Below are 56069 nucleotides of genomic sequence, written 5' to 3'. Positions count from 1 at the left end.
GACCCCGCGTGCGTCCCGGCGGGCCGCACGCCGGCCTCCCCGCGCGGAGCCGGGCCGGGGCGCCGGGCGCCCCAGCCCGGGCGCCACGCGGTACGCCCGTGTCAGCGGTCGACGGTGCGGTCCACCGTCGTCGTGGTGTGCCGCAGGTGCGCCACCAGCTCCTCGCCCACCTTGGGCTCCGGCGCGTCCTCCGGCACGAAGAGGATCGACACCTGCATGTGGGGCGGCTCCGCGAACCAGCGCTGCCGATCCCCCCAGACGAACGGCGACAGGTTCCGGTTCACCGTCGCCAGCCCGGCCCGCGCGACGCCCTTCGCCCGCGAGGTCATGCCGTGCAGCGCCTTCGGCGCCTCCAGACCCACCCCGTGCGAGGTCCCGCCGGCGACCACCGCCAGCCAGCCGTCGCCCGGCGACCGGGACTGCCGGTAGCCGAACCGCTCGCCCTTGGCGATCCGCGTCACGTCCAGCACCGCCCCGCGGTACTCGGTCGCGCCCGGGTCACCGAGCCACAGCCGGGTCCCGATCCGCGCCCGGAACCGTGTCTGCGGGAACTGCTGCTGGAGCCGCGTGAACTCGTCCGGCTTCAGATGGCTCACGAACATCGTGTGCAGCGGGAGCCGCGCGGCCCGCAGCCGGTCCATCCAGCCGATGACCTCCTCCACCGCGTCCGACCCGTCGGCGCGGTCCAGCGGCAGATGGATCGCGAAGCCCTCCAGCCGCACCTCGTCGATCGCGGTGTGCAGCCGGCTCAGGTCCTCCTCGGCGACCCCGTGCCGCTTCATGCTGCTCATCACCTCGATGACGACCCGGGCCCCGCGCATCAGGCCCACGCCCTCCACCGAGGAGACCGTCCGGACCACCCGGTCCGGCAGCGGCACCGGCTCCTCGTCCCGCCGGTACGGCGTCAGCACCAGCAGGTCGCCCCCGAACCAGTCCTTGGTACGGGCGGCCTCGTAGGTGGTGCCGACCGCCAGCATGTCGGAGCCGGAACGGGTGACCTCCTCGGCCAGGCGTTCGTGGCCGAATCCGTAGCCGTTGCCCTTGCAGACCGGGACGATGCCGGGGAACTGCTGGAGCACCGACTGCTGGTGCGCCCGCCAGCGATCGGTGTCGACGTAGAGGGTGAGCGCCATGGCCGGTCCGGAACCTTTCTGGGTGAGGGTGGTCGGTGAAGCGGGACGAGCGCGCCGGCCGGGGCCGCCGGACGGGCCGCCCCGCCCGGTGCCGCCGGGTCAGCGCCGCGACATGTAGATGTCCAGGGCCTTGTGCAGCAGCTTGTTCAGCGGGAAGTCCCACTCGCCGAGATACTCCGCAGCCTGCCCGCCGGTTCCCACCTTGAACTGGATCAGCCCGAAGAGGTGATCCGACTCGTCCAGCGAGTCGCTGATGCCGCGCAGGTCGTAGACGCTCGCGCCGAGGGCGTACGCGTCCTGGAGTATCCGCCACTGCATCGCGTTCGACGGCCGCACCTCACGCTTGTGGTTGGCCGAGGCGCCGTACGAGTACCAGACGTGCCCGCCGACGATCAGCATCGTCGCGGCCGCGACCGCCTCGCCCTCGTGCGTCGCGAAGTACAGCCGCATGCGGTTCGGGTCCTCGCCGTTCAGCGCCTTCCACATGCGCTGGAAGTAGCCCAGCGGCCGCGGCCGGAAGTGGTCCCGCTCCGCGGTGATCTCGTACAGCCGCTGCCACTCGGGCAGATCGTCGTAGCCGCCCTGCACGACCTCGACGCCCGCCTTCTCGGCCTTCTTGATGTTGCGCCGCCAGAGCTGGTTGAAGCCCTTGTGGACCTCCTCCAGCGTCCGCCCCTCCAGCGGCACCTGGAAGACGTACCGCGGCTGCACGTCGCCGAAGCCGGCACCGCCGTCCTCCCCCTGCTGCCAGCCCATCCGCCGCAGCCGGTCCGCCACCTCGAAGGCACGGGGCTCGATGTGGGTGGCCTCCACGTCCCGCAGCCGCTTCACGTCCGGGTTCTGGATGCCCTTCTTGATGGCGGGCGCGTCCCAGCGCCGGATCACCACCGGCGGGCCCATCTTCACCGAGAAGGCGCCCTGCTGCTTCAGGTGCGCCAGCATCGGCCGGAGCCACTCCTCCAGATTCGGGGCGTACCAGTTGATCACCGGGCCCTCCGGCAGGTACGCCAGGTACCGCTTCACCTTGGGGAGCTGCCGGTAGAGCACCAGCCCCGCGCCCACCAGCCTGCCGTCCCGGTCGAACCAGCCCAGGTTCTCCGGCCGCCACTCGCCCTTCACGTCCGCCCACGCCGGCACCTGGCAGTGGCTCGCGGACGGCAGGCTCTGGATGTACGCCAGATGCTGCTCGCGGCTGATGGTCCTCAGGGTCAGACTCATGCGGGACGCTCCTCCGGCGCGGTTCACGGGGGCACCCCCGGACCCGGTCCGGGGAGAGGCTCGCCCGGAAGCCTACTGCGCTGCGGAGCGCCCCGTTCGTCCCCGGGGAGCGGTGGTGCGCGCCGCGGCCCCGGGGCCCGGCGGGGCCGCGCCGCGCCCGGCGGTCAGCCCAGCAGGCCGCCGAACAACCCGCCGTTCGCCATGCCCAGGAACAGCCCGAAGGCCGCCGCGCCCATGCCGACGATCACCACGAAGCGCTCGCCGGTGGTCGCCGAGATGTACTGCCCCCAGCCCCCGGCCAGCACCCCGGCCAGCCCCGCCCAGGAGGCGAGCAGATGCAGCTCGGCGGTGCCCGCCTGAGTGAGCAGCGCGGCCACGAACGCCACCACGCCGAGCAGCGCGGTGACCCCGGCGAAGCCGTTCTCGACCGGGTGCGCCCGGCCGTCGGAGTTGAGCAGTCCGCGCAGTCCGCGCCGACCCTGCCTGGGCTGTGCCGCCTGTGCCATGAAGCACCTCCGTGCGCCGGACGGGTCCCGGGCCGGGCCGGATTCCCCGCCCGGGAGGGAAGCGGGCGCCGGGACGGCACGCGCCCCTGCGCGCTGTGACGTCCCTCACACCCGCCGTCCCCAGCTTGCGGCCGGAGAGGACCGGATTTCAACCGGAAGCACCGGTGCGGGTACTCTGTACGGTCTGCACCCGGTGCCCCGGCGACCCGGACCGCGCCCGGTGCGGATCACGCATCACGACCCTCCTGCCACGGAACGCCCGTGGCCGCCGAGTCCAGAGGAGGTGGGTTCCCGCATGCGTCACTACGAGGTGATGGTCATCCTCGACCCCGATCTCGAGGAGCGTGCCGTCTCCCCCCTGATCGAGAACTTCCTGTCCGTCGTCCGCGAGGGCAAGGGGAAGGTCGAGAAGGTCGACACCTGGGGCCGTCGTCGTCTCTCCTACGAGATCAAGAAGAAGCCCGAGGGCATCTACTCGGTCATCGACCTGCAGGCCGAGCCCGCGGTCGTCAAGGAGCTCGACCGCCAGATGAACCTGAACGAGTCGGTCCTCCGGACCAAGGTCCTCCGCCCCGAGACGCACTGAGCCCGCGGGTTCAGCAGCGCTCGGGATCCGAGTAGCAACAAGCAGCCAGCACGCCGAGAGGTTCACCCATGGCAGGCGAGACCGTCATCACGGTCGTCGGCAATCTCGTCGACGACCCCGAGCTGCGCTTCACCCCCTCCGGTGCGGCGGTCGCGAAGTTCCGCGTCGCGTCCACCCCGCGCATCTTCGACCGGCAGACCAACGAGTGGAAGGACGGCGAGAGCCTCTTCCTGACCTGCTCGGTCTGGCGGCAGGCGGCGGAGAACGTCGCCGAGTCCCTGACCAAGGGCACGCGCGTCGTCGTGCAGGGCCGTCTCAAGCAGCGGTCGTACGAGGACCGTGAGGGGATCAAGCGCACGGTCTACGAGCTGGACGTCGACGAGGTCGGCGCCAGCCTGCGCAACGCGACCGCCAAGATCACCAAGACCACCGGCCGCGGCGGTCAGGGTGGCGGCGGCTGGGGTGCCGGCCCCGGCGGCCCGGGCGGCCCCGGCGGTCCCGGCGGCCAGCAGGGCGGCGCCCCCGCGGGCGACCCCTGGGCGACCGGCGCTCCGGCCGGCGGCGGTCAGGGTGGCGGCGGCTGGGGCGGAGGCTCCGGCGGTGGCGGCGGCTACTCGGACGAGCCGCCCTTCTGAGCGGGCCGCGAGGCACCGTCCGGGAGGGCGCGGCTCGGCCGCACACTTCTTGAGAGCACAGGAGAGAGACGATGGCGAAGCCGCCTGCGCGCAAGCCCAAGAAGAAGGTTTGCGTCTTCTGCAAGGAAAAGATCAACTACGTCGACTACAAGGACACGAACCTGCTGCGGAAGTTCATTTCCGACCGCGGCAAGATCCGTGCCCGCCGGGTCACCGGCAACTGCACCCAGCACCAGCGCGACGTCGCCACGGCCGTGAAGAACAGCCGTGAGATGGCGCTGCTGCCCTACACCTCGACGGCGCGCTAAGGAAGGGTGACCCGAGCATGAAGATCATCCTTACCAACGAGGTCTCCGGCCTCGGCAACGCCGGCGACGTCGTCGAGGTCCGCGACGGCTACGCCCGCAACTACCTGGTCCCGCGCGGTCTCGCGATCCGCTGGACCAAGGGCGGCGAGAAGGACGTCGAGCAGATCCGCCGCGCCCGGAAGATCCGCGAGATCGCCACCATCGAGCAGGCCAACGAGATCAAGGGCCGGCTCGAGGGCCTCCGGGTGGGCCTCAAGGTCCGCGCCGGCGGCGGCGGCCGCCTCTTCGGTTCCGTCACCCCGGCCGACATCGCCACGGCGGTCAAGGACGCGGGCGGCCCGGAGATCGACAAGCGCCGCGTGGAGCTGGGCGCCCCGATCAAGACCCTGGGCTCCCACCAGGTCTCGGTGCGCCTGCACCCCGAGGTCGTCGCCGGCTTCGAGGTGGAGGTCGGGGCGGCCTGACCGCAGCGCCCGGACCACGCACCGGCGAGGGCCGCACCCCCACGGGGGTGCGGCCCTCGCCCGTGCCCGGGGCCCGCAGGGCCGCCGGTGCCCGGCGGCGCCCGTACGGCGTACGGCGCCCGGGCGTGCGGTGTCCCCACGGCCTGTCGGGATACCGCCGTGCGGCCCGTACCGCGGACGTCAGGCCCGTACGGCGCCCGGCACCGCCCAGCGCCCCGAGCGGGCGCGAGCCGCCAGCGTCACCATCCGCAGGGACATCATCAGCCCCGCGATCGTCCACCACAGCGCCGTCAGCCCGCCGCCGAGCACCGGCACCAGCAGCGCCACCGGCGCGAACACCGCCAGCGTGACCAGCATCGCGCCCGCCAGATACGGCCCGTCCCCGGCGCCCATCAGCACGCCGTCCAGGACGAACACCACCCCGGCCACCGGCTGCGTCACGGCGACCACCAGCAGCACCGTCGCCAGCCGGTCGTGCACCGCCGGGTCGGAGGTGAACAGCGGCATGAACCACGGACGCGCCAGCACCACCAGGGCCCCCAGCACCAGCCCCGTGCCGATGCCCCACTGCACCATCCGCCGGCACGCCGCCCGTGCACCCGGCTCGTCCCCCGCGCCCAGACAGCGGCCGATGATCGCCTGCCCGGCGATCGCGATGGCGTCCAGCGCGAAGGCCAGCAGCGACCAGAGGGTCAGCGTGATCTGGTGGGCGGCCACCTCCGCGTTGCCGAGCCGGGCGGCCACCGCGGTGGCGATCAGCAGGATGGCGCGCAGCGAGAGGGTGCGGATCAGCAGCGGCGCGCCGGCCTGCGCACAGGCCCGGATGCCCGCGGCGTCCGGGCGCAGCGAGGCGCCGTGCGTCCGCGCGCCGCGCACCACGACCAGCAGGTAGACGGCCGCCATGCCGGCCTGCGCCAGCACCGTGCCCCAGGCGGAGCCGGCGATGCCGAGTCCGAGGCCGTACACCAGCGCCACGTTGAGCACGACGTTCGCGGAGAAGCCGGCGAGCGCGACGTAGAGCGGGGTGCGGGTGTTCTGCAGGCCGCGCAGCACGCCGGTCGCGGCGAGCACGACCAGCATGGCGGGAATGCCGAGCGCGCTGATGCGCAGGTAGGTGACGGCGTGCGGCGCCGCGGTGGCGGAGGCGCCGAAGAGGTCGACCAGCCAGGGGGCCGCCGGGAGCACGGCCGCCACCACCGCCGCCCCGAGCAGCAGCGCCAGCCAGATGCCGTCCATGCCCTGCCGGAGCGCGGCCGGCAGTTCCCCGGCGCCGACCCGGCGGGCGACGGCGGCGGTGGTGGCGTAGGCGAGGAACACGAAGACGTTGACGCCGGTCTGCAGCAGGGCGGCGGCGACGCCGAGCCCGGCGAGCTGCGGGGTGCCGAGATGGCCGACGATGGCACTGTCGGCCATGAGGAAGAGGGGCTCCGCGACGAGTGCGCCGAAGGCGGGGAGGGCGAGGGCCAGGATCTCGCGGTCGTGGCGGCGCATGCTCGGGGCGGTGGTGGGCATGGGTTCGATTCAAACATCCACAGGTAATGGCCGCAAGTGGCTAGCAGTCATTACCTCCGGTTGCCCTGGGTGAGCCTCTGCGTGCCGTTTGTCGCAATCGGGCGACGGGTCACCGACTTTCTTGCGCACACAGGGGGTGGATGTCGTTGCCGCAGGTCAGATGGGATGCCCGGCCGCCTCCCCCAAGTACTCCACAGGCGTGTCCACTGGGTCGTACACAGGAACCACCGAGTTCTCCACAGGAAGGCGCGTGCTACCCACAGCCCCTGTGGATAACTCGATTGGCTGCTTGCGTCCAGCACGCCTAACGTAGTCCGGCGCCTGCCCCGTGTTCCCCTCTTCTTCACCCCGGTGTCCGCTGCCGACGGGTCGTCCGTCGGCGCTCGGCCGTGGCCGGCCGTGGGTGGGATGCGGCGGACCGGGGCGCGCCGAGTGTCAGCGTCGTGGCGTAGGAAGGAAGAGCCGCGGCGGCGAGTGCGGCCGGGCTACGGCCACCGGACGGGGAGGAGGTGGCAGGGTGACCCAGCAGCCCGAGCACGTCGAGGAGCACTGGGCCGCGGCCGTCCCCGGCGAGCGCGCCTCCCTCGCCCACCAGCGCCGGGGTCGCGGCGGCGGCGAGCAGCACGAGCGGGGTGACGATTCCGGGCCCTGGTCGGCGGCGGTGGCCGCGCCCTTCGAGCGGGTGCCGCCGCAGGACCTGGAGGCGGAGCAGTCCGTGCTCGGCGGCATGCTGCTCTCCAAGGACGCGATCGCGGACGTCGTGGAGGTCCTCAAGGGCCACGACTTCTACCGCCCGGCGCACGAGACCGTCTACCAGGCGATCCTCGACCTCTACGCCAAGGGCGAGCCGGCCGACCCCATCACCGTCGCCGCCGAGCTGACCCGGCGCGGCGAGATCGGCCGCGTCGGCGGCCCCGGCTATCTGCACTCCCTGGTGCAGTCGGTGCCCACCGCGGCGAACGCCGAGTACTACGCCGAGATCGTCCACGAGCGGGCCGTGCTGCGCCGCCTGGTCGAGGCGGGCACCCGCATCACCCAGATGGGGTATGCGGCGGACGGCGACGTGGACGAGATCGTGAACTCCGCCCAGGCGGAGATCTACGCCGTCACGGAGGCCCGCACCAGCGAGGACTACCTCCCGCTCTCCGACATCATGGAGGGCGCGCTCGACGAGATCGAGGCCATCGGCTCCCGCAGCGGCCAGATGACGGGCGTCCCCACCGGCTTCACCGACCTCGACTCCCTGACGAACGGGCTGCACCCGGGCCAGATGATCGTCATCGCGGCCCGCCCGGCCATGGGCAAGTCCACCCTCGCTCTGGACTTCGCCCGCGCCTGCTCCATCAAGCACCAGATGCCGAGCGTCATCTTCTCCCTGGAGATGGGACGCAACGAGATCGCCATGCGTCTGCTCTCCGCGGAGGCCCGGGTGGCGCTGCACCACATGCGCTCCGGCTCCATGACGGACGAGGACTGGACCCGGCTGGCCCGGCAGATGCCCGCGGTCACGGACGCCCCGCTCTACATCGACGACTCCCCGAACCTGTCGATGATGGAGATCCGCGCCAAGTGCCGCCGGCTGAAGCAGCGCAACGACCTCCAGCTCATCGTGATCGACTACCTCCAGCTCATGCAGACGGGCGGCTCGCGCCGCCCGGAGAGCCGCCAGCAGGAAGTCTCGGAGATGTCCCGGAACCTCAAGCTGCTGGCCAAGGAGCTGGAGGTTCCGGTCATCGCGCTCTCCCAGCTCAACCGCGGCCCGGAGCAGCGCACGGACAAGAAGCCGATGGTCTCCGACCTGCGCGAGTCCGGGTCCATCGAGCAGGACGCCGACATGGTGATCCTGCTGCACCGGGAGGACGCCTACGAGAAGGAGTCGCCGCGCGCGGGCGAGGCGGACCTGATCGTCGCCAAGCACCGCAACGGCCCCACGGCCACCATCACGGTGGCCTTCCAGGGCCACTACTCCCGCTTCGTGGACATGGCCGGCGGCATGTGAGCCGGTTGCCGGGTCTCAGAGGAAGCTGCTCATCGCCTCGTCTCGTACCTGCTCAGGACCACGCCGCCGGGAAACGTCCGCGTCTCCACCCGGTTCAGGTTGACCCAGCCGTCCAGCGCGGTGAAGAACGGCGTGCCGCCGCCCACCAGGACCGGATGGGTGGCGATCACGTACTCGTCGATCAGCCCGGCGCGCATGGCCGCCCCGGCGAGCGTCGCGCCGCCGATGTCCATCGGGCCGCCGTCCTCGGCCTTGAGCCGGGTGATCTCGGCGATCGCGTCGCCGGTGACCAGGCGGGTGTTCCAGTCGACCTTGTCGATCGTCGAGGAGAACACCACCTTCGGCGTGTCCCGCCAGTTCCGCGCGAACTCGATCTCCGCCGGGGTGGCGCCCGGCTGCTGGTCGCCGGTCGGCCAGTAGGAGCTCATCGTCTCCCAGAGCTTCCGCCCGTACAGCGACAGGCCGCTCGCCCGCTCGTGGTCGAGCCACCACTGGAACAGCTCGTCGCTCGGCGGACCGCTCCAGCCGATGTCGTCACCGGCTGCGGCGATGTAGCCGTCCAGGGTCAGGTTCATGCCGTAGATCAGTTTCCGCATGGCCCAGCCTTCCCTCCGTGGGTGTCCGGACGTATAGACCAGCGCGGCGCGGGAAACTCATCGGTGCGCGCCCCGGGCCCGCCGGCGGTCCTCGTGCTCGGGGCTCAGCGTGGTCTGCTCCGCCCGGCACCGGCGATCCGCCATCCACCGCCCTCGACCGGCGCGAAGGTCGCCGCGAAGACTCCGTAACCGGTCCGGCTTCAAGCCTTCCAGGGGGCCTAGGGGCGCTGCTTCAAGCGGTCGACGATCGCCCAGTCCGCCACGTGCGACAGCTGGATGTATGTCTTCCCGGAGCGTGAGGTCCGCTCGGCGCGGAAGCCCAGGAATGCATACGACTCCGGGTCGAAGATGAGGTACTTGCCCTTCTGGAACGCGTGCTCAGGGTAGGAGATCCCCACCCCCGTGCGGCCGGCGGAGTCCTTCATCCCAGGGGTCGCCTTGACCCCGGGCACCAGGGCCAGCGCCTCGTACGCGGCGGGGCGCAGACCCTCGGGCAGCACCGGCCACTTCAGGAGCTCGCCGAGCATGAAGTAGGCGTCGTACCAGTCCCACGCGGTGAAGTCGTCGATCGACTTGTCGGACGTGCCGACGCCGATGACGCCCGTGATGAGCTTCTCCGGGTCGGTAGGCAGCCTCTCCAGCTTGCTCCACTCCCGGGGCGGCCACACGCCCTCGTTCTTCCCCATGGGCTCCTCCCAGATCACCCGGCCGAGCTCCATGGTCAAAGATCGCCGGGAGCCGTCCACCGAGTCCCAGTTCACGTCCACATAGGTCCTGACCGCGCCGGTCTTCCGCTCTGTCTCCTGGATGATCCGCTTCGAGTAGATGAACTGGTCGTCGCGCGGCGCCACGGGCTTCTCGTGCTTACTCGCCCGCGCTGCCGCTCTGTTCAGCACCGTCACGGCCGCGGCGTTGCGCATCTGCGGAGCGTTCGTGCCCGCGCGGTCGGTGCGGCCGCCCTCGTCGGCGCCGTCCTCGCTGACCAGTACCGCCGTGCCCATAACCGCCAGGGTGACCACCGCGGCTGTCCCGAGGCGCAGCGCGGAGCGGCGGCTGGGTGCAGCTTCGGGGTGCCGCTCCGTGCGCGACATCGTGTTGAGCAGTCGGTGGCGGGCCTGCGCTCGGGCCGGTTCGGTGAGCGGGGACGCGTCCGCCTCCCAGTCCCGCAGGAGTTCGAGTTCGTCAGTCATGGCCGGATTCCTCTCGCAGTGTCGTCGGATCGGATCCGCCCAACGCTTCGCGTAGCTTGTTGCGAGCCCGGTGCAGCCGTGATCTGACCGTGCCGATGGGGACACCGAGGGCCCGTGCCACCTCCTCGTAGCCGAGTCCGCCCCAGGCCACCAGCAGCAGCACGTCTCGGTGCCGCGCGGGCAGTGCGGCCAGTGCCGCCGCCAGCTCGCGGCGTACGGCCTGTGCCCCTGCCCGGGCCGCAGCCCGGTCGGCCAGCGGCTCCTCGTGGTCGGCGGGAGCCGGGATGCGGGCCAGGGCCTTGAACCGGCGGGCCTCGGACCGCCGGTGCCGGCCGACCAGGTTGGTCGCTATGCCGAGCAGCCAGGGCCGGGCGTCGTCGCCCGTGGCCCGCGCGGGGTCGTACCGGTGCCGCTGCTGGAAAGCCGTGGTGAAGGTCTCCGCCATGAGGTCGTCGGCCGGCTCGCCACCGAGCCTACGGGCCAGATATCGATGCACCGCATCCGCGTGCCGGTCGAAGAGCACGGCGAATGCCTCGGGCTCGTCCCGGGACCGTGCGATCACCGAGGCATCTCTCTCCGCCCCCGTGCGGACGCCTGGCTCCACGGTCATCGGGGCTCCTCTCATCCTGGGGGATGCTTCGAAGGCTTGGGCTTTCCTCTGTCTTTCGCCCGTCGCCTCCGGCGAGTTCCCTCGGGCCCTGACCGCTGGTCCCTGGTGGCTGCGTCGCGGAAGGACACGGACGAGGCCGGGGCCGCCATCGGGTATCTGCTCCGCCGCATCTGCACGTCCGCAGGCTCGTCGTACGGCGGTGCCGACCGGGGATCCGTGAGGCGGGGCCCGTGGAGTGGCGGGGTCACGTGCCAGGCGCGTCTTCCTGCCGTCGCCGCCATCGCCACAGCGCGTGGGCCCGGTGGTCGTCGTCGAAGCCGGGCGGCAGCGGCCCGACGCGTGCGATCGCCTCGGCGGTGCGGGGATCGTCGCGCAGGGCGAGGCCGTGGGCGGCCTCCAGGCGCACCAGCCGGTTCTCCTCGTCCAGCAGGGAAACCAGGGTGTCGGCGACGCGGGGCGTACGGTCCGGCGAGGCGGCCAGCGCTGCCGCGGCCGCACCCCGCACGCCGGCGTCCCGGTCCCCGGCCAGCACGAGCAGGGCCCGGGTGATCGCCGGGAGGAGGCCGTCGTCCCGCATGCCCACCGAGCAGGCGCTGATCCGCACCCGGGCGTCCGGGTCACCGAGGAGGGTGTGCAGCGCGTCCCTGGCCGCGGGGGACCGGGGAACACCGTCCACGGCCAGGGCGTGCGGCACTTCGCGGCGGACGCGGGGGTCGGTGTGGCCGGCGTGGCGGAGCCCGGCGGGCTCCTGGCCGGGGTGGTCGTCCTCGGTGAGAGCGGCGACCACCTTGGCCAGCACCCCGCCGTCCGTCTCCTCGGCGGCCCAGGAGGCCAGGAGGGTGCCCCTCTTCTCGGCGTCGTCGTGACCGCCGGGGTGGCAGAGCGCGTGCATCCGCAGGTACTCCGCCGCCAGCCGCCGGTGCGCCGGGGCGGGGTGGTGGCGATGGGCCACGACGGCCGACCAGGTCTGGCGACTGCGCCGCTGGAGGAGGACCCAGCTGACCGCCGACCAGGTCACATGGGTCTCGTCGGGGTGCTCGACGGCGCGGCCGATCAGTTCGCCGACGGGCGTCAGGACCCGGAAGGCCCACTCCAGGGAGGTCAGGACGGCGCCGTGCCCGGCGCGTACCACGTGCCCGCCGAGCGACACCTCGTCGACCCGGTCGTACGCGTCGTCCTGGACCCGGACCGTGGTGGCGGGGCCCGGATCGCCCGTCCGGCGCCGCAGCTTCTCGGCCGCGCCGGTCTCGTACCAGTCGCGGGCCAGGTGCAGGAGCCGGTGACGGGCGGCTTCCGGGAGCCGCAGCCGGGGCTCGGTGCCCAGCACCGCCGAGACGACCGCCGGGGAGCCGCCGTCGACGGCCCGCCACAGCGGCGTGCTGCCGTCGGGCAGCACACGGTCGGGGTCTGCTCCGCCCTCCACCAGCGCCGCGGCCACCTCCGCGTCGTACGCGGCCACCGCCGCGCAGAGCACCGGCAGCCCCGCCGCGTCCGCCGTGTCCGGAGGCGCCCCCTGCTCCGTCAGGGCGCGCACCGCCTGCGCGTCCCCCGCTCGGACCGCCGACCGGAGCCGGTCCCCGAGTCCGCTCTCTCCCACGTTCCCCCTTCCGTGTCCGTGGCCTGCCGTTCGGCAGACCCGCACCTCGTCAGACCCGCACCTCGTCAGACCCGCACCTCGTCAGACCCGCACCTCGTCAGGACAGCACGGCCGCACCGCGGCGCTGCCCGGGGGCTCCCCGGGCCGTCCGCTCAGCGTGTGGTGAAGGCGCCGCCGTTGACGTGCAGGGGTCTGGCCGGTGATGTGCCGGGCGCCGGGGGAGGTGAGGAAGTGGGCGGTCTCCGCGATGTCGTCCGGCGTGCCGGGCCTCTTGTCGTGGGTCTCGGCCACGAGCGCGGTGTGGCGCTCCTCGGTCATCCGACCCTGGAAGAAGGCGGTGCCGGTGACATAGCCGGCGGCGATGACGTTGCAGGTGATGGCGTGCGGTGCCAGTTCGGCGGAGAGTGAGGCGTTCCAGGCGGCGAGGGCGGCCTTGGCGGCTCCGTAGGAGCCGCCGCGCCGCTCGGCTCCCAGGGAGCCGATGCTCAGTACGGCGCTGCCGGGCGGGAGCCGGTCGCGGAACGCGCCGGTGGTCAGGACCGCGCTGAGCAGGTTCAGTTCGAGGTCGGCCCGCCACTGGGCGGCCAGTGCCTCCAGAGGTGGCCCGTCCGGGCCGGAGGCGAGGCCGCCGGCGGCGTTGACCAGGACGTCGAGCGAGCCGGTCCGGTCCTGGAGCGCGGCCACCTGCCCGGGGTCGGTGGCGTCGCAGACGACGCCCACTCCCAGTTCCGAGGCGGTGCGCGCGACGGTCTCGGCGCGGCGTCCGGTGACGACGACCTTCTCCTGGTCGGCGGCGAACCGTGCGGCGATGGCGCGGCCGATACCGCTGGTGCCTCCGGTGACGAGCACACTGCGGATCACGGGTCCTCCTGCGGGCGACGGGTGCTACGTTTAGAGCTAAACATACGCTTACGCGAGAAGGGAAGGCGCGCATGGCCGACACCGTCTCGGCAGGGTGGACTCCGGGGCCGCCCTCCTCCGCCGCGGAGATCGCGGCGGCCTGGCGCCGGGAGCGCCCGGGGGTCCCCACCGAGTCCGTCGAGATCGTGACGCCTCTGTGGTGGCTGGGAAAGCTGTTCGCGGACGACCGGAACCGGGTGCTGCGCGACGCGGGGATCGACGCCGCCACGCTCGACCTGCTCTCGGTGCTGCGCCGCTCCGGTCCGCCGTACGCCCTGGGCACCCGCGAACTCGCGCGGCGGACCCTGGTGACGGCGGGGGCCATCTCGCAGCGCGTGGCCCGGGCCGAGCGGGACGGGCTCGTCTCCCGTGCGCCCGGGCCCGGCCGCCGAGCCGTCCAGGTCTCCCTGACGGCCGCGGGCCACGCACTCGTCGAGCGCTCGGTGGACGCGGTGCTGGGGCGTGAGGCGCGGCTGGTCGCGGGGCTGTCGGAGGAGGAGCGGACTGCGCTCGCCGGACTGCTCGACAAGCTCTTCACCGATGTCCGGCGACGGACCGCCCCCATCGCGGACGGCTGACCCCCCCGCGGGCGGCCGAACCGCGGGCCGGCCGCCGCGAGGCGTGGCTCGCCGCTACCTGAGCACCTGGAGGCGGGTGCCCGCGCTCCACGTCTCCAGCAGCCGGCGGTGCACCGCGGTGACGCCGTGCCGTACGGCCAGGTCCCTCGCGGCGGGGGTGAAGGTCGCCGTGGTGACGAACAGCGCGAGGTCCGCGGCGTGCTCCAGCTTCGCCATGCCGATGAACTTCTGCATCTCCCCGCTCTCCACCTTCCGGTGCGGCGCGAAGTGCTTGCACTGCACCACCAGCGTGCGCCCGTCCGCCGTACGGCCGACGAGGTCGGCGGCCAGATCGCCGGTGTTGCCGGTGTTGGCCACGCTGATGCAGCCGTCCCGGCGGCAGAGCCCCGCCACGTGGTCCTCGAACTCCCGCCAGGTCATGGCGTCCATGGCCGCCATCGCGCCGCTCGGCATCCGGGCGCGCAGCGCCCGGTCGATGCGTCCGAGCTCCCGTCGGATCCCGGCGAGTTCGCGCCGCCGCTCGCCGTCGGCCCGGATGGCGTGGTTCAGCAGCGGCACCACGGTCTGCCCGAGCACCGTGCGTACCGCGTCCTCGGCGGCCCGGGCGAGCTGTGTGTCGTGCTGTGCCAGCCGCTCGGCGACGGACCGCTCGATGCGCTCGTCGAGCCAGGCGACGAGGGTGTGGACGGGGAAGCCCCCCGCCGGGCCCGCGGGGTCGGCCCGGTCCGTGGGCCGGGGGACGTGCTGTGCCTCCTCCGCGTGACGGCCCGCGCGACCGCGCTGTCCCGCAGCAGCATGGCGACGTTCAGGACGGTGCGGCGGGTGTAGAGGGCCAGATGGCGGCCCGCGTACTTGTCCAGCGAGGTAAGGTCCCTGAAGGACCTTACCTTTTCCCTGGTCAGAACGGTGTAGCCGTTCTCCTCGAGCTCGGCACGGTGATCCTTCACCAGGGAACGCACAGTTTCCACAGGCACTTCGAAGTAGTCGGCGACCATCCGGGTCGTGACGTGCAGGTCGTCCGGGAGCAGGGACAGCGCCTTGACGCGGTCGAGCACGTCCGTGCGCGTGGCCAGCCCGTTGCGCAGCGAGCGCGACTCCAGCAGGACTCCCTCGTGGACCATGTCCGTTCTCCCCTCCGGGCGCCGGTGCGCCCGCCCCGGGGCGGGTCCCGGTGACCCGCCCCCTACGGGGGGTAACGAGGGGGCGGGTCCGAAGATCCGCGCGAGGGCCGCATCTGCGTCCGGGCCGGGGTGCGGGGCCGGTCCCGCGTCGTGCGGTGGGCCCGACGCGCCCCGGGCCGGCCCTCCACGGGCCGGCGGCCCGGAGCCGGTCGCACCGGGGCCGGCGTCTCTGTCTGCCGTCCTCGGACCGGCGTCCCCCGGACGTGCCGTCCCCGGCACGCCGTGCCCGGGCAGCCCGTCCCGGCGGGCTCAGCGCAGCGGCAGCTTGAACCCGACGTGGGAAGGCTCGAACCCGAGGCGCTCGTAGAAGCGGTGGGCGTCGGTGCGGGTGGCGTCGGAGGTGAGCTGGACCAGGGCGCACCCCTGCCGGCGGGACTCCTCGACGGCCCACTCCAGGAGCCGGGTGCCGAGCCCGGTGCCCCGGGCGTCGGCGTGGACGCGGACGGCCTCGACGAGGGAGCGGGTGGCGCCGCGGCGGGAGAGGCCGGGGATGACGGTGAGGTGCAGGGTGCCCAGAAGGGGGCCCTCGTCGTCCCCCTGGGCGACCATCAGGTGCTGGTGCGGGTCGCCGGCGATCCGGGCGAACGCCTGCTCGTACGGGGCGAGGTCGTCCGGGGTCTCGCGCCGGGCGCCGAGCGGGTCGTCGGCGAGCAGGGCGACGATCGCGGGGATGTCGTCGGCGGTGGCCCGCCGTATGGCGAAGGCCGGGGCGTCGGTGGTCATGGACGCAGCCTAAGGCGCGGTGTGCGGGGCCGGGTCAGGTGGCCGCCGGGGCCGGTTCGAGTGCGCGGACGGCGGCGACCAGCGGCTGGAGTTCGGTGCGCTTCTCGGCGTCGGTCAGGGCCTCGTCGAGGGCGGCGTCGTTGGTGGGGCGGGCCGCCTCCAGCAGGGCCCGGCCGGCGGGGGTGACCTCGGTGTAGATGCCGCGGCGGTCGTCGGGGCAGAGGTAGCGGGAGAGCAGGCCGCGGTCCTCGAGGCGGTTCACCAGGCGGGTGGTGGCGCTCTGGCTGAGGACCACGGCGTCGGCGAGCTGGTTCATGCGGAAGTGGCCGCCGGTCCCGGAGTGCTGGCCGCTGAGCACGTTGAGCACGGAGAACTCGCGCACGCTCAGGCCGTGTGTGCTCTGCAGCGCGCGTTCGATGTGGGCCTCGATGCGGCCGTGCAGTTCGGAGAGTGCGCACCAGCCCTGGGCGAGGCCGGGGTCCGGTCGGGTCATGGGCTCCTCCTGGTGGGTGGTGCCGGGGGCCGGGCCCCGGGCGGCCGGCGGTGGCCACTGCCTGCTCCCAGGATAGGACAGCGGCGCAATATCCCGCGCTTGCAAGTATCAGGCGTCTGCAATTAAGCTCAGCGCCGATAACAGTCGTCTGCAAGTAAAGGGAGAGGCTCCGCATGCCCCTCGCTCTCCTCGCCCTGGCGGTCGGTGCCTTCGGCATCGGCACCACGGAATTCGTGATCATGGGCCTGCTGCCGGAGGTCGCCGCCGACTACGGGGTCTCCATCCCGGCCGCCGGCTGGCTGACCACCGGCTACGCCCTCGGTGTGGTGGCCGGTGCCCCGCTGCTCGCGGTGCTCGGCACCAAGGTCACCCGCAAACGGATGCTGATGCTCCTGATGGGACTCTTCGTCGTGGGCAATCTCGTCTCCGCCACCGCGCCCGTCTTCGGGGCGATGCTGGCGGGCCGGGTGATCGCCTCGCTCGCGCACGGTGCGTTCTTCGGCATCGGCTCGATCGTCGCCGCCGGGCTGGTCGCCCCGCACCGGAAGGCCGGGGCGATCGCGATGATGTTCACCGGGCTCACCGTGGCGAACGTCGTCGGCGTGCCGATGGGCACGTTCCTGGGGCAGCAGGCCGGGTGGCGCCTGACCTTCCTCGTCGTCGCGGGCCTCGGGGTGCTCGGGCTGGCGGGTGTCGCCGCCTTCGTGCCCCAGGACGCGCGCGACCGGGGCCGGCGTGCGGACCTCCGCGGCGAGCTGGCCGCGTTCCGCAACGCGCAGGTGCTGCTCGCCATGGGGATGACCGTGCTCGGGTTCGGCGGCGTCTTCGCCGCCCTCACCTATGTCGCTCCGATGCTGACGGAGGCCGCGGGGTACGCCGACGGTTCCGTCACGCTGCTGCTCGTCCTCTTCGGCCTCGGCATGGTCGCGGGGAACCTGCTCGGCGGGCGCTTCGCGGACCGGGCCCTGATGCCGATGCTGTACGTGGCCCTGGGGGCGCTGGCGCTCGTACTGGCGCTGTTCACGCTGACCGCCCACGACAAGGTGCTCGCCGCCGTCACGCTGCCGCTGATCGGTGCCTTCGGCTTTGCGACCGTGCCGCCGCTGCAGAAGCGGGTGCTGGACCAGACCGCCGAGGCGCCGACGCTCGCCTCCGCCGTCAACATCGGCGCCTTCAACCTCGGGAACGCGCTGGCCGCGTGGCTCGGCGGGCTGGTCCTCGGCGCGGGGTACGGTCCGACCTCGCCGAACCTCGTCGGAGCGGTGCTGGCCGTCTCGGCGCTCGGGCTGGCCGTGCTGGCGGCGGTGCTGGAGCGTCGCGGGCCCGCGTCCGGCGCCGGCGGGCACACCGGCCGGGTGGTGACGGAGGCGGGCGCCGCCTCCGCCGCGCGGCCCGGGCCCGTGGCGGCCGGGCCGTCCGCAGTGCCGGGCGCGGCCGGGGTGCCGGCCCCGGGCACCCGGGGCTGAGGGCGCGCGCGACGGAGCCGCGGCCGGGTCAGACCGCCCAGGGCAGGGGGCGCGGCCCCTGGTCCGGGGTGCTGACCCGGCCGTCGGCGGGCATGGCGACCAGGGCCTCGACCGGCCCGCCGGCCCCGGCGTCGTCCGGTACCCCGGTGTCGTCCGGCGGCACTGCGCCTGCCGGCACCACGTCGCTCTCCGGTGCCGCGTCCCCCGCCGTACGCACCCGGCGCTCGGTGCCGGCCGGCAGGACGAGCGTCTGGCCCGCCCGGACGGTCTCCGTGCGGTCCCCGGTGGTCACGGCGAGGGCGCCGGAGAGCACGGTCCACACCTGTTCCCGGTCGACGGTGTGCAGCGGGCCGGAGGCGCCGGGCTCCATCCGTACCCGCCAGGTGCTGAGCGTGGTGCTGCCGGTGCTGGGGGCGGCCAGCGGCGTCATCACGGCGTTGGGCGTCGCGATGGTGCGCTCGGGGCCGGGGGTGATCACGTGCACGGGGGTGCTCCTTCGCCGGTGGCGGACGTCTGCGGACGCCGCACGGTGTCAAGCTGCTTTACTCGGTAAGTAAAGCAGCTTGTCACGCATGTGTCACCATGGCGGTGTGACGGAACCGGAGACCGACCCCGCGGACGACCCCCTGCGGCGCACCGAGCTGACCTTCCTGCTCGGCTGGGCCTTCCAGCTCCTGCTGGGAGAGTTCACCGCGCGCGTCGCCGCCGCCGGCTACCCGGACCTGCGGCCCGTGCACGGTCTCGCCTTCCAGGCTCTGGGGCCGCACGGCGCGACCGCGGGCGAGCTCGCCGTCCGGCTCGGCGTCACCAAGCAGGCCGCCGGGCAGCTCGTGGACGATCTGGAGCGGCGCGGCTATCTCCGCCGCACCCCGCACCCGGCCGGCGGGCGGCGCAAGCTGGTGGTGCCGACGGAGGCCGCCCGGCGCCATCTGGCGGTCGCCGGGGACCTGCTGCGCGAGCTGGAGCGCGAGCTGGCGGAGCGGCTGGGGGCGGACGGTGCGGGTGAGGTCGAGCGGCTGCGGACGCAACTGGCCCGTGTGGTCCGGGAGCTGGCCGGCGAGGAGGTGCCGCCGCTGCGGCCCGTGTGGTGACACGGATCCGGTGGCCTCCCCGGCGCCGGGGCGACGAGGGGGCAGGCCCCGCGGTTCCCGCTCAGCCCAGGGCGACCGAGTACGGCGCGAAGCGGCGGTCGAGGTCGCCGGGGAGGTCGGAGGCGGTGTGCACCATCTGGGTGCACGGGAACGCGCCGTCCAGCCCGCGTTCCCGGAGCCAGTCGACCAGCGCGGAGTGGTGGGCGTCGACGTCGTAGCGGACCGGGCCCGTGGTGTGCGTGCCGAGGTCGGTGATGAGCGCCTGCGCCGTGGGCAGGTCCCGGGCGACGACCGGCCCGAGGACCGTGACGTCCTCGTTGGGCCAGGCGGCCGCGAAGCCGCTGACGGTGCCCGTGCCGTCCTCGGCGACGACGAAGCGGTCGGCGAACGCGGGGAGCCGGGCGAGGAGTTCGGTGCGGTCGGCCCCGAACGCCTGTGCGTCCAGCGCGAGGACGTCGCGCAGGTCGGCGGCGGTGGCCGGGCGCACGGTGGCGGCGCCCACCCGTGCCCCGCCGGGCGCCGCCGCGCCCGGCGGCGGGGTGAAGTGTCCGGTGAGGATGCCGAGCCTGCCGACCGGTTTGAAGCCCAGCTTCTCGTAGAGGGGACGCCCCTGCGGGGTCGCGGTGAGGAAGGGCACCGCGTCCCCGGATGCGGCGAGCGCGTGTTCCATCAGCCGCAGCCCGAGCCCGCGCCGCTGGAAGCGCTCGGCGACGAGCACCATGCCCACCGAGGTGTACGCGGTGCCGCCGCCCGGGGCCGCCGGGTCGGTGCTGCCGTACGGGGTGAGCACGAACGCCCCGATGAGGGCGTGCGGTCGGTCCGGGGCGTCGATGCCGTACCCCTGCCCGGCGGTGAGCAGCAGGCGCCACTTGTGTTCCTCGCGCGTCCAGCCGCGCGCGGTCGCGAGGTCCAGGCAGGCGGGCAGGTCGTACGGGCTGAGGGGCCGGATGGGCAGGTCCGCGGGCGAGGCAGGCGTCACGCGGGTCAGGCTGCCCCAGGGCGGGACGGCGTCGCCACCGGTTTTCCGGGGCGCCGGGCGGCGCGTTCGGCATCCCGCAACCGACGGCCGCGGCGGGTGAGGCCCCATGGCTTGAGGACGGACAGCGCGGTCATGAAGGCGTAGAGGGTGAGCGAGACGGAGGGCGGGAAGAGCAGTGACCAGCCGTCGACCTGCTCGCCGGCGGCGACCGCGGCGGCCGCGGCGTCCAGTTCGGGGCGCAGGGCGAGGAGGGAGGCGGTGCCGGCGGCCACGGTGAGCCAGAACTTGGTCCACACCCAGCGGTGCCGGGCGAGACCCCAGTGGGTGCCGAGGGAGAGGACCAGGCCGGAGGCCAGGGTGAGGGCGGCGAAGGGGATCACCAGCCGGTCGCCGAAGAGGTCCATGGCGCGGTAGGCGGTGGCGTCGGTGGCCGGGTCCGTGGAGGCGAAGCCGGCCAGGGCGAGCGTCAGCAGGCAGACGGAGAGGCCGAGCCAGCCGACGGAGACGATGACGTGGACTACGAGGACGGCGCGCCGCGTCGGCCGGGGAAGGGTGCCGGCGCGCCGCGTCGGCCGGGGTAGGGTGCCGGCGCGCCGCGTCGGCCGGGGGAGGGTGCCGGCGCGCCGCGCCGGCCGGGGGAGGCGTGAGGGTGGTCCGTCCGCTGCGGGGCGGGGCGGCCACCGGGAGGTGGGTGTCATGTCGTCCACGGTGGCGTGCGGGCGGGTGTACGGCGTCCGGCACGGGGAGTATCCCGCGGTACTCGGCGCCGAGTACCGTGCCCGGGTGCGTACGGGCGAGGGGGCCGGGCCGTGGTGTCCCGGCGCTCCCGCACGGGGTGCCGGCCGTCCCGGTACGGCCGTCCCAGGCCGGCACGGGATGCCGCCCGGCGGGTTCACGGAGAAGGACGGCGGGCCCTGCGAAGAACGGGTGAGGAATGCCCGGAACGACGCTTCCGCTTTCCCCCGCGTCTGGACCCCGCCACGGTAATCCCCTAGGGTCCGCCTCTCCTTTTCGCGGCCCGGAAGTGCGCCCGTTCCCGTCCGGTTCATTCGGGTGCCGGTCGTGCCGTGCGGCCCGCCCCGGCCACTCCGGGCACCCGGTGCCGGAGGGCCTGCGGAGGCGCGCCCGGCGCCCGTACGGCTCCGGGGGCCGCCCCCCGTACGGCTTCCGTATGCCTTCCGCACGAGGCGTACCGCCTCCCGACGGTATCGCCGTCAATTCCCGGGAGTGGGCGGAATCACGGAATTCGGGAGAACCGAGGGCGGGGCTTGTGGATCGATGCCATAACGGTATGGTCGACTCCGCATCGCCGGGCTGTGTTGCGCGGCCGATAGACGAGGGAGTCCCGAAGACAGTCACCTTTCCGGACCAGGATGTGTGCGGAACGACCGCAAGACGTTCAAGGCGAGGCAGATCATGACCACCACGTCGGCCGACAACGGCGCGTCCGCCGCCGACGGCGGGGGCAACGGCGAGTGGAGCTGGTTCTCCCCCGCCCGGAAGCCCGACGCTCCGCGCGGGCCGCAGGGGGAGCGTGACGGCGGCGAGGAGATACCCAGCCGGCCCGTGACCCCGATACGGCGCGTGGGTTCGGGCGCCGAGCGGCGCGCTCACCCCGGCGGCACCGGCACCCACGCCCCCGCCGAGGCCCCCGCGCCCGGCGCCGAGGCCGCCCGCGCGGCCGCCCCGGGTGCGGAACGGCCGCAGCCTCCCGCACGGGCCGGTACCGACGCCGCACCGGGCCCCGCCGAGCACCAGCGTGCCGAGGACCCGGCCACCGGCCCGGCGTCCGCAGCCCGGCCCGCCACCCCCGACCGGGAGTCCTCCCCGGACGCCGTGCTGATCCGGCGCAACCTCGAGGAGATCGAGCCGGTCGCCGACTCCGTCACCGCCTACTTCTACGCGCTGCTCTTCGTGCAGCACCCGCAACTGCGGGAGCTCTTCCCGGCCTCCATGGACTCCCAGCGCGACCGCCTCTTCCGGGCGGTGCTCACCGCGGGCAAGCTGGTGGACGAGCCGGAGATCCTCACGGAGTACCTCTCCCACCTCGGCCGCGGCCACCGCAAGTACGGCACCCGTCCCGAGCACTACCCGGCGGTCGGCGAATGCCTGCTGGCCTCGCTCGCCCGCTACGCGAGCACCACCTGGAGCGACGCCGCCGAGGAGGCGTGGGTCCGGGCGTACACCACCATCTCCCAGACCATGATCGACGCCGCCGCGGAGGACGAGAAGCACTCCCCGGCCTGGTGGGACGCGGAGGTCGTCTGGCACGAGCGGCGCACCTCCGACATCGCGGTGGTGACCGTCCGCCCCGACCAGCCGTACCCGTTCCGTGCGGGACAGCACACCATGGTGGAGACCCCGTGGTGGCCGCGGGTGTGGCGGCACTACTCCTTCGCGGACGCGCCACGCCCGGACGGTCTGCTCAGCTTCCATGTGAAGGCCGTGCCGGCGGGCTGGGTGTCCAGCGCGCTGGTGCACCGCGCGCGGCCGGGCGACGTGGTGCGGCTCGGGCCGCCGGCCGGCTCGATGACCGTGGACCACGGCTCCGACGCCGGGTTGCTCTGCGTCGGCGGCGGCACCGGCATCGCGCCGATCCGGGCGCTGGTGGAGGACGTGGCCGAGCACGGGCGGTCACGCCCGGTCGAGGTCTTCTACGGGGCGCGGCGCGCCCGGGAGCTGTACGACCTGGAGACGATGCGGGAGCTGGAGCGGCGGCACCCCTGGCTGTCGGTGCGGGCGGTGGTCTCCGAGGACGACAGCCGTCCCGGCGACCGGCCGGACGGCGAACCGCCTCTGGTGGGTGAGCTGCCGGAGGTCGTGAGCCGGTACGGGCCGTGGGCGTCGTACGACGGCTATCTCTCCGGCCCGCCCGGGATGATCCGCAGCGGCGTGGCCGCCATGCAGAGCGTGGGCGTGCCCGCCCACCGCATCCGGCACGACTCCCTCGACGAACTGGTCGCCAGGGGGGAGTAGCGGCCCCCCGGCCGCGAACGGGGGCGCGGAGCGGGACCGGCGGGCGGCCGGCGACCCGCGGACGAGGAGAAGGAGACAGCGGAAGTGGCAGACGCCGAGGTGGGCGAGGCGGCGGCCGGGGCGGGCGGAGACCCCGCGGCCTCCGGGGCCGCCGGTGCGCCCGGTGCGGCCGGCGGCGGGACGGTACGGGACGAGCACGGGCGGGCCGCCGAGGGTGCCGCGGGGCCGGTGCCCCGGCCGGGCAGCGCCGGCGAGCACGCCCTGCAGCAGTGGCTGGGCAGCACCCGCCGCGCCGACCGCTTCTACGACGAGCAGGTGCTGGACCATCTGAACCCGCGGATGCAGGAGTTCGTGGCCGAGCAGGAGATGTTCTTCCTCGCCACCGCCGACCGGCACGGGGAGTGCGACAACTCCTTCCGCGCCGGGCCGCCCGGGTTCCTGCGGGTGCTGGACGAGCGCACCCTGCTCTTCCCCGAGTACCGCGGCAACGGCGTGCACGCCAGCCTCGGCAACCTCCAGGAGAACCCGCACGTCGGCCTGTTGCTGATGGACTTCCTGCGGGCCCGCATCGGGCTGCACGTGAACGGCAGCGCCGAGGTCCACGAGGACGCCGAGATCCGGGCCCGGCACCCGGACCTGCCGGTGGACCCGGTGCCCGGGCGGCGCGCGGTGCTCTGGGTGCGGGTGACGGTGGAGGAGGCGTACATCCACTGCGCCAAGCACATCCCGCATCTGCAGAAGGTGCCGCGGGGCGGGTCGCGCGACTGGGGTACGGACGACGTCAAGCGCAAGGGCGGCGACTTCTTCGGGTCCGCGCGGGACGCCCGGGAGCGCGGGCCCGTGGAGCGGCCGCCGCGGGAGCACGCCGAACCCGTCCGGCCCGCCCCGGTGCCGGACCCGCCGGGGCAGGCGCCGCCCCCGCCGGCCGTGCCGCCGGTGCCCACGGCGCCGCCGACTCCGGTGGGTGCGCCGGGGGTTCCCGGGGGGAGCGCGGTGCCGCAGGAGGGAGCGGCGGTGCCGCCCCCGCCCGCCGCACCGCCGGAGCCCCCCGTGCCGCCGTACGCCCCGGCCACCGCCCGGGCGGCCGACGGCCGGCACGCCGCGTCCCGCCGGGACGCCACGACCGAGAGGCCCGCTGCGTCCGGGGGGCACACCGCACCGGGCGCCGGTTCCTCCCCGCACGGCGTGTCCGCCCACCGGTCCGGAGCATCCGGGGATGCCGCCACCGCGGGCCCGGCGCCCGGGCCTGCCGCGCACGGCGGGCACACCGCCTCCGCGCAGGCCGGGCCCGCCCGCCCCACCGCGGACGGTCCGTCACACGGGGCCGGGCACGGGAACGGCACGGGCGGCCCCGCGGCAGGCGGCCACACGCCCGGGGGGCGACGCATCCCGGCGGTGCCGCGGCGGCGGTTCCCCGTCGCGTCCCGTCCGGACGCGGACGGCGGCGAGCGCTCCGCCGACGCCGCGGGTGCCGCGCACTGCGCCTCCGCGGTGCTCGCGGCACGGGCCGCGATGCCGGAGGGGGAGGCGGCGGAGGCCTGGCGGCGGCAGGCGGAACAGGCCCTCGCCGAGGCGGAGCGCCGCATCGGCGGCGGGGCGGCGGAACCCTTCCAGGGCTGGTTCTCCTGACTCCGTGCCCTCACCCCAGGTCGGGGGCGAGCAGCGCCCGTACGCCCTCCAGGTTCACGTCCAGGTAGGCGCGCAGCGCGGGCGGTACCAGGTCCACGGAGGCGAGGCCGGCCCGGGTGAAGGGGAGCCGGACGATCTCGTAGGCGCCCACCGGCTCCTCCACCTCCGGCCCGTGCCGCCGCGCCGGGTCCATGGCGGCGAGCCGGCACACGAAGAAGTGCTGCACCTTCACCCCGTACGGAGCGGCCGTGCCGCCCCCGGCGGGGAGCGCCGCGCCACCCGGGGGCAGGCCCCCGTCCTCCTCCGGGTCGTAGGGCACCGTGTGGACGAACGCCGGGACCACGTCCGTCGCCTTCGCCCCGAGTTCCTCGTCGAGTTCGCGGTGCAGCGCGGCGACGACGGTGTCGTCCGTGCCGGGTTCGACGCCGCCGCCCGGGGTGATCCAGTAGGGCGCCCGGCCGGGCTTGGTGCGTTTGATCACGATCAGGTCCGGGCCGTCGAGCAGCAGGGCGCGGGCGGTGCGCTTGACCACGGGGCGCTCATCGGTCATGGAGGAGGTCTGGCCCATACCCGGCGGGTCAAAACCCGCGCCGCCCGCCGGGACGCCCGGGCGGTGCGGCCCGGCGGTGTCCGGCCCGGCGGTGCGACGGGCCCGGCGTCCGCCGTCCCTGCCCGCGGCCCGGTTCACCAGCCGGCGGCGGCCCGGAGCAGCCAGTCGTGGGTCCGGGCGATGTGGGGGAGGGCGAGGGTGCCGGTCCGTACGGTCAGGAAGTAGGTACGCAGCGGCGGCAGCGGCGGGTCCAGCAGGGCCGTCACCTCGCCCGCGTCCAGCGCCGCCGCGCAGAGCCACCGGGGCAGCACGGCCATGCCCGCGCCGGCCGTCACGCTCTCCAGCACGGCCCGCAGTCCGGGGGCGATGACGGCGGCGGACCGGTCGAGCGGGGTGTCGAAGACCGCGGTCCAGTAGCGGGTCATCAGCGGCATGGTCTCGTGCACGGAGAGCGCGGGTACGGCGTCCAGCGCCCGCGGCCCGGAGGCCTGCACGGCGGCGGGGCCGCCCACCCGTTCCAGCCAGCGGGGCGCGGTGACGAGCACCAGTTCCTCGTCGCACAGCGGGGTGGCGTCCAGCGGCCGCCCGCGGGGGCGGGCGGTGGTGAGCGCCAGGTCGCAGTGCCCGGCGGAGAGCGACTCCAGACTCTTCTCGGTCGCGGCGTACGCGACGCGCAGCGTGAGCCCCTGCTCGACCAGCGGCGCCAGCGCGGGGACGGCTCGCGATCCGGTGAACTCGGGCGGCCCGGCGAGATGGACCGTGCGGTCCGCCGACTCGTCCGCCAGGCCGGTCTCGGCGATCTCGGTGAGCGCGTCGAGGTGCGGGGCGACCTTGCGGGCCAGCTCCTCGCCGGCGGCGGTGGGGGTGACGCCGCGGGCCCCGCGGTGGAAGAGGGGGCGGCCGAGGCGGCCCTCGAGCGTCCTTATCTGGGCGGTGACCGCCGGCTGGGAGAGTCCGAGGAGCGCGGCGCCGCGGGTGAAGGAGCCCGCCCGGTGCACCGCGAGGAACGTGCGCAGCAGCGCCAGGTCCATCGCTGCTCCTTCCCCCGGCGGGTGGCGGCTGGTGCCGGGCGCCGCGTGCCGGTGCCCATAAATATATCGATAGGTAGACGTCACTGCCGTGATTGGACACTGACGCACGGTCAACTAAGGTTGTAGTGCGTTCTCGCGCGTTGACGCCGCGTGGGCCGGTCGAGGCGAGAGGGGGGAGTCTCGAAGGCCCGTGCACGGGCACGAGGGCGTGCACGGGGGCGGGCCAGGCCGGGGCTGCACCACCGCGTGTCGCCCCGGCCGCCGGCGGTCCGCGCCCGCCGGCGCCCGTCACCCCGCCCCGGACCCGCTCGTCGCCACCACCGCGACTGTGCTACGGCGCCGCGCCCGCCCCGGCCGGGAGCGGAGTCCGGTCGGCGTGGCAGGGGTTCACGGTCGGGGCGACCCATCCGGAGAGCATCGTCTTCCTGACCGCCGTGCTGCCGCAGTTCGTGGACCGGACCGCGGGACCTGTGGTCCTCCAGAGGCTGCTGCTGGGGCTGGCCGGCGCGCTGCTCCAGCCGGCGTCCGACAGCGTCTGGGGAGTGGCCGCGTCCGGCGCGCGGGCCTGGTCGGGCCGTTCGCCGCGGCGCCTGTCGCTGCTGGGCGGCACGGGCGGCCTGGCGATGATCGGGCTGGGCTCACCGTCGCCGTCACCGGCCGTACGGACTAGCCGGCGGCCGGCGCGACCGGCCGGGCGGACCGCCGGGCGCCCCGGCCCACCGGAGCGGGCCGGGGCGACGGGCGGGCGGCGGCTCAGTCCGTGACGGGGAGGTAGACGCGGTTGCCCGCGGCGGCGAACTCCTCGGACTTGCGGCGCATCCCCTCGTCCGGGTCGAGTTCCTCTCCCGGGGTGCCGGACATCGCGTCGCCGTGTTCCCGGCGGATGTCCTGGGAGATCTTCATCGAGCAGAACTTCGGCCCGCACATGGAGCAGAAGTGCGCCGTCTTCGCCGGCTCGGCCGGCAGCGTCGCGTCGTGGAACTCCCGTGCCGTGTCGGGGTCGAGGGCCAGGTTGAACTGGTCCTCCCAGCGGAACTCGAAGCGCGCGTCGGAGAGCGCGTCGTCCCAGTCCTGGGCGCCCGGGTGGCCCTTGGCCAGGTCGGCGGCGTGCGCGGCGATCTTGTAGGTGATGACGCCGGTCTTCACGTCGTCCCGGTCCGGCAGGCCCAGGTGCTCCTTGGGGGTGACGTAGCAGAGCATCGCGGTGCCCCACCAGCCGATCATCGCGGCGCCGATGCCCGAGGTGATGTGGTCGTAGGCGGGGGCGATGTCGGTGGTGAGCGGGCCCAGGGTGTAGAACGGGGCCTCCTCGCAGATCTCCTGCTGGAGGTCGACGTTCTCCTTGATCTTGTGCATCGGGACGTGGCCCGGGCCCTCGATCATCGTCTGCACGTCCCGGGACTTGGCGATGCGGTTGAGTTCGCCGAGCGTCCGCAACTCCGCGAACTGCGCCTCGTCGTTGGCGTCCGCGATCGACCCGGGGCGCAGCCCGTCACCGAGGGAGAAGGTGACGTCGTAGGTGCGGAGGATGTCGCAGAGCTCCTCGAAGTGGGTGTAGAGGAAGCTCTCCTGGTGGTGTGCCAGGCACCAGGCGGCCATGATGGAGCCGCCGCGGGAGACGATGCCGGTCTTCCGGTTGGCCGTCATCGGGACGTAGCGGAGCAGCACGCCCGCGTGGACGGTCATGTAGTCCACGCCCTGCTCGCACTGTTCGACGACGGTGTCCTTGTAGACCTCCCAGCTCAGTTCCTCGGCCTTGCCGTCGACCTTCTCCAGCGCCTGGTAGAGCGGCACGGTGCCGATGGGGACGGGGGAGTTGCGCAGCACCCACTCGCGGGTGGTGTGGATGTTCCGCCCGGTGGAGAGGTCCATGACGGTGTCGGCGCCCCAGCGGGTCGCCCACGTCATCTTCTCCACCTCCTCCTCGATGGAGGAGGTGACGGCGGAGTTGCCGATGTTGGCGTTGACCTTCACCAGGAAGTTCTTGCCGATGATCATCGGCTCGATCTCGGGGTGGTTGACGTTGGCGGGGAGCACCGCGCGGCCGGCGGCGATCTCGTCCCGTACGAACTCCGGTGTCACGTTCTCCCGGACGGCGACGTACTCCATCTCGGGGGTGATCTCACCGCGTTTGGCGTACGCGAGCTGGCTGACGGCCGTTCCGTCGCGCCCCCGCCGGGGCTGGCGTGGTCGCCCGGGGAAGACGGCGTCCAGGTTGCGCAGCCCGCCGCGGGGCGCGGTGTGCTTGATGCCGTCGTCCTCGGGGCGGAGTTCGCGGCCCGCGTACTCCTCGGTGTCCCCCCTGGCGATGATCCAGTTCTCCCGCAGCGGTGCGAGTCCGCGGCGGACGTCGGTGTCGATGTGGGGGTCGGTGTACGGCCCGGAGGTGTCGTAGAGCGTCACATCCGTGCCGTTGGTGAGGTGCACCCGGCGGACCGGGACCCGGATGTCCGGGCGGCTTCCGCTGACATAACCCTTGTGCCAGCCCGGCTTGCGCCCGTTCTGGCCGTTTTCGGGCGTGCGTGCATCCTGCGTGGTCATGAGACCCACTCCCTACGCCGGCATTACCCGGTAACAGGTTCGGCGGTCGACGCAGCCGCTCAGCGTCCTCTCAGCCCCGTGCTCGGAGCTCCCGCGATGTGCAAAGGCGTCCACCACGCTAACGGCACACCGGGCGGGGTGAACAGAGGGCCCCCGCGTTCTTGCGATGATCTGCCGGTGACACCGACACCGCCGCCACCGCACGAGCCACCGCAGCAGGCCCAGGAGCCACCGCAGCACCCGCCGCCCCACGGCGCCGCGTCCGGGCACGCCCACGGGCACTCCCACGGCCACGGGCACGGTCCGCCGACTCCCGTGTCGCGGCATCTGCGCCGGGTCATCGCCGCCGTCCTCATCCCGTTCGCGACGGCGGTGGTCGCCGGGCTCCTCGTCCTCTGGCCCGGCGGGGCACCCGCGCACGAGCAGGACGAGCGCACCGGCGTGGGCTTCGACCGGCCGACCTTCGACGCCCGGGTCACCCAGGTCCGCGAGGTGGACTGCGCCGACGTCAACGTCCAGGTGAACCCGCCGCAGACCCGCCCCGGCGAGCAGCCGGACGGCCCCGCGGGCACGGCGGGCCGCACCTGCGAGCGGGTCACGGTGGAGGTGACCGAAGGGCCGGACACGGGGCGCACCTTCACGGAAGTGGTGGCCCCGGACGCCACCCGCCGCTACACCACGGGGCAGGAGGTGGTGGTCGCCTACGCGGAGAAGGCCCCCCGCGCGCTGCAGTACAGCGTGATCGACGTGGACCGCACGGTGCCGATGTGGCTGCTGGCCGCGGTCTTCGCGGTGGTGGTGGTGCTGGTCGGGCGGCTGCGCGGACTGCTGGCGCTGGTGGGGCTGGCGGTGAGCTTCGCGGTGCTCACGCTGTTCATCCTGCCCGCGATACTCCAGGGGTCGAACCCGCTGGTGGTCGCGGTGGTCGGCGGCAGCGCCATCATGCTGGCCACGCTCTATCTCTGTCACGGACTGTCCGCCCGTACGTCCGTGGCGGCGCTCGGCACGCTGGTGTCGCTGCTGCTGATCGGGGTGCTCGGATCGCTCTTCATCGGCTGGGCCGAGCTCACCGGGAACACCGACGACCAGACCGGCCTGGTACACGGCCTCTACCCGGACATCGAGATCCGCGGCCTGCTGCTGGCCGGAGTGCTGATCGGGTCGCTCGGCGTGCTGGACGACGTGACGGTCACCCAGACCTCGGCGGTCTGGGAGCTGAAGGACGCGGACCCGGGGGCGAGCCGGCGCCGGCTGTACGGGGCGGCGATGCGGATCGGCCGGGACCACATCGCCTCGGTGGTGAACACCCTGGTCCTCGCCTACGCGGGGGCCGCGCTCCCGCTGCTGCTGCTCTTCTCCATCGCGGAGAGCAGCGTGGCCACCGTGGCCGGCTCCGAGCTGGTCGCGGAGGAGATCGTGCGGACGCTGGTGGGCTCGATCGGGCTGGTGGCCTCGGTGCCGGTGACGACGCTGCTGGCGGCACTGGTGGTCTCCGCCGACCGGCCCCCCGCGGACGCGGCGCGGCGGGTGCGCGGCGGCCCGCCGGGACCGGCCCCGGTGGGCGGCGCGCCGCAGGCGTCGTCCCCGCGGGTCACCAGTCGCCGCGGGAGGAGGAGGCGGAGGTGACCCGCCGCACCAGGTAGACCAGCCCGCCGACCAGGGCGGCGAAGAGCAGCACCTTGAAGAGCAGGCCCACCAGGAAGCCCACGATGCTGGCGATCAGGCTGCCGAAGACGACCAGCGCGATCACCGGTATCGCGATCCACTTCACCCACCACGGCAGGGTGGCGAGCACGTCCTTGACAGCCATGAGGACTCCCGTCGGGTACAGGGCGGCGGCGCCGGGCAGGTGCCGCCTCGTGCCTTCGATGCTAGGACGGCCGGGGTGCGGGCGGGAGGGACACCGGCCCGGGTACGTCCCTGAATCACCCCCTACGGAATCCCGGAGGCGGGGCCCGGCGGGGCCGGGGCCCGTCCCGGCGGTACGGGTGCCCCGGGGCCCGGCCGCACCGCGGGAAGTACGGGCCGGGCGGCCGGCCGCGGGTACGGACCGGCGGCCGTCCCGGCGGCCGGCCGCGGTACCGCCTCAGCCCTCCGGTGGGGCGAAGACCACCATCACCCGCAGGTCCTCGCTGATGTGGTGGAACCGGTGCGGCACCCCCGCCGGCACGTACACCACGCTGCCGCGCGCCACCTGCGTCGTCTCGTCCCCCACGGTCAGCGAGCCGCGGCCGCTGACGACGAAGTAGACCTCGTCCTGGCGGTGCGGGGTCTGCGTGTCCGGGGTGCCCTTGTCGAGGGCGTAGAGCCCGACCGACATGTGACGTTCGCGCAGAAACTGCAGATACGCACCGTCGTTCGCGACGCGCTCCGCCTCGAGCTGCTCCAGCCGGAAGGCCTTCACACCGGTCCCCATCTCGTGTGGTTCGGGGCCCGGGCCCACTGCCCGGGCCCGGTCGGGTCTGGAACCATCGCAGTATGACGAACTTCCTCATCAAGACGCTCGCCAACGCCGGCGCGCTCGCCGTGGCCATCTGGCTGATCGGCGACATCACGCTGACCGGCGACGACACCGGCCGCAAGGCGCTCACCCTGATACTCGTCGCCCTGATCTTCGGCGTGGTGAACTTCGTGGTCAAGCCGGTGGTGAAGCTGCTGTCGCTGCCGCTGCTGGTGCTCAGCCTGGGTCTGTTCACCCTGGTGATCAACGCCCTGATGCTGCTGCTCACCTCCTGGCTGGCGGACACGGTGGACCTGAGCTTCCATGTGGAGGGGTTCTGGACGGCGGTCCTCGGCGGCCTGGTCATCTCGATCGTGTCCTGGGCGCTGAACATGATCCTGCCGGACAACGACTGACGGCCGGCGCCCGGCGCTCCGACGACTGGTGAGTGACGACTGATGCGCGTGTGTTTCGTGTGTACGGGGAACATCTGCCGCTCCCCCATGGCCGAGGCGGTCTTCCGGGCCCTGGTGGAGAAGCAGGGGCTCGGTGACGCCGTACGGGCGGAGAGCGCGGGCACCGGCGACTGGCACGTGGGCGACCCGGCGGACCCCCGCACCAGCGCCGTGCTGACCCGCGCCGGCTACGTCCTGGACCACGCCGCGCGGTGCTTCGAGGCCGGCTGGTTCGCCCGCTTCGACCGGGTGATCGCCCTGGACCGGGGCCATCTGCGGGAGCTGCGGGCGATGGCCCCGACCCCGGAGGACGCCGCGAAGGTGCGGCTGCTGCGCTCGTACGACCCGGCGGCCGCGGAGGACGGCGACCTGGACGTGCCGGACCCCTACTACGGCGGTCCGGACGGCTTCGACGCCTGCCTGGAACTGGTCGAGGCGGCGCTGCCCGGGCTGCTCGCTGAAGCGGAGGAGTTCCGCCCGTGACCGGCGGGCGGGACCCCGCCGGCGCGCCGGGCGCGGCAGGCCGTACGGCGGCCCGGGTGGCCGCGCTCACCGGCGAGCCCGTCCCCGCCGCCGAGCCGCTCGGCGGCGGGGACGTCTGCGACGCCTACCGGGTCGCCGGTGAGGCAGGGCGGACGTACGCCGCCAAGACGCTGCCCGCTCCCCCGCCCGGCTTCTTCGAGGCGGAGGCCGCCGGCCTGCGGATGCTGCGGGAGACCGGCACGGTGGCGGTCCCCGAGGTGCGGGCCGTGCAGCAGGATCTGCTGGTGCTGGAGTGGGCCGAGCCCGGTGCGCCGACCGCCGCCCAGGCCGAGCGCCTGGGCCGGGAGCTGGCCGCCCTGCACACCGCCCCGGCGCCGGCCTTCGGGACGCCCGGGCGGCGCTGCTACCTGGGGACGGTCGAGCTGCCCGCCCCGGACCGGCCGCCCGCCGGCTGGCCCGCCTTCCACGCCGAGCACCGGCTGCTGCCGCTGCTCCGGGCCGCCGTGGACGCGGGCACGCTGGGTCCGGGGGACGCCCGGGACGTGGAGCGGGTCTGCGCGGAGCTCGACCGGCTGGCCGGGCCGCCGCAGCCGCCCGCGGTGATCCACGGCGACCTGTGGTCCGGCAACGTGCTCTGGGGCCGCGAGCGGCCCTGGCTGATCGACCCCGCCGCGCAGGGCGGCCACCCGGAGACCGACCTGGCGCTGCTGGAACTCTTCGGCTGCCCGCACCTGGACCGGCTGCTCGCCGCGTACGCGGAGGTGCGGCCGCTGCCCGGACGGGCCGGGCGGGTGCCGTTGCACCAGCTCCAGCACCTCCTGGTGCACGCGGTGCTGTTCGGCGGCGGGTACGGTGCCCGCTGCGGGGCCGCGGCCCGCGCGGCCCTGCGCTGAGCCCGGGCCGCACGGCGGGACGACGCCGGGGGACGCAGGACGACGGCGGGGGACGGCGGGGAAGCCGGCGCACGGCGGAAGGCCGGCCCGGGGAGGACGCGCCGCGGCCGGGCCGCGGGGCACGACGGCGGCGGCGAGCGCCGCGGAGAGAGGGAGTGCAGTGCGGGGACAGCCTGACGACGGAACCGTCGCGGCCGCCGGCGCCGCAAAGGCCGCCGGCGCCACGGGCGGCGGGCCGGGCACCGGCGCGGCCGACGGCGACGGCACCCGGGTGGTGCGCGCCGGGCTGCCTCCCGAGGAGCCGTACGCGCCCCCGCTGCCCGGCCCGGTCTTCGCCGCCCACTACCACCTGCCCGGCGACCCGCACGGCGCCCCCTACGCCTACGGCCGGGACGCCAACCCCACCTGGACCGCCCTGGAGCGGGCGATCGGTGAGCTGGAGGCGCCGGGCCAGGAGGTGCACACCCTGGCCTTCGCGTCCGGCATGGGCGCGATCTCCGCGGTGCTGCTCTCCCAGCTCGCACCCGGTGACGTGGCGGTGCTGCCCGCGGACGGCTACAACCTGCTGGTGCCGGTGCGGGAGCGGCTGACCGGCCTCGGCGTCGAGGTGCGCACGGCCCCCACCGCCGGCGACGCCCAGCGGGAACTGCTGGACGGCGCCCGGCTACTGTGGATCGAGTCGCCCTCCAACCCGGGGCTGGACGTCTGCGACATCCGGCGCCTCACCGCAGAGGCGCACGCCCGGGGCGCGCTGGTCGCGGTGGACAACACGCTGGCCACCCCGCTGGGGCAGCGCCCCCTGGCGCTGGGCGCCGACTTCGCGGTGGCCAGCGGCACCAAGGCGCTCACCGGGCACGGCGACGTGCTGCTGGGCTACGTGGTCTGCCGCGACCCGGAGCGGGCGGCGCAGGTGCGCGGCTGGCGGAAGACGGTGGGGGCGATCCCGGGACCGATGGAGGCGTGGCTCGCGCACCGTTCGCTGGCCACGCTGGAACTCCGTACCCGGCAGCAGGCCGCGGGCGCGCTGGCGGTGGCCGAGGCGCTGCGCGCGCGGCCCGAGGTCACCGGGGTGCGGCACCCCGGCCTGCCGGAGGACCCGGCGCATCCGGTGGCGGTGCGGCAGATGCGCCGCTTCGGCTGCGTGGTCTCCTGCACGCTGCCGGACCGCGCCTTCGCCGAGCGTTTCCTGGCGGCGCTCCGGCTGGTGGACGACGCCACCAGCTTCGGCGGCGTCCGCACCACCGCCGAACGCCGCGGACGGTGGGGCGGCGACGCGGTCCCCGAGGGCTTCGTCCGGATCTCGGTGGGCATCGAGGACCCGGCGGACCTGGTCGCGGACGTCGGGCGCGCCCTGGACGCAGCCGCGGGCGGCTGACGGCCCCTCGCACGGCGTACGGGCCGTACGGCGCCGGGGGCTGCCGGCCGCCCCCGGGCCGTCCGGTGGGCCGCGCCGTCCGCCGGGACCCCCGCCGCACGCGGCAGATTCCCGGCGTTCGGCAATTCCGGCCCGTACCGCCCGGAACGGCGGCAGAATGCGCGCATGACGCAGCTCGAAAACCCGTCCGGGCACGGCACGGACGGCGGTATCCGCGGCACCGGCTCGCCCCTCCGCGACGACACGTCCGGCACCTCGCCCGGGGCCCCGGGCGGCGAGGGCGGGGAGAGCGGTACGCCCCCGGGGCCCGGACGGGGAGGCCGCCGCCGCGAGCCGCGCGGCCCGCGCCGCAGAGCACGGAGAGCGCTGCTCTGGGGCCTCGCCGGCGTGCTCGTGGTGGTCGGCTCGCTGGGCGGCTACGCCTACTGGCGGGCGGACCGGGCGGCCGACTCCATCGCGCGCATCCCGCGCGCCCTGCCCGAGCGGAAGGACTCCCCGCCGGACACGGACGGGCTCACCTTCCTGCTGGTCGGGCTCGACACCCGCTCCGGCGAGCCCACCACCGGCCGGGACGCCGAGGCGCCGGCCTGGCGCGTCGGGGCCTCCCGCAGCGACACCATGATGCTCTTCCACCTCTCCGCCGACCGGAAGCGCGCCGACGTGGTGTCGCTGGCCCGGGATACCTGGGTGACGGTGCCCGGGCACGGCGGGGCCAAGCTCAACGCCGCCTACTCCTGGGGCGGTCCGGAACTCGCCGTACGGGCCGTGCAGAAGCTCACCGGCATCCGGGTGGACCATCTCGCGGTCGTCGACTGGAACGGCTTCCGCGCGCTGACCGACGCCGTCGGCGGCGTCGACATCACCGTGCCCCGGGACATACCCGGCCGGGCGGACGCGCCCGCCTGGCGCGCGGGCACCCACCACATGGACGGTGCCGAGGCGCTGGCGTACGTACGGGAACGCAAGGGCCTGCCGCGCGGCGACCTGGACCGCACCAAGCGGCAGCAGAACTTCCTCCGCGCCCTGATGGGGCGGGTGCTCAGCGGCGACACCCTCTCCAGCCCGGGCCGGATCAGCGGGCTGCTGGACGCGGTGGGCGAGGTGGTCAGCGTGGACGACGGGCTCTCCAACTCCGGCCTCTACGACCTGGCGTGGAGCACGCGGGGGCTGCGGACGTCCGCGGTGCACTTCATGAACGCGCCGTTCGGCGGCTTCGACACCGTCGACGGGCAGTCCGTGGTGCTGCTGGACCGGAAGCGGGCGGCGCCGCTGTGGCGGGCCCTCCGCGAGGACGACATGGCGCGGTACCTCGCCACGCACGACACCGACCGGCTCGGCGACGCGGTGCGCTGAGCCGGCTCCGGCGGGGTCACTCGGCGCGGTCCGGGCCGCCGTACTCCGGGCTGGAGTAGTCCGGGCTGCCGAACCGGGGCCGGGTCGCGGTCTCCCCGCCGCCGGCGGCCGGGCTGGAGAAGCCCGGATGCGAGTAGCCCAGCCGCGGTGTGCGGTGCTCGTCCCGCACCAGCGGCGCCGGCCGCTCCGGGGCGGGCCCGTCCCGCGGGTCGGCCAGCGCCTCCCGCAGGAACGGCAGGATGCCCCGCTCCAGCAGCGCCTCCCGCCAGGCCGCACGGGCCTGCGCCACCTCCTCGGCCAGCGCGCTCCCGCCCGGCGGCGCCACCGCGCCGCGCGACCCGTTGCGCACGGCGGTCAGCAGCACCCCGCCCATGCCCAGCAGGGCGGTGGCGGCGGCGAGCGCGGTGAACGCCCAGCCCGCGTTCCGCATTCCCTCGGCGAGGGCCGGTTCCGGGGAGAGCACGTGCAGCGCGTACCCGACCAGCAGGAAGATCACCGCGGCCGTGCCGGCGAGCAGCGGCGCCAGCACCGAGACGATCGCGAGCAGCCCGGCGCCCGCCGCGTCGGCGAGCCCCGCACCCATGGCCTCCCCGATCCCCAGGCCGGCGCCGTCCCGCTGCCCGGCCTCGCCGGTCCGTCCGGTCTCCCCCGGCGGCCCGGTCTCCCCGGTCCGTGCGGCCTGCCCGTCGCCGTCCTCCCCGCCGGCCGCAGGGCCGGGCGCGGCGGCCGGTCCGTAGGTGGCGGAGGGCGCGTTGGAGGGGTGCCGGAGCTGCTCGCGCAGCGCGACGAAGCGCTGGTACTCGACGGCCGCGCAGGCGGCTATCGGTATGGCGGCGCCCAGCGCCATGGTGCGGAGCTGTTCGGCGGTCAGGCGCCGCCCCGCACCGGCCACGGCGGCGGTGCGCAGTGCCTGGTCGAGGACCCGCTCGAACTCGGGCCGGTCCTCCCTGAGCAGTTGAGGAGCGCTGTTCATCTGACATCCCCCGGTGTCCCGTAGGGCCGTAGGGCCGCGGTGTCGATCGGCGACGCAGAACGGAGGGGAGCTCGCTACGGCAGGTCCGATGGTAGAGCGCCCGCGGTGCGGGGTGACAGTGACTTGGCGGAAATCGCGCTACATCCGGCCGGCGACCTGCTGCCCGGCCAGCGGGAGCCGGGTGACCAGCAGCTTCCCTTCCATGGTCACGCCGCCGTCCATCGCGACGGCGAGCCCGTCGGCGTACACGTGCGGGCCGGTGACGTGCGGCCCGGACTCGTCCTCCTCGCTTCCCACCTCGCCCAGCAGGTACGGGATGGGGCTGTGCCCGTGCACGATGCGCTCCCCGCCGAAGGCGTCCAGCAGCTCGCGGGCGGCCTGGGGCCCGGCGCCCTCGTCCCGGAAGGCGAAACGCTTGGTGAACTTGCGGAAGAGGTCCCAGGTCTCGTCCGCGTCGTGGCGCTGGAGGGCCTCCCGCACCGCGTCGTTGACGTCCTCGATGGTGTCGCCGTACTCGAGGTAGCAGGTGGCGTCGGAGTGCAGCAGCAGGTGGCGGTCGGCGAGGGCCATCGCGTCCAGCCGGGACATCCACTGGATGTGGTGCTCCTCGAGGCGCTCCATGTCGGCGCGCTGGCCGCCGTTGAGCAGCCAGGCGGCCTGGAAGGAGGCGGTGCCGGCGCCGGACTTGACGGGCGTGTCGCCGAACCGCTTGGCGCCGACGAGCAGCAGCTCGTGGTTGCCGAGCAGCGCCTTGCAGTAGCCGCCGGCCGCGGCGGCCTCCGCGGAGAGCTGCATCACCAGCTCGATCACGCCGATGCCGTCCGGGCCGCGGTCGGTGAAGTCGCCCAGGAACCACAGCCGGGTGGTGCCGCCGGTCCAGTGGTCCTCGGTGTCGATCAGCCCGGCCGAGCGCAGCGCGGTGCGCAGCTCGTCGAGGTAACCGTGCACGTCGCCGACCACGTAGAGCGGGCCGGCCTCGCCTTCGGCGGCGGGTACCGGGGCGGGGGAGGGCATGTCGATCACCGTCGGTTCGTGGCCGGCCGCGGCGGCCGTGCCGACGACGGGCATGTCGCGCTGCGTGGGCGTGTAGCCGCCGGGCAGCTCCTCGGCGGGGGACCCGGCGGGCGCGGCGCCGGGCACGTGCTCCGGGCGGGGGGCCGGAGCCGCCGGTGCGGCGGGCACCCCGGGCACGGCGGGTGGAGCCGGTGCTGCGGGTACGGCGGGTGGAGCCGGTGCTGCGGGCGCGCCGGGGGCGCCCGGCGCCGCCGGGGGTACGGGCACCCGCGCCCCGGGCACGGCGGCGTCCGCCGCGCCGTGCCACACGTCGGGTCCCTGACCGGCCCCCTGCGTCATCGACCCCTCCACCATCACGCTCCGCCGTGCTCCCGCACCGGCCGGGTCCTGCCCTGGTCGGGAGCCGGTCCCGGTGTCGTCCGCCCATCATAGGAACGCAGGTGGCGGGTTGTGACATACCTGGGGCCCGCAATTGGCACAGCCCCGTCACAGGCCGACCCTTCCGCCCGCTTTCTGCGTTTCCCCCGTGTCCCCGGACCGTACGCGTCCTACTCGCCCTGCGGGGCGCGCGGCGCGCTGACGGTGGTGCGCGGGCGGCGCCGCTGTGAGCTGGTCCGGACGATGAGGTCGGTGGGCATCACCTGCTCGACCGGCCGGCCGCGGTCGACGCCCTCGATGGCGTCGATGAGGAGCTGCACCACGGTGTTCCCGATGCGGCCCGGTTTGAGCGACAGCGTGGTGATGGGCGGCTCGGTGGTGGCGTAGACGGCGGACTCGCTGCAGCAGACGAGGAGCAGGTCGTCGGGGACGCGCAGGCCGTAGCGGCGGGCGGCGGCGAGCAGGTCGGTGCCGTTCGGGTCGAAGAGGCCGTAGACGGCGTCGGGGCGGTCCGGGCGGGCGAGCAGCCGGTCGGCGGCGATCGCGCCGGCCGCCGGGTCGTGCGCGGGGTAGGCCTCGACGACGGGGTCCTGTCCCACGCGCTCGCACCAGGCGAGATAGGCGGTGGTGGACAGCCGGGTGTAGGTGTCGGTGCTGGTGCCGGTGAGCAGGCCGATGCGGCGGGCGCCGGAAGCGGCGAGATGGTCGAGCAGGCCGTGCACGGCGGCCTCGTGGTCGTTGTCCACCCAGGCGGTGACGGGGAGGTCCCCGGCCGGGCGGCCGTCCGAGACCACGGGCAGGCCGGAGTGGACGAGTTCGGTGACGACCGGGTCGTGGTCGGAGGGGTCGATGACGACGGTGCCGTCCAGCGCGACGTTCGACCAGACGTCGAAGGCGCTGTGCCGGGAGGTCGCGGGGAGGATCACCAGGGCGTAGCCGCGGGCCAGCGCGGCGGAGGTGGCGGCCCGGGCCATCTCCGCGAAGTAGGCGAACTCGGTGAAGGTGAAGGGCTCTTCCCCGTAGGTGGTGACCGTCAGGCCGATCAGCCCGGACTTCCCCGTGCGCAGGGTGCGGGCCGCGGCCGACGGCCGGTAGCCGAGACGGTCCGCGACGGCGCGGACATGGCTGCGCGTGGCGTCGGGCAGCCTGCCCTTGCCGTTCAGCGCGTCCGAGACAGTCGTGATGGAGACACCGGCCGCGGCGGCGACATCCCGGATGCCCGCTCGCCCGTTCAGCCGGCTCCCCGCCCGGGGCGTGGCTGTCCGGCTCACCTGATGCTTCTCTGCTGCTGTCATGGCGACCCGATCGTAGGCCCGCAGAGGTGTGTTCGCGGGGAGGTACCAGCAAAGGGGGGCAGGCACGATTCTGCATGACGACGAGGCGTTAACCACCTTGGAAAGACCGGCAGTTGCGGGCCCTCTCGCGGGGATCCTCGCAGTTGAGGGCCGTTGCTTCCGCAGAAACGCCAAGGTTGCGAAGTGGTTGCAACTCACCTTCACGGGGGATGCGCGCCACGGCGCTCGCCACGGGCGCGCGGGTACGCGCGCGGGCGCGCGGGCTTCCGGTCGGTCGCGCCCCCCCCGGGGCCGGGGCACCGTCCGTGCTCCCCGCTCGGCCCGCTGCCCCCCGGCCGCCGGCCCCCGCGACCCCCTCGCCGGTCGCGACCGGGCGCCCGCCTTCCTGCCGGGGCGGCCGGGGCCCGTCCGCCCCGCGACCGCCGTCCCGGGGCCCCCGGGCACGTCCTAAGGTGGAGGCCAGCCGCGACGGCGGCCCGCGACGGCGACCCCGGGGCGGACGCCGTTCGCGGAGGCTTTCCCCTGAGGTCGAGGAGGACCTGCGGTGACCGACACGACACCGAGGCTGCGTGCCGCGCTGGACGGAATCCCCACCTACAAGCCCGGCAAGCGGGACGCCGCCGGCGGTCCGGTGAGCTACAAGCTGTCCTCCAACGAGAACCCCTATCCGCCGCTGCCCGGCGTGCTGGAGTCCGTCACCGGCGCGGCCGCCTCCTTCAACCGCTACCCGGACATGGCCTGCACCGGTCTGATGGAGGCGCTGGCCGCCCGCTTCGGTGTGCCCGCCGCGCATCTGGCGACCGGGACGGGCTCGGTCGGCGTCGCCCAGCAGCTCCTGCAGGCCACCGCGGGCCCCGGCGACGAGGTGATCTACGCCTGGCGCTCGTTCGAGGCGTACCCGATCATCACGCAGGTCTCCGGCGCCACCTCGGTTCGGGTGCCGCTGACCGAGGGCGAGGAGCACGACCTCGACGCGATGGCCGACGCGGTCACCGAGCGCACCCGGCTGATCTTCGTCTGCAACCCCAACAACCCGACGGGCGTCGCCATCCCCCGCGCCGACCTGGAGCGCTTCCTGGACCGGGTGCCGCGTGACGTGCTGGTGGTGCTGGACGAGGCGTACCGCGAGTTCGTGCGCGACGACCGCGTGGTGGACGGCCTGGAGCTCTACCGTGACCGGCCCAACGTCTGCGTGCTGCGCACCTTCTCCAAGGCGTACGGCCTCGCCGGGCTGCGGGTCGGCTTCGCCGTCGCCCACGAGCCGGTGGCCGCGGCGCTGCGCAAGACCGCGGTGCCGTTCGGCGTGAGCCAGCTCGCGCAGGACGCGGCGGTCGCCTCCCTGGGCAGCGAGGAGGCGCTGCTGGAGCGGGTCGAGGCGCTGGTGGCCGAGCGCGCGCGGGTCTCCCGCGAGCTGGTGGCCCAGGGGTGGACGGTGCCCGAGTCGCAGGCCAACTTCGTCTGGCTGCGGCTGGGTGACCGTACCGCCGACTTCGCGGCCGCCTGCGAGCAGGCGGGCGTGGTGATCCGGCCGTTCCCCGGGGAGGGCGTGCGGGTCACGGTCGGCGAGCAGGAGGCGAACGACCTCTTCCTGCGTACGGCCGAGGGCTTCCGCAAGGAGCTCTAGGGTTCTCCGGGCCGGGCTCTCCGGTCTCCGGCTCTCCGGCGCTCCCGGCGGGGGCCCGCCTCCCGGCGGCCCCCGCCGCTTCGTTCGGGTGCGTCCGGTGTGAAGGGGTGTGTCCACAGTCACGTACCCCCGGTGCGGGGTGCGGGGCAAGACTGAGCGATAATACTTGTGAATGTGAACGCATTCACAAGGGCTGCCGGTCGCTGCCGGCTGTCCTGCTGGTTGCGTGCGCCCTGGCGACCGAAGGAGAGCGCGACATGGATCTCGCCCTGGCACCGGAGACGCTGGCCCGATGGCAGTTCGGGATCACCACCGTCTACCACTTCCTCTTCGTCCCGCTGACCATCTCCCTCGCCGCCCTCACCGCCGGGCTGGAGACCGCCTGGGTCCGCACCCGGAACGAGAAGTACCTCCGGGCCACCAAGTTCTGGGGCAAGCTCTTCCTCATCAACATCGCCATGGGCGTGGTCACCGGCATCGTCCAGGAGTTCCAGTTCGGCATGAACTGGTCCGACTACTCGCGCTTCGTCGGTGACGTCTTCGGCGCGCCACTGGCCTTCGAGGCCCTGCTCGCCTTCTTCTTCGAATCCACCTTCATCGGCCTGTGGATCTTCGGGTGGGACAAGCTGCCGCCGAAGATCCACTGCGCCTGCATCTGGACCGTGTCCGTCGGCACGATCCTCTCCTCGTACTTCATCCTGGCCGCCAACTCCTGGATGCAGCACCCCGTCGGCTACCGCATCGACCCCGAGACCGGCCGCGCCGAACTGACCGACTTCCTCGCCGTGCTCACCCAGGACACCACCCTGGTGGTCGTCTTCCACACGCTCACCGCCGCCTTCCTCACCGGCGGCGCCTTCATGGCCGGCATCTCCGCCTACCACCTGCGGCGCCGGAAGCACGTCCCGGTCATGCGCACCTCGCTCCGCCTCGGCCTGGTCACCCTGGTCGCCGCCGGAGCCCTCACCGCCGTCAGCGGCGACCAGCTCGCCAAGGTGATGTTCGAGCAGCAGCCGATGAAGATGGCCGCCGCCGAGGCCCTCTGGGAGTCCGAGTCGCCCGCCCCCTTCTCCCTGTTCGCCTACGGCGACGTGGACGAGGGCCACAACGACGTGGCCGTCGAGCTCCCCGGACTGCTCTCCTTCCTCGCCCACAGCGACTTCGCCACCACCGTCCCCGGCATCAACGACGTCAACGCGGCCGAGCAGCAGCAGTACGGCCCCGGCGACTACCGGCCGAACATCCCCGTCGCCTACTGGGGCTTCCGCTGGATGATCGGCTTCGGCATGGCCTCCGTCGCCCTGGGCGCCGCCGGGCTCTGGCTCACCCGCCGCCGTCTCTGGCTCGCCCCCGGTCTCCGCACCGGCCCCGACGAGGTCCCGCAGCTCGCGCTCACCCGCCGCCGCACCCTCGGCCCCGCCCTCACCGGGTGGTACTGGCGGCTCTCCGTACTCACCCTCGGCTTCCCGCTGATCGCCAACTCCTGGGGCTGGATCTTCACCGAGATGGGCCGTCAGCCCTGGGTCGTCTACGGCGTGCTGCGCACCCGCGACGCCGTCTCCCCCGGGGTCTCCACCCTCGAAGTGGTGATCTCCATGACCGTCTTCACCCTGCTCTACGCCGCCCTCGCCGTCATCGAGGTCAGGCTGCTGGCCACCTACGTCAAGAAGGGCCCGCCCGAGCTCACCGACTCCGACCGCAACCCGCCCACCCGCGTCGGCGGCGACGCCGACGCCGACCGCCCGATGGCGTTCTCGTACTAGGAGGGACCGCGCGATGGCACTCCACGACCTCTGGTTCGTCCTCATCGCCGTCCTGTGGACCGGCTACTTCTTCCTGGAGGGCTTCGACTTCGGCGTCGGCGTCCTCACCCGGCTCCTCGCCCGCGACCGGGCCGAGCGGCGGGTGCTCATCAACACCATCGGCCCCGTCTGGGACGGCAACGAGGTCTGGCTGCTCACCGCGGGCGGTGCCACCTTCGCCGCCTTCCCCGACTGGTACGCCACCCTCTTCTCCGGCTTCTACCTGCCGCTGCTGCTCATCCTGGTCTGCCTGATCGTGCGCGGTGTCGCCTTCGAGTACCGGGCCAAGCGCTCCGGCGAGCAGTGGCAGCGCCGGTGGGAGCAGGCCGTCTTCTGGTGCTCTCTGCTCCCCGCGGTCCTCTGGGGCGTGGCCTTCGCCAACCTCGTGCACGGCGTGGCCATCGACGCCGGGAAGGAGTACACCGGCGGCGTCCTCGACCTGCTCACCCCGTACGCGCTGCTCGGCGGGGCGACCACCCTCGCCCTCTTCACCTTCCACGGCGCGGTCTTCACGGCCCTGAAGACCGTCGGGGACATCCGGCGCCGCGCCCGCCGGCTGGCCCGCACCCTCGGGGTGCTCACCACCGGGCTGGTCGCCGCCTTCCTGCTGTGGACCGTGGAGGACGCGGTGACGCTGGGCACCACCGCCGTCGCCGTCCTGGCCCTGCTCGGGGCGCTCGCCGCCAACCGCCGAGGCCGGGAGGGCCGGGCCTTCGCCGCCTCCGGGGCCGCGGTGGTCGCGCTGACCGCCACGCTCTTCGTCGCGCTCTTCCCGGACGTCATGCCGTCCACGCTCGACCCCGCGTGGAGCCTGACCGTCGAGGGCTCCGCCTCCAGCCCGTACACGCTGAAGATCATGACCTGGATGGCGCTGTTCGCCACCCCGCTGGTCCTGCTCTACCAGGGCTGGACCTACTGGGTCTTCCGCAAGCGCATCGGCACCCGGCACCTCGCCCCCTGAGGTTTCACGTGAAACCCGTCGACCCCCGCCTGCTCCGGTACGCCCGGGCCACCCGCGCCTTCCTGCTCGCGAGCGTGGCCCTCGGGCTGGCCGGTGCCGCCCTCACCGTCGCCCAGGCGATGCTCCTCGTCGAGGTCGTCGTACGGGCCTTCCCGCACGGCGAGATCGCGTACCCCGCGCTGGGGCTGCTGGCCGCCACCGCGGCCGGTCGCGCCGTCATCGCCTGGCTCACCGAACTGGCCGCGCACCGGACCAGTGCGGCCGTGAAGTCGGAGCTGCGGCTGCGGCTGCTCCGGCACGCCACCGCGCCCGGTGCCGGGACCGTCCGCACCGGAGAGCTGGCCACCCTCGCCACCCGCGGCATCGACGCCCTCGACGACTACTTCGCCCGCTATCTGCCGCAGCTCGGCCTCGCCGTCGTCGTCCCGCCGGTGATCCTCGCCCGTATCGTCACCGCCGACTGGATCGCGGCGCTCACCATCGCCGTCACCCTCCCGCTCATCCCGCTCTTCATGGCCCTGATCGGCTGGGCCACCCAGGCGCGCACGGACCGGCAGTGGCTGCTGCTCTCCCGCCTCTCCCACCACTTCCTGGACGTGGTCGCCGGACTGCCCACGCTCAAGGTGTTCGGCCGCGCCAAGGCCCAGGCGGAGAACATCCGTGCCCTCACCGCCGACTACCGCCGCGCCACCCTGCGCACCCTGCGGATCGCCTTCCTCTCCTCCTTCGCGCTGGAACTGCTCGCCACCCTCTCCGTGGCCCTGGTCGCCGTCGGCATCGGCATGCGCCTGGTGCACGGCGACCTCGACCTCGCCACCGGGCTGCTGGTGCTCGTCCTCGCCCCCGAGGCGTATCTGCCGCTCCGCCAGGTCGGCACCCACTACCACGCCGCCGCCGAGGGACTCGCCGCCGCCGACCAGGTCTTCCGCACCCTCGAGGCGCCCCTCCCGCCCACCGGGACCGCCCCCGCGCCCCGCCGGCCCGTCCTCGCCCTCGACCGGGTCGCCGTACGCCACCCCGGCCGGGACACCGACTCGCTGCCCCCGACCACCCTCACCCTGACCCCCGGGGAGACCGTCGCCCTCGTCGGCCCCTCCGGGGCCGGCAAGTCGACGCTGCTGCACACCGCCCTCGGCCTGATCCGGCCCACCACCGGGCGCGTCCTGCTGGACGGTGCCGACCTCACGGGCATCGACCCGGCCGGATGGCACGCGCAGCTCATCTGGGTTCCGCAGCATCCGCACCTCGTCGCCGGGACCATCGCCGACAACGTGCGGCTGCCGCGGCCCTCCGCCACCGACGCCGAGGTCGCCCGGGCCCTCGCCGCCGCCTCCGCCGCCGAGCTCGACCCCGGCCTGGAGCTGGGCGAGCAGGGCGCCGGGCTCTCCGCCGGGCAGCGCCGGCGCGTCGCCCTCGCCCGCGCCTTCCTCGCCGACCGGCCGTACGTGCTGCTGGACGAGCCCACCGCCGCCCTGGACAACGAGACCGAGGCCGCGCTCGTCGACTCCCTCCGCACCCTCGCGGAAGGCCGCACGGTGCTGCTCATCGCTCACCGCCCCGCCCTGCTCGCCCTCGCCGACCGCGTGGTGCGCCTCCCCGCGCCCGCGGAGCCGGAGGCCGCCGGGGGCGGCGCTGCCGGGCACGTCGTGCCTGGCGGGGGCGTTCCGCCCGGCCCGGGACGGGGGGCCGTGGGATCTGCCGTGGTGCAGCCGGCGGCGACTGCGGGCAGGCGGCCGGAGGGCGCGGCGGCCGCGGTGCCTGCCCGTGCCGGCGACCCGGCAGCCACACCGGCCGGGTGCGAGGCTGCCGCGTCGGGGACGACGGGTGTGCCGACCGACAGGGCCGGGGGCGCGCCCCCGGAGCCCGCGAACGCCGGGGCCCGGGAGCCGGCGGCTCCGGAGCCCGGTGACCTGGAGCCCGGTGACACGGGGCGTGGGCCGCACGGGCGGCGCGCGCCGGACGCCGCCCTCGCGCGGGTGCGCGCCCTGGCCCGCCCGCTCCGCGCGCGCTTCGCCCTCGCCCTGCTCCTCGGCACCCTGGCACTGGGCAGCGCCGTCGGGCTGATGGCGACCTCCGGCTGGCTGATCTCCCGCGCCTCCCAGCAGCCGCCCGTCCTCTACCTGATGGTCGCCGTCACCGCGACCCGCGCCTTCGGCATCGGCCGGGCCGTCTTCCGCTACGCCGAACGTCTGGTCGCGCACGACGCCGCCCTGCGGCTGCTCGCCGGGCTGCGGGTCGCCGTCCACCGGCGGCTGGAACGGCTCGCCCCCGCCGGGCTGCGGCACACCCGCCGCGGCGACCTGCTCTCCCGGCTGGTCGCCGACGTCGACGCGCTCCAGGACTACCTCCTGCGCTGGCTGCTGCCCGTCGCCACCGCCGCCGCGGTCTCCCTGGCCGCCGTCGGCCTCACCACCGCGCTGCTGCCCGCGGCCGGCCTGGCGCTCGCGCTGGGCCTGGCCGCCGCCGGGATCGCGGTACCCGCCCTGACCGCCGCGCTCTCCGGCCGCACCGAGCGGCGCCTCGCCCCGGCACGGGGTGCCCTGGCCACCCGTACGGTCGACCTGCTCGGCGGCACCGGCGAACTCACCGTCGCCGGCGCCCTGCCCGCCCGGCTCGACGCGGTACGGGACGCCGACGCGGAGCTCACCCGGCTCGCCGCCCGCACGGCCTCCCGTACCGGACTGGCGGCCGGCCTGAACGCCCTGGTCACCGGCGTCACCGTGACCGCCGCCGGCGGTGCGGGCGCCGCAGCCGTGGCCGCGGGACGGCTGGACGGCGTGCTGCTCGCGGTCGTCGTCCTCACGCCGCTCGCCGCCTTCGAGGCCGTCACCGGGTTGCCGCAGGCCGCCCAGCACCGGCAGCGCACCCGCCGCTCAGCGCAACGGGTCTACGAGATCCTCGACGCCCCCGCGCCGGTGCGGGAACCCGGGCCCGGCGCGGCCGCGCCGCTTCCGGTGCCCGCTCCGGACCGCGCGGGAGAACCCGGCCGCCAGCCCGGCGTGCCCGGCCCGGAACCCCGGGTCACGGTCGAACTGGCCGGGATCACCGCCCGGTACCCGGGCGCACCCCGGCCGGCGCTGACCGCCTTCGACCTCACCCTCACCCCCGGGCGCCGGGTCGCCGTCGTCGGCACCTCCGGCTCTGGCAAGACCACCCTGGCCCAGGTGCTGCTCCGCTTCCTCGACCCCGCGTCCGGGAGCTACCACCTGGCGGCCGCGGGCCGCCGTACGGACGCCACCGCCGCCGACCCGGACGCGGTCCGGCGCCTCGTCGGCCTCTGCGCGCAGGACGCCCACCTCTTCGACAGCTCGCTCCGCGAGAACCTGAGGCTCGCCCGGCCCGGCGCCGGCGACGCCGAGCTGCACGCCGCGCTGGCCGCCGCCCGGCTGGACGCCTGGGTGGCCACGCTGCCGCACGGTCTGGACACGCTCGTCGGCGAGCACGGCTGCCGCCTCTCCGGCGGGCAGCGGCAGCGCCTCGCCCTGGCCCGCGCGTTGCTCGCGGACTTCCCCGTGCTGCTGCTCGACGAACCCGCCGAGCACCTCGACGCCCCGACCGCGGACGCGCTCACCGCCGACCTGCTGGCCGCCGCCGGGGACCGTACGACCGTACTCGTCACCCACCGGCTGCAGGGGCTGACGGACGTGGACGAGGTGCTGGTCCTGGACGGCGGCCGGACGGTCGAGCGCGGGCCGTTCGCCCGGCTCGCGGCGACCCCGGACGGCCCGTTCCGGCGGCTGCTGGACCGGGAGCGGGCGGCCGACGCCCTGGCGGTCGGCAGGGAGACCACCGGGCACGGGGGCGCCGGGCGTGGTGGGGAGGCCGGGCCGTCCGGGCCGGCCGTGCTGTCCGCCGGGCACGGGGGCACCGGGGCGTCCGGAGTGCCAGGCTCGTCCGCGCCGTCCGCGCCGTCCGCCGGGGCGGCGGCGGTGCCGGGTGGGCGCCGCTGAAGGTCAGGCCCGGGCCAGCAGCCGCTCGATCACCGCGGCGACCCCGTCCTCCTCGTTCGACCCCGTCCGGTGCGTCGTCGCCGCCAGCACCTCGGCGTGCGCGTTGGCCATCGCGTAGGAGGTGCCGGCCCAGCCCAGCATCTCCAGATCGTTGGGCATGTCACCGAAGGCGACCACCTCGTCCGCCGAGATGCCGCGCTCCGCGCAGCACAGCGCCAGGGTGCTCGCCTTGCTCACGCCGTGGCCGCTGATCTCCAGCAGCGCGGAGGGGCTGGACCGGGTGAACTCCGCATGGTGGCCCGCGGCGACCCGCCCGAGGGTGAGGAAGGCGTCCGGTTCGAGCGACGGGTGGTGCGCGAGCAGCTTCAGCACCGGCTGCCGGGCGAAAGGTTTCCCCGCCCCGTCCGCGCCGGACTCCGACAGCAGCTTCTCGGCCGTCGCCACCACCGCCCCGGGGTCCAGGTGGAACGGCGGGTACTCCGGCTCGTAGTGGATGCCGCCCGTCCGCTCCACCGCGAAGCTCACCCCCGGCGCGGCCTCCCGCAGCGTCTCCACCACGTGCAGCGCGACCTCCGTCGCCAGATCGCGGACCCGCACCATCCGCCGCCCGCGGTGCAGGTCCACCACCGCCGCGCCGTTCGCGCAGATCGCCAGGCCGTGTCCGTGCACGTGGTCGCTGACCACGCCCATCCAGCGCGCGGGGCGCCCGGTCACGAAGAAGACCTCGACGCCCGCCTCCTCCGCCGCCGCCAGCGCCACCACCGTGCGGTCGGAGACGGACTTGTCGTCCCGCAGGAGCGTGCCGTCGAGGTCGGTGGCGATCAGCCGGGGAAGGGTGCGGGACCCGGGGACGGAGGCGCGGTGCGCGGCAGGATGCATCACGCACACATCCTCGCGCATTTTTCCGCACAGGCGTGCAAGGGGTCGCCCGTATGAGCCCGGCGACCGTTTCTCCCGGGCCGGCGGGACGGAGCTCCGCTCCCGGGCCGGCGGGACGGACCCGCTTCCGTTCGCTCCCCCGCGGGAGCGGTTCCCGCCGCGGGCGAAAACCACGGGAGTTCTGTCGGTGGCCCGCCCTACGCTGTGAGGCACTTCGCGATCCGTGAGGGGGGACAGCCTCGCGATCGTTCAGCCACCACTGTGTTCGCGTACGCGAGGTGATCCGTCATGACGTCGTCCACCGGCGCGCGCCCGGGGGCCGCCACCCCCGCCGACGCCCGCTCCTTCCAGGTCGATCTCCGCGGCCTGGTCGACCTGCTCTCCCACCACCTCTACTCCAGCCCGCGGGTCTACGTCCGCGAGCTCCTGCAGAACGCCGTGGACGCCGTCACGGCCCGCCGCGCCCACGACCCGCAGGCCGGGGCCCACATCCGGCTGACCGCCGCCGGCGGCGCGCTCACCGTCGAGGACACCGGCATCGGCCTGACCGCCGACGAGGTGCACACCCTGCTCGCCACCATCGGGCGCAGCTCCAAGCGCGGCGGGGAGCACGGGCTGGAGACCGCCCGCCGGGAGTTCCTGGGGCAGTTCGGCATCGGCCTGCTCGCCTGCTTCGTCGTGGCCCGCGAGATCCGCGTGATCACCCGCTCCGCCCGTACGCCGGAGGCCGGGCCGGTGGAGTGGCGGGCCGCGGACGACGGGTCGTACACCGTGCGGGCCCTGCCCGGCGAGGCGCGCCCCGCGCCCGGCACCACGGTCGTGCTCCGGCCACGCCCCGGCGCCGAGGAGTGGCTGGCGCCCGGCCGGGTCGAGGAGCTCGCCCGGGACTTCGGTTCCCTGCTGCCGTACGACATCACCTTCGCCGGCGAGGACGGCACGCCCCGGGAGGTCACCGACCGGCCCGCGGTGTGGGAGCGCCGGCACCCGAGCCCCGCCGCCCGCCGGGTCGCCCTCGCCGGGCACTGCGCCGAGGTCTTCGGCTTCACCCCGCTCGACACGATCGACCTGGACGTGCCCGTCGCCGGCGTGCGCGGGGTGGCGTACGTGCTGCCCGAGCCGACCAGCCCCGCACACCGCGCCGGGCACCGCGTGCACCTCAAGGGCATGCTGCTCACCGACCACGCGGACAACCTGCTGCCGGAGTGGGCCTTCTTCGTCCGCGCCGTGATCGACACCGACACCCTGCGGCCCACCGCCTCCCGCGAGAACCTCTACGACGACGACACCCTCGCCGCGGTCCGGGACGCGCTCGGCACCCGAATCCGGGAGTGGCTCGCCGAGCTGGCCGCCGGGGAGCCGGAGCGGCTCGCCGCCTTCCTGCGGGTGCACCACCTCGGGGTGAAGTCCCTCGCCCGCCACGACACCGGGCTGCTCGACCTGATGCTGCCCTGGCTGCCGTTCGAGACCAGCGACGGCACCACCGACCTCGCGGAGTTCGCCGCCGCGCACCCGGAGATCCACTTCACCCGCACCGTGGAGGAGTTCCGGCAGATCGCGCCCATCGCCGCCGCGCACGGGCTCGGCGTGGTCAACGCCGGCTACGCCTACGACGCCGAGCTGCTCGCCCTGCTGCCCCGTATCCGGGCCGGCGTCACCGTCACCGAGCTGGACGCCGGGGCCGTGACCGACCGGCTCGACCCGGTCGACCCCTCCGCCGAGCTGGCCCTGGCCTCCTTCCTCGCCACCGCCCGTACCCGGCTCGACCCGCTCGACTGCGACGTCGCGCTGCGCGCCTTCCAGCCGGTCGCCGTGCCCGCCCTCTACCTCGACGACCGGCAGTCCCGGCAGGAGCGCGACCGCGCCCTCGCACAGGAGAACGCCGACGCGCTGTGGAACGACATCCTCAGCTCGCTGCGCGGCTCCGCGCCCCGAGCCCGCCTCGTGCTCAACCACCACAACCCGCTGGTGCGCCGCATCGCCGGGCTGCCCGACGCCGAACTCGCGGGCACCGCGGTCGAGTCCCTGTACGGCCAGGCGCTGCTGCGCGCGCAGCGGCCGCTGCGCCCGGCGGACAGCACCCTGCTCAACCGGGCCTTCCTGGGGCTGCTGGAGTGGGCCACCCACACCGGCGACCGCCCGGAGGCGCCGGGTTCCGGCCCGCCGGCCGCGGAGGACCGCTCTCCGACCCGTGACGACGGCCCGCGGGGCCGGGAGGAGGACGGCCGATGACGACCGCGCCGAGCCCCGCGGAGATCGAGCGGGCCCTCGCCGAGAACTGCCGCGCACCCTCCGGCCCGGCGCGCAACGCCCGCGCCGAGGAGCTGGCCGCGGCCGCCGAGCGCAGCGGCGACCGGGCACTGCTGCGCCGGGCGCTCGGCGACCTCGTGGAGGCGTACGCCTGGAGCTCCGAGAGTTCCCGGTCGACGGTGCCCTTCGCCCGGCTCCTCCAGGAGTACGACCGCGATCCCTCGGCCTTCCAGCCGTGGGAGGTGCACACCCTCTTCTGGAGCTTCAAGTGGGTCACCGGCGCCATCATCGACACCCCGGAGATCCCGCTCTCGACCGTCGAGCGCTGGCTGGACGACATGGAGCGCCGCTACCGCGTGGCCGGCTACACCGAGCGGGCCGTGCGGCAGCAGGAGTTCCACCTCGCCCTGACGTCCGGTGACGACGCCCGCGCAGACCGGGCCTTCGCCGCCTGGCGGGCCGCCGAGCGCGACGTCATGACCAACTGTCACGCCTGCGAGCTGGGCGACCAGGGGCTGCACTGGGCCCGTCGCGGCGACGACGAGCGGGCGCTGGAGACCTGGCGTCCGGTGCTGGACGGCATGCGCTGCAAGGAGGAGCCGCACCGCGTCCTCGGGCACTCGCTGCTGTCGCTGGTCCGGCTCGGCCGCACCGCCGACGCCCGCGCGCACCACCTGCGCGGCTACCGCCTCGCCCGCGGGAACGACAACCTGCTGCGGCAGATCGGCGAGCACCTCGAGTTCTGTGCGCTCACCGGCAACGAGGCGCGGGGCCTGGAGATCCTCGCCGAGCACGCGGACCGCCTCGGCCCGCTGGTCGACGTGGACGACCAGCTCGCCTTCACCGGCGGCGTCCTGGTGCTGCTGCGCCGGCTGCGGGAGCTGGGGCACGGCGACCGCCCCGCGGTGCCGTACGCCGGTGACCTCCGCACCGTCGACGAGCTGTCCGCCCGGCTGCACGCCGAGGCCGCGGGGATCACCGCGCGCTACGACGCCCGGAACGGCTCGACGGTCGTCTCGGAGCGGTTCGCCGAGCGGACCGGCCGGGAGCCGCTGCTGGACGCGTTGCCGCTCGGCCTGCGCAGCACGCCGCTGGTCAGCGCGGGCACCGTCCCCGGTGCCGGGACGCAGGACCCGGGCGTGGCCGGCCGCGCGGGTGGCTCCGGGCAGGCGGGTGCCGCGGCGGTCGGGCCGGCCACGCCCGGCCCCGGGCGCCGGGAGGCCGGCGCGGACCAGGACGGCCCGGCGGGCGGGGCCGCCGAGGGCGGCGCCGTGCAGGGGGCTGCCGGCGGGACCGGTCGGGTCGGCGCGGCGGGGCCGGTCGGCGCGGAGCAGACGGCGGGTTCACCGCCGGGGCCGCGGGAGTCCCCCGCCGCACTCGCCCGGCGGGCCCGGGAGCGGTACGCCGAGGGGTGCACCGAGGAGGCGGAGCGGGCGGCCCGCGCCGCGCTGGAGCAGGCCGCCGCGGTCACGGACCCGGAGCAGCAGGCCGATGTGCGGATGTCGCTGGCGGGCATCCTGTTGCACGACGGGGGCGCCGCGGAGGAGGCGGCCGGCCTGGCGCTGGAGGCCGCGCACTGGTTCGACGAGGCCGGACGGGCGTCGGACGGCGGGGCGCGGGCCCGGATGCTGCTCGCCCGGGCGTACGCGGCGGACGACCGGCACGCCGAGGCCGCCGAGATCCTGCAGTCCGCGCTCCCGGACCTGCTGGAGCAGGGGCCGGAGCGGGCCGTGCAGGCCCGCGAACTCCTCGGCGGCCTGCTGCGCCGGCTGTACGACCCGCGTGCGGCGGCCGAGCAGTTCCTGCAGGCCGCCGAGACCGCCCGGCAGGGGGGCGACCCGCGGGCCGAGGCACGTCAGGCGCACGCCGCCGGCGAGGCGCTGACCGGTGCCGGGCTGCGCATCGAGGCGAAGGCCGCGTACGAGCGGGCGCTGGAGCTGTGGCGGCGCGCCGGCGACGTGGTGTTGCAGGTCCGGGCGATGCGCGCGCTGGCCTGGCTGGAGCGGGGCGCGGCGGGCGACGAGGACGGGCCGCAGTCCGCCAGGGCCCTGATGGACCGGGCCGCGGCCCTGCTCGGCGACGCGGAGGACCCCGCGCTCCGCTACGAGCTGGGGCAGACCTGGTCGCAGACGGCCGAACTGCTCACCGCGTTCCTCCAGGACCACGACGACCACGACGAGGATGACGCCTACGGCGAGGATGACGACGACGAGGACGCGGACGGGGCGGCTGGGAGCGACCCCGCCACGGGGAACGCGGGGGAGTCCCCGGCCGCGCTGCGGGAGCGGGCCGTGCGGGAGGAGACGGTGCGGCTCTGGGACCGGGCCGCCGAGGCGTTCCGGCCGCTCGGGGAGGACGCCCTGGGGGACCGGGGGCGGTGTCTCCTCCGGGCGGCCTGGACGGAACGCGCCCTGGGCCGTGCCGCGGCGGCGGAGACCCGGATGACGGCCCTGCGCGACGAACTCACCGCAGCGGAGGAGACACCGGGCGCCGTCCGGCTGCTGCAGCGGGTGCGGGCCTTCCTGTCCCACCCGGACTGACCCGCCCCGGCGGGTGCCGCCAGGCCGGCGTCACCCGCCGGGCCGCCACCGCCCCTCCCGGTACCCTGGCCCGCGTAGGGTCGTGGCCATGCGTCTGAGCACCGTCATCCTTCCCGTCCACCGCTGGCACGAGGGCGGCCGCGACCGCTGGGTGCGCGCCGAGGAACTCGGCTTCCACACCGCCTACACCTACGACCACCTGTCCTGGCGGGTGCCCTTCCGCGAGGGCACGTGGTTCGGTGCGCTCCCGACACTGACGGCCGCGGCGACGGCCACCACCCGGCTCCGCCTGGGCACCCTGGTCACCTCGCCGAACTTCCGGCACCCGGTCACCCTGGCCAAGGAGCTGATCTCGCTCGACGACATCAGCGGCGGCCGGGTCACCCTCGGGATCGGCGCGGGCGGCTCCGGCTTCGACGCCACCGCTCTGGGGCAGCAGCCCTGGTCGGCCCGGGAGCGGGCGGACCGCTTCGCGGAGTTCGTGTCGCTGCTCGACACGCTGCTCACCCGGGACGCCACGACGCACGAGGGCACCCACTACTCCGCGGGCGACGTCCGCAACATCCCGGGCTGTGTGCAGCGCCCCCGGTTGCCCTTCGCCGTCGCCGCCACCGGGCCGCGCGGGATGCGGCTCGCCGCGCGGCACGGGCAGGCCTGGGTCACCACGGGCGACCCGAAGGTCTCGCACGCCACCGGGGCGACGCCCGCCGACTCGCTGGCCGCGATCGCCGGGCAGGTGGAACGGCTGGCGGCCGCCTGCGCGGAGGAGGGCCGGGACCCGGCCGAGCCCCCGCACCGGGTGCTCCTCACCGGCTTCACCCCGGACCGGCCGTTGGAGTCGCTGGACGCCTTCGTGGACTTCGCGGGCGCCCATGCCCGCGCCGGTGTCGACGAGATCGTGCTGCACTGGCCCATCCCCGACTCGCCCTTCGCAGCCGATCTCCGGGTCTTCGAGCGGATCGCCACGGAGGCTCCCGCCCAGCTCTGAGCCGACGCCTGCCCCGGCTGCGGCCGGCAGCGGAGGCGGACCTCACCGGCCTGGCGCATATGCCTTGGCAGGCATATGCCTGGAGGGTTATATTCGCTGGTGTGACCACGGATGCGATCTGGTCGGCACTGGCCGATCCACGGCGTCGGGCCGTGCTCGACTTGCTGCGCCGGCGGGACCGTACGGTCGGCGAGCTGGCCGAGCTGCTGGGGGCCGCCCAGCCGGCGACCTCCAAGCACCTCAAGGTGCTGCGGGACGCCGGCCTGGTGCAGGCCCGGGTGGACGCCCAGCGCCGGGTGTACGCGATAGATCCCGCCCCCATGGCGGAGCTGGACGCCTGGCTCGCGCCGTACCGGCGGCTGTGGAACGAGCGGCTCGACGCGCTGGGCCGCCACCTCGACCAGACCGGCCCGAGCAAGGAGGAATGATGGACCGGGGAAGCTTCACCGAGCACGACGGCCGCCCTGCGGTGCGCTTCGAGCGCACCTATCCCCACCCCGTCGAACGGGTCTGGGCAGCCGTCTCCGAACCCGAGGGGCTCGCACACTGGTTCCCGTCCACGGTGTCGCTGGAACCGCGGGCGGGCGGCACCATCGCGTTCTCCGGCGACCCGCACATGGAGCCCACCACCGGGACCGTGCTGCGCTACGACCCGCCGCACGCCCTCTCCTTCACCTGGGGCGGCGACGAACTGCACTTCGAGCTGGCCCCGACGAGCGACGGCGGCTGCACGCTGGTGCTGATCGACGTGCTGGAGGCCCGTGACACGGCCGCCCGGAACGCCACCGGCTGGACGGTCTGCCTCGGCGAGCTGGAGAAGCATCTCGCCGGGCGGGAGGCCCCCGGCCCGCACCAGGCGGACACCGAGCCCTTCCAGCCGCTCTACGACTCCTACGTCGCCGCCGGGATGCCGCACGGCGCGGAGATCCCCGGCAGGCCGGCCTCCGTGGAGGAGTGAACCCGCCGGCCCCGGCCCGCCCCGCAACCCCGGAGCGGGCCGGGGCCGCGGGGCGGTGCCGCTACGCCCCCCGTCCCGCGAGGCGCGCGCCGTCGATCCGCCCGGCGGCCAGGTAGTAGAGGGTCGTGCCGGGCTCCAGCGGTGTGTCCCAGGAGGGTGAGACCGACATGCCGTCCTCCCGCCGCACCGCGATCACCGTGGCGCCGAACTCCCGGCCGAAGTGCGTCTGGCACGCGCCGAACGACCGGCCCGCCATCGACTCCGGGAGCCGCACCGAGTAGGTGTTGCCCCGGCCCGCACTGCTCATCAGTTCCGCGTACACCTCGGTGATGCCCGGGTCCAGCGTCTCCTCGGTCAGCAGGTTCGGCATGTGCCACTGCACGCACTGCACCCGGGGGTTGACGTACCGCAGGTGCTGACAGCGGCTCATGTCGCGCAGCGCGGCCACCAGGTGCACGTCGGGACGGAGATGGTCCACGGCCACCGCGAGGGCCAGGGCCTCGTTGTCGTCCCGCGCGTCGATGACCACCGTCGCGGCCCGCTCCACACAGGCCCGGGAGAGCACCTCCACGGCGGTCAGGTCGCCGCGCACGAAGAGCACCCGGTCCTCCTCCGGCATGGGGTGCTCCGGCACGTCCTCCCACGCGCAGAGCACGACCCGGGTGCCGTCCTCCACCAGCAGCTCGTGCACGATGCGCTCGGTGCGGCCCGGGGTGTACCCGAGGACGACGATGTGGCCGCCGAGGTCGAGGTCGACCGCGCCCTTCATACGTTTTCCCTTCACGGCCTGGACATGGGACGCCAGCTCGGTGAACAGGATCGTCAGGGTCACGATGCCGCCGACGATCACATACGCGCCGACCACGTGGCCCATGCCGGTCTCCGGGAAGAAGTCCCCGTAGCCCACCGTGGAACCGGTGACCAGGAACCACCACCAGAAGTTCCCCGGCCGGGTGATCTCGTTCGAAG

The 56069-nt window shown here is 74.7% G+C and carries 50 protein-coding genes, 2 pseudogenes and 1 riboswitch (1 of these 53 only partly in view); of the genes and pseudogenes, 26 read left to right on the top strand and 26 right to left on the bottom strand.

All coding sequences use genetic code 11. From position 1 onward, the window contains the following. Nucleotides 1–101: 101 nt before the first annotated feature. From HOY81_RS03670 to HOY81_RS03660, 3 genes are all read right to left on the bottom strand, one after another. On the bottom strand, nt 102–1133 hold the full coding sequence (locus HOY81_RS03670) for an alanine racemase (RefSeq protein ID WP_237318006.1): 1032 nt from the start codon (nt 1131–1133) through the stop codon (nt 102–104). A 99-nt stretch (nt 1134–1232) separates the two neighbouring features. Further along, the gene (locus HOY81_RS03665; protein ID WP_237318003.1) at nt 1233–2351 is read right to left on the bottom strand and encodes a peptidoglycan bridge formation glycyltransferase FemA/FemB family protein; all 1119 of its coding nucleotides are present in this window, start codon (nt 2349–2351) and stop codon (nt 1233–1235) included. Between the two features lie 164 nt (nt 2352–2515). Next, nucleotides 2516–2857 carry a hypothetical protein gene (locus HOY81_RS03660; protein WP_237318001.1) on the bottom strand — a complete coding sequence of 114 codons (342 nt, stop codon included), beginning with the start codon at nt 2855–2857 and terminating at the stop codon, nt 2516–2518. 295 nt (nt 2858–3152) lie between these two features. Here HOY81_RS03660 and rpsF point away from each other — a divergent pair, with 295 nt between their 5' ends. From rpsF to rplI, 4 genes are all read left to right on the top strand, one after another. Continuing rightward, the gene (gene rpsF, locus HOY81_RS03655) at nt 3153–3443 is read left to right on the top strand and encodes a 30S ribosomal protein S6 (RefSeq protein WP_237317999.1); all 291 of its coding nucleotides are present in this window, start codon (nt 3153–3155) and stop codon (nt 3441–3443) included. Between the two features lie 68 nt (nt 3444–3511). Further along, nucleotides 3512–4078, top strand: a complete 567-nt coding sequence (locus tag HOY81_RS03650; protein WP_237317997.1) for a single-stranded DNA-binding protein — start codon at nt 3512–3514, stop codon at nt 4076–4078. Nucleotides 4079–4149: 71 nt separating this feature from the next. Further along, a complete protein-coding gene (gene rpsR, locus HOY81_RS03645; RefSeq protein WP_028438380.1) occupies nt 4150–4386 on the top strand; it encodes a 30S ribosomal protein S18 in 237 nt (78 codons plus the stop codon). 17 nt (nt 4387–4403) lie between these two features. Then, a complete protein-coding gene (rplI, locus tag HOY81_RS03640) occupies nt 4404–4850 on the top strand; it encodes a 50S ribosomal protein L9 (RefSeq protein WP_237317996.1) in 447 nt (148 codons plus the stop codon). 180 nt (nt 4851–5030) lie between these two features. Here the strand turns inward: rplI and HOY81_RS03635 are convergent, their stop codons facing one another. Then, the gene (locus HOY81_RS03635) at nt 5031–6362 is read right to left on the bottom strand and encodes an MATE family efflux transporter (protein ID WP_237317994.1); all 1332 of its coding nucleotides are present in this window, start codon (nt 6360–6362) and stop codon (nt 5031–5033) included. Between the two features lie 517 nt (nt 6363–6879). On the opposite strand from HOY81_RS03635, the gene dnaB reads away from it, so the two are divergent. Next, on the top strand, nt 6880–8361 hold the full coding sequence (gene dnaB / locus HOY81_RS03630; RefSeq protein ID WP_237317991.1) for a replicative DNA helicase: 1482 nt from the start codon (nt 6880–6882) through the stop codon (nt 8359–8361). 29 nt (nt 8362–8390) lie between these two features. On the opposite strand, the gene HOY81_RS03625 is transcribed toward dnaB, so the two are convergent. From HOY81_RS03625 to HOY81_RS03605, 5 genes are all read right to left on the bottom strand, one after another. Further along, nucleotides 8391–8957, bottom strand: coding sequence for a dihydrofolate reductase family protein (locus HOY81_RS03625; RefSeq protein WP_237317989.1), 567 nt, complete (start codon nt 8955–8957; stop codon nt 8391–8393). Nucleotides 8958–9175: 218 nt separating this feature from the next. Beyond that, the gene (locus HOY81_RS03620) at nt 9176–10147 is read right to left on the bottom strand and encodes a CU044_5270 family protein (RefSeq protein ID WP_237317987.1); all 972 of its coding nucleotides are present in this window, start codon (nt 10145–10147) and stop codon (nt 9176–9178) included. Then, the gene (locus HOY81_RS03615) at nt 10140–10757 is read right to left on the bottom strand and encodes an RNA polymerase sigma factor (RefSeq protein WP_237317985.1); all 618 of its coding nucleotides are present in this window, start codon (nt 10755–10757) and stop codon (nt 10140–10142) included. Before HOY81_RS03615 ends, HOY81_RS03620 begins: the two co-directional genes overlap by 8 nt. A 244-nt stretch (nt 10758–11001) precedes the next feature. Further along, nucleotides 11002–12354: a HEAT repeat domain-containing protein gene (locus HOY81_RS03610; protein ID WP_237317983.1), complete on the bottom strand. Its 1353-nt coding sequence runs from the start codon at nt 12352–12354 to the stop codon at nt 11002–11004. Between the two features lie 81 nt (nt 12355–12435). After that, a complete protein-coding gene (locus HOY81_RS03605; protein ID WP_308340946.1) occupies nt 12436–13215 on the bottom strand; it encodes an SDR family oxidoreductase in 780 nt (259 codons plus the stop codon). 71 nt (nt 13216–13286) lie between these two features. Between HOY81_RS03605 and HOY81_RS03600 the strand changes: the two genes are divergently transcribed. Beyond that, nucleotides 13287–13832: a MarR family winged helix-turn-helix transcriptional regulator gene (locus HOY81_RS03600; RefSeq protein WP_237317981.1), complete on the top strand. Its 546-nt coding sequence runs from the start codon at nt 13287–13289 to the stop codon at nt 13830–13832. Between the two features lie 54 nt (nt 13833–13886). On the opposite strand, the gene HOY81_RS03595 is transcribed toward HOY81_RS03600, so the two are convergent. The 4 genes from HOY81_RS03595 to HOY81_RS03580 form a co-directional block, all read right to left on the bottom strand. Then, nucleotides 13887–14408 (bottom strand): restriction endonuclease, encoded by a 522-nt coding sequence (locus HOY81_RS03595; protein WP_237317979.1) that lies wholly within the window; start codon nt 14406–14408, stop codon nt 13887–13889. Next, nucleotides 14378–14953, bottom strand: coding sequence for a hypothetical protein (locus HOY81_RS03590; RefSeq protein ID WP_237318103.1), 576 nt, complete (start codon nt 14951–14953; stop codon nt 14378–14380). The genes HOY81_RS03595 and HOY81_RS03590 overlap by 31 nt, the downstream gene beginning before the upstream one ends. A 309-nt stretch (nt 14954–15262) precedes the next feature. Then, nucleotides 15263–15736 (bottom strand): GNAT family N-acetyltransferase, encoded by a 474-nt coding sequence (locus HOY81_RS03585; RefSeq protein ID WP_237317977.1) that lies wholly within the window; start codon nt 15734–15736, stop codon nt 15263–15265. A 34-nt stretch (nt 15737–15770) separates the two neighbouring features. Further along, on the bottom strand, nt 15771–16229 hold the full coding sequence (locus HOY81_RS03580) for a MarR family winged helix-turn-helix transcriptional regulator (RefSeq protein WP_237317975.1): 459 nt from the start codon (nt 16227–16229) through the stop codon (nt 15771–15773). A 173-nt stretch (nt 16230–16402) separates the two neighbouring features. Between HOY81_RS03580 and HOY81_RS03575 the strand changes: the two genes are divergently transcribed. Beyond that, on the top strand, nt 16403–17695 hold the full coding sequence (locus HOY81_RS03575) for an MFS transporter (RefSeq protein ID WP_237317973.1): 1293 nt from the start codon (nt 16403–16405) through the stop codon (nt 17693–17695). A gap of 28 nt (nt 17696–17723) precedes the next feature. On the opposite strand, the gene HOY81_RS03570 is transcribed toward HOY81_RS03575, so the two are convergent. Next, nucleotides 17724–18179 carry a cupin domain-containing protein gene (locus tag HOY81_RS03570; RefSeq protein ID WP_237317971.1) on the bottom strand — a complete coding sequence of 152 codons (456 nt, stop codon included), beginning with the start codon at nt 18177–18179 and terminating at the stop codon, nt 17724–17726. A gap of 106 nt (nt 18180–18285) precedes the next feature. Between HOY81_RS03570 and HOY81_RS03565 the strand changes: the two genes are divergently transcribed. Continuing rightward, entirely contained in the window at nt 18286–18786 is a 501-nt protein-coding gene (locus HOY81_RS03565; protein WP_237317969.1) for a MarR family winged helix-turn-helix transcriptional regulator, read from the top strand. 61 nt (nt 18787–18847) lie between these two features. On the opposite strand, the gene HOY81_RS03560 is transcribed toward HOY81_RS03565, so the two are convergent. Beyond that, a complete protein-coding gene (locus tag HOY81_RS03560; protein WP_237317967.1) occupies nt 18848–19765 on the bottom strand; it encodes a GNAT family N-acetyltransferase in 918 nt (305 codons plus the stop codon). A gap of 5 nt (nt 19766–19770) precedes the next feature. Beyond that, a complete protein-coding gene (locus HOY81_RS03555; RefSeq protein ID WP_272892305.1) occupies nt 19771–20463 on the bottom strand; it encodes a DUF2269 domain-containing protein in 693 nt (230 codons plus the stop codon). Between the two features lie 718 nt (nt 20464–21181). On the opposite strand from HOY81_RS03555, the gene HOY81_RS03550 reads away from it, so the two are divergent. Then, nucleotides 21182–22741: a globin domain-containing protein gene (locus HOY81_RS03550; protein WP_237317965.1), complete on the top strand. Its 1560-nt coding sequence runs from the start codon at nt 21182–21184 to the stop codon at nt 22739–22741. 228 nt (nt 22742–22969) lie between these two features. Then, nucleotides 22970–23575: pseudogene (locus tag HOY81_RS03545) on the top strand (pyridoxamine 5'-phosphate oxidase family protein); the annotation flags it as partial. An 805-nt stretch (nt 23576–24380) separates the two neighbouring features. Here the strand turns inward: HOY81_RS03545 and HOY81_RS03540 are convergent. Both HOY81_RS03540 and HOY81_RS03535 read right to left on the bottom strand, forming a co-directional pair. Beyond that, nucleotides 24381–24920: an NUDIX domain-containing protein gene (locus HOY81_RS03540; RefSeq protein WP_237317962.1), complete on the bottom strand. Its 540-nt coding sequence runs from the start codon at nt 24918–24920 to the stop codon at nt 24381–24383. A 134-nt stretch (nt 24921–25054) separates the two neighbouring features. Beyond that, nucleotides 25055–25951, bottom strand: a complete 897-nt coding sequence (locus HOY81_RS03535; protein WP_237318087.1) for a LysR family transcriptional regulator — start codon at nt 25949–25951, stop codon at nt 25055–25057. Nucleotides 25952–26298: 347 nt separating this feature from the next. Here HOY81_RS03535 and HOY81_RS03530 point away from each other — a divergent pair. Further along, nucleotides 26299–26621: pseudogene (locus HOY81_RS03530) on the top strand (LysE family translocator); the annotation flags it as partial. Nucleotides 26622–26704: 83 nt separating this feature from the next. Here the strand turns inward: HOY81_RS03530 and thiC are convergent. Then, nucleotides 26705–28492 (bottom strand): phosphomethylpyrimidine synthase ThiC, encoded by a 1788-nt coding sequence (gene thiC, locus HOY81_RS03525; protein ID WP_237317960.1) that lies wholly within the window; start codon nt 28490–28492, stop codon nt 26705–26707. Then, a riboswitch (TPP riboswitch) is annotated at nt 28485–28597 on the bottom strand. (Overlaps the previous gene by 8 nt.) Between thiC and HOY81_RS03520 the strand changes: the two genes are divergently transcribed. Beyond that, nucleotides 28589–30118, top strand: coding sequence for a YibE/F family protein (locus HOY81_RS03520; protein ID WP_237318084.1), 1530 nt, complete (start codon nt 28589–28591; stop codon nt 30116–30118). Its footprint overlaps the riboswitch before it by 9 nt. On the opposite strand, the gene HOY81_RS03515 is transcribed toward HOY81_RS03520, so the two are convergent. Both HOY81_RS03515 and HOY81_RS03510 read right to left on the bottom strand, forming a co-directional pair. Beyond that, the gene (locus HOY81_RS03515) at nt 30084–30302 is read right to left on the bottom strand and encodes a DUF5326 family protein (protein ID WP_237317958.1); all 219 of its coding nucleotides are present in this window, start codon (nt 30300–30302) and stop codon (nt 30084–30086) included. The genes HOY81_RS03520 and HOY81_RS03515 overlap by 35 nt on opposite strands. Nucleotides 30303–30578: 276 nt before the next feature. Then, the gene (locus tag HOY81_RS03510; RefSeq protein ID WP_237318082.1) at nt 30579–30896 is read right to left on the bottom strand and encodes a cupin domain-containing protein; all 318 of its coding nucleotides are present in this window, start codon (nt 30894–30896) and stop codon (nt 30579–30581) included. A gap of 74 nt (nt 30897–30970) precedes the next feature. On the opposite strand from HOY81_RS03510, the gene HOY81_RS03505 reads away from it, so the two are divergent. The 5 genes from HOY81_RS03505 (at nt 30971) to HOY81_RS03485 (ending at nt 35491) form a co-directional block, all read left to right on the top strand. Continuing rightward, the gene (locus HOY81_RS03505) at nt 30971–31348 is read left to right on the top strand and encodes a phage holin family protein (RefSeq protein WP_237317956.1); all 378 of its coding nucleotides are present in this window, start codon (nt 30971–30973) and stop codon (nt 31346–31348) included. 42 nt (nt 31349–31390) lie between these two features. Further along, complete coding sequence (locus HOY81_RS03500) at nt 31391–31870, top strand: low molecular weight protein-tyrosine-phosphatase (protein ID WP_237317954.1); 480 nt, start codon at nt 31391–31393, stop codon at nt 31868–31870. Continuing rightward, complete coding sequence (locus HOY81_RS03495; RefSeq protein WP_237317952.1) at nt 31867–32763, top strand: fructosamine kinase family protein; 897 nt, start codon at nt 31867–31869, stop codon at nt 32761–32763. Before HOY81_RS03500 ends, HOY81_RS03495 begins: the two co-directional genes overlap by 4 nt. 160 nt (nt 32764–32923) lie before the next feature. Then, nucleotides 32924–34138, top strand: a complete 1215-nt coding sequence (locus HOY81_RS03490; RefSeq protein ID WP_308340945.1) for a cystathionine gamma-lyase — start codon at nt 32924–32926, stop codon at nt 34136–34138. 165 nt (nt 34139–34303) lie between these two features. After that, nucleotides 34304–35491 carry an LCP family protein gene (locus tag HOY81_RS03485; RefSeq protein ID WP_237317950.1) on the top strand — a complete coding sequence of 396 codons (1188 nt, stop codon included), beginning with the start codon at nt 34304–34306 and terminating at the stop codon, nt 35489–35491. 16 nt (nt 35492–35507) lie between these two features. Here the strand turns inward: HOY81_RS03485 and HOY81_RS03480 are convergent, their stop codons facing one another. From HOY81_RS03480 to HOY81_RS03470, 3 genes are all read right to left on the bottom strand, one after another. After that, complete coding sequence (locus tag HOY81_RS03480; RefSeq protein WP_237317948.1) at nt 35508–36464, bottom strand: hypothetical protein; 957 nt, start codon at nt 36462–36464, stop codon at nt 35508–35510. 138 nt (nt 36465–36602) lie between these two features. After that, nucleotides 36603–37832: a metallophosphoesterase gene (locus HOY81_RS03475; protein ID WP_237318077.1), complete on the bottom strand. Its 1230-nt coding sequence runs from the start codon at nt 37830–37832 to the stop codon at nt 36603–36605. A 194-nt stretch (nt 37833–38026) separates the two neighbouring features. Beyond that, entirely contained in the window at nt 38027–39151 is a 1125-nt protein-coding gene (locus HOY81_RS03470; RefSeq protein WP_237317946.1) for a LacI family DNA-binding transcriptional regulator, read from the bottom strand. Between the two features lie 544 nt (nt 39152–39695). Between HOY81_RS03470 and hisC the strand changes: the two genes are divergently transcribed. The 4 genes from hisC (at nt 39696) to cydD (ending at nt 47488) form a co-directional block, all read left to right on the top strand. Beyond that, nucleotides 39696–40775: a histidinol-phosphate transaminase gene (gene hisC / locus HOY81_RS03465; RefSeq protein WP_237317944.1), complete on the top strand. Its 1080-nt coding sequence runs from the start codon at nt 39696–39698 to the stop codon at nt 40773–40775. Nucleotides 40776–41032: 257 nt separating this feature from the next. Further along, a complete protein-coding gene (locus tag HOY81_RS03460) occupies nt 41033–42538 on the top strand; it encodes a cytochrome ubiquinol oxidase subunit I (protein WP_237317941.1) in 1506 nt (501 codons plus the stop codon). Nucleotides 42539–42551: 13 nt separating this feature from the next. Continuing rightward, nucleotides 42552–43538, top strand: coding sequence for a cytochrome d ubiquinol oxidase subunit II (gene cydB, locus HOY81_RS03455; RefSeq protein WP_237317939.1), 987 nt, complete (start codon nt 42552–42554; stop codon nt 43536–43538). Nucleotides 43539–43546: 8 nt separating this feature from the next. Next, complete coding sequence (gene cydD, locus HOY81_RS03450) at nt 43547–47488, top strand: thiol reductant ABC exporter subunit CydD (protein WP_237317936.1); 3942 nt, start codon at nt 43547–43549, stop codon at nt 47486–47488. Nucleotides 47489–47491: 3 nt separating this feature from the next. Here the strand turns inward: cydD and HOY81_RS03445 are convergent, their stop codons facing one another. Further along, nucleotides 47492–48367: an HAD family hydrolase gene (locus HOY81_RS03445; RefSeq protein WP_237317935.1), complete on the bottom strand. Its 876-nt coding sequence runs from the start codon at nt 48365–48367 to the stop codon at nt 47492–47494. Nucleotides 48368–48655: 288 nt separating this feature from the next. On the opposite strand from HOY81_RS03445, the gene HOY81_RS03440 reads away from it, so the two are divergent. From HOY81_RS03440 to HOY81_RS03420, 5 genes are all read left to right on the top strand, one after another. Beyond that, nucleotides 48656–50596 carry an HSP90 family protein gene (locus HOY81_RS03440; protein WP_237317933.1) on the top strand — a complete coding sequence of 647 codons (1941 nt, stop codon included), beginning with the start codon at nt 48656–48658 and terminating at the stop codon, nt 50594–50596. After that, nucleotides 50593–53154 (top strand): hypothetical protein, encoded by a 2562-nt coding sequence (locus tag HOY81_RS03435; RefSeq protein WP_237317931.1) that lies wholly within the window; start codon nt 50593–50595, stop codon nt 53152–53154. The genes HOY81_RS03440 and HOY81_RS03435 overlap by 4 nt, the downstream gene beginning before the upstream one ends. 82 nt (nt 53155–53236) lie before the next feature. Then, nucleotides 53237–54142 carry an LLM class flavin-dependent oxidoreductase gene (locus HOY81_RS03430; protein ID WP_237317929.1) on the top strand — a complete coding sequence of 302 codons (906 nt, stop codon included), beginning with the start codon at nt 53237–53239 and terminating at the stop codon, nt 54140–54142. A gap of 101 nt (nt 54143–54243) precedes the next feature. After that, nucleotides 54244–54570, top strand: a complete 327-nt coding sequence (locus HOY81_RS03425; RefSeq protein ID WP_237317927.1) for a helix-turn-helix transcriptional regulator — start codon at nt 54244–54246, stop codon at nt 54568–54570. Further along, on the top strand, nt 54570–55100 hold the full coding sequence (locus HOY81_RS03420) for an SRPBCC family protein (protein WP_237317925.1): 531 nt from the start codon (nt 54570–54572) through the stop codon (nt 55098–55100). Before HOY81_RS03425 ends, HOY81_RS03420 begins: the two co-directional genes overlap by 1 nt. A gap of 61 nt (nt 55101–55161) precedes the next feature. On the opposite strand, the gene HOY81_RS03415 is transcribed toward HOY81_RS03420, so the two are convergent. Further along, nucleotides 55162–56069, bottom strand: the 3' portion of a protein-coding gene (locus tag HOY81_RS03415) for an ion channel (protein WP_237317923.1). 127 nt of this gene lie beyond the right edge of the window; 908 of the gene's 1035 nt are visible here — the last part of the coding sequence; its start codon lies beyond the right edge, outside the window; its stop codon occupies nt 55162–55164.

Source organism: Streptomyces sp. JJ36, assembly GCF_021696945.1.
GTDB lineage: Bacteria > Actinomycetota > Actinomycetes > Streptomycetales > Streptomycetaceae > Streptomyces.
Note: the sequence above shows the minus strand (reverse complement) of the source record. Positions and strands in the feature narration are given on the sequence as shown.

Bases quoted from the DNA above. Each gene is read 5' to 3' on its own strand.
- HOY81_RS03515 (WP_237317958.1), bottom strand. From the start codon at position 30,302: ATGGCTGTCAAGGACGTGCTCGCCACCCTGCCGTGGTGGGTGAAGTGG.
- HOY81_RS03520 (WP_237318084.1), top strand. From the start codon at position 28,589: ATGTGCAAAGGCGTCCACCACGCTAACGGCACACCGGGCGGGGTGAAC.
- HOY81_RS03470 (WP_237317946.1), bottom strand. From the start codon at position 39,151: ATGACAGCAGCAGAGAAGCATCAGGTGAGCCGGACAGCCACGCCCCGG.
- HOY81_RS03460 (WP_237317941.1), top strand. From the start codon at position 41,033: ATGGATCTCGCCCTGGCACCGGAGACGCTGGCCCGATGGCAGTTCGGG.
- HOY81_RS03575 (WP_237317973.1), top strand. From the start codon at position 16,403: ATGCCCCTCGCTCTCCTCGCCCTGGCGGTCGGTGCCTTCGGCATCGGC.
- HOY81_RS03620 (WP_237317987.1), bottom strand. From the start codon at position 10,147: ATGACTGACGAACTCGAACTCCTGCGGGACTGGGAGGCGGACGCGTCC.
- HOY81_RS03485 (WP_237317950.1), top strand. From the start codon at position 34,304: ATGACGCAGCTCGAAAACCCGTCCGGGCACGGCACGGACGGCGGTATC.
- HOY81_RS03445 (WP_237317935.1), bottom strand. From the start codon at position 48,367: ATGCATCCTGCCGCGCACCGCGCCTCCGTCCCCGGGTCCCGCACCCTT.
- HOY81_RS03505 (WP_237317956.1), top strand. From the start codon at position 30,971: ATGACGAACTTCCTCATCAAGACGCTCGCCAACGCCGGCGCGCTCGCC.
- thiC (WP_237317960.1), bottom strand. From the start codon at position 28,492: ATGACCACGCAGGATGCACGCACGCCCGAAAACGGCCAGAACGGGCGC.
- HOY81_RS03475 (WP_237318077.1), bottom strand. From the start codon at position 37,832: ATGGTGGAGGGGTCGATGACGCAGGGGGCCGGTCAGGGACCCGACGTG.
- HOY81_RS03555 (WP_272892305.1), bottom strand. From the start codon at position 20,463: ATGACACCCACCTCCCGGTGGCCGCCCCGCCCCGCAGCGGACGGACCA.
- HOY81_RS03500 (WP_237317954.1), top strand. From the start codon at position 31,391: ATGCGCGTGTGTTTCGTGTGTACGGGGAACATCTGCCGCTCCCCCATG.
- HOY81_RS03585 (WP_237317977.1), bottom strand. From the start codon at position 15,736: ATGACCACCGACGCCCCGGCCTTCGCCATACGGCGGGCCACCGCCGAC.
- HOY81_RS03580 (WP_237317975.1), bottom strand. From the start codon at position 16,229: ATGACCCGACCGGACCCCGGCCTCGCCCAGGGCTGGTGCGCACTCTCC.
- rpsR (WP_028438380.1), top strand. From the start codon at position 4,150: ATGGCGAAGCCGCCTGCGCGCAAGCCCAAGAAGAAGGTTTGCGTCTTC.
- HOY81_RS03670 (WP_237318006.1), bottom strand. From the start codon at position 1,133: ATGGCGCTCACCCTCTACGTCGACACCGATCGCTGGCGGGCGCACCAG.
- cydB (WP_237317939.1), top strand. From the start codon at position 42,552: ATGGCACTCCACGACCTCTGGTTCGTCCTCATCGCCGTCCTGTGGACC.
- HOY81_RS03665 (WP_237318003.1), bottom strand. From the start codon at position 2,351: ATGAGTCTGACCCTGAGGACCATCAGCCGCGAGCAGCATCTGGCGTAC.
- HOY81_RS03420 (WP_237317925.1), top strand. From the start codon at position 54,570: ATGGACCGGGGAAGCTTCACCGAGCACGACGGCCGCCCTGCGGTGCGC.
- HOY81_RS03535 (WP_237318087.1), bottom strand. From the start codon at position 25,951: ATGGACCTGGCGCTGCTGCGCACGTTCCTCGCGGTGCACCGGGCGGGC.
- HOY81_RS03435 (WP_237317931.1), top strand. From the start codon at position 50,593: ATGACGACCGCGCCGAGCCCCGCGGAGATCGAGCGGGCCCTCGCCGAG.
- rpsF (WP_237317999.1), top strand. From the start codon at position 3,153: ATGCGTCACTACGAGGTGATGGTCATCCTCGACCCCGATCTCGAGGAG.
- HOY81_RS03480 (WP_237317948.1), bottom strand. From the start codon at position 36,464: ATGAACAGCGCTCCTCAACTGCTCAGGGAGGACCGGCCCGAGTTCGAG.
- HOY81_RS03440 (WP_237317933.1), top strand. From the start codon at position 48,656: ATGACGTCGTCCACCGGCGCGCGCCCGGGGGCCGCCACCCCCGCCGAC.
- HOY81_RS03650 (WP_237317997.1), top strand. From the start codon at position 3,512: ATGGCAGGCGAGACCGTCATCACGGTCGTCGGCAATCTCGTCGACGAC.
- rplI (WP_237317996.1), top strand. From the start codon at position 4,404: ATGAAGATCATCCTTACCAACGAGGTCTCCGGCCTCGGCAACGCCGGC.
- HOY81_RS03635 (WP_237317994.1), bottom strand. From the start codon at position 6,362: ATGCCCACCACCGCCCCGAGCATGCGCCGCCACGACCGCGAGATCCTG.
- HOY81_RS03615 (WP_237317985.1), bottom strand. From the start codon at position 10,757: ATGACCGTGGAGCCAGGCGTCCGCACGGGGGCGGAGAGAGATGCCTCG.
- HOY81_RS03600 (WP_237317981.1), top strand. From the start codon at position 13,287: ATGGCCGACACCGTCTCGGCAGGGTGGACTCCGGGGCCGCCCTCCTCC.
- HOY81_RS03590 (WP_237318103.1), bottom strand. From the start codon at position 14,953: ATGGTCCACGAGGGAGTCCTGCTGGAGTCGCGCTCGCTGCGCAACGGG.
- HOY81_RS03550 (WP_237317965.1), top strand. From the start codon at position 21,182: ATGACCACCACGTCGGCCGACAACGGCGCGTCCGCCGCCGACGGCGGG.
- HOY81_RS03625 (WP_237317989.1), bottom strand. From the start codon at position 8,957: ATGCGGAAACTGATCTACGGCATGAACCTGACCCTGGACGGCTACATC.
- HOY81_RS03540 (WP_237317962.1), bottom strand. From the start codon at position 24,920: ATGACCGATGAGCGCCCCGTGGTCAAGCGCACCGCCCGCGCCCTGCTG.
- HOY81_RS03660 (WP_237318001.1), bottom strand. From the start codon at position 2,857: ATGGCACAGGCGGCACAGCCCAGGCAGGGTCGGCGCGGACTGCGCGGA.